This window comes from Candidatus Pelagibacter sp. PS_44 (genome assembly GCF_059417735.1).
Genome location: NZ_CM182063.1, coordinates 1,142,042 through 1,199,119, shown reverse-complemented (window position 1 = coordinate 1,199,119; position 57,078 = coordinate 1,142,042). Strand labels below are relative to the sequence as shown.

Sequence of the window (57,078 nt, the reverse complement as noted above, 5' to 3'; positions counted from 1 at the left end):
AATCTCAATTAAACCGTCATAGATTTCTGGAACCTCTTGAACAAAAAGTTTTTCCATAAATTTAGGATGAGCTCTTGATAAAAATATTTGCTGTCCCCTAGTTTCTCTTTTTACATCATAGCAGTAAGCCTTAATTCTATCACCTGCTTTAATGTTTTCTCTTGGGATCATTTCATTTTTTTGAATAATTGCTTCAGTTCTTCCCAAATCAACTATTACATTTCCAAATTCTAAACGTTTAACAATTCCACTCAAAATTGTATCTTTTTTATCTATAAAGTCATTGTATTGTCTTTCACGCTCCGCTTCTCTTACATTAAAGCTAATAACTTGTTTTGCTGTCTGAGCTGCAATTCTTCCAAAGTCAAAAGAGGGCAATGGTTGTAAAATTTCATCACCAACTTTTTTATCTTTGTTTTCTTCATTTAAAATGATTGCGTCTTGAAGATTAATTTCTGTATTTGTGTTTTCTGGTTTTTCAACAATAACTAATTTTCTAAATATACCAATGTCACCACTTTCTCTGTCAATTAAAACTTTGATTTCATTGTCTTGTCCGAATTTAGATTTGGCTGCTTTAGCAATTCCAGTTTCCATAGAATCTATAATCAACTCTTTATCGATAGATTTTTCTAAAGCCACAGCTTCAGCTATTCTTAATAATTCTAATTTATCTGATCTTCTATTTAACATATTTTAATAGTTCCAAAAAAAAATGGGCTAAAGCCCATTCTGTAATTTCAATAATGTAAGGGCAATATATAAAGAATTTTTTTTAATTCAATAGTAACTATTTAGAAAAAACACTCTTTTTATCTGTTTTTTCCCATGAAAATGAACCGTCTGTCTCTGGCACTCTGCCAAAATGACCATAAGCTGCTGTTTTTTCATAAATTGGTTTATTCAAATTTAACATCTCTCTTATTCCTCTCGGGCTCAAATCAAAATTCTTTGAAATCTCTTCTGTTACAAATTTATTTTTTTCTAAATCATTATCAAATAAATCGACATAAATAGATAACGGTTTTGAAACCCCAATTGCATAAGCTAATTGGATTAAACATTTCTCTGAAATTTTTGAAGCAATAATATTTTTAGCAATATATCTTGCAGCATAAGCCGCAGATCTATCTACTTTAGTTGGATCTTTTCCCGAAAAAGCTCCTCCCCCATGAGGCGCTGCCCCACCATAAGTATCCACAATAATTTTTCTACCTGTTAAACCACAGTCTCCATCTGGTCCTCCAATTACAAAATTTCCTGTGGGATTTACATAAAACTCTTCTTCATTAAAATCTTTTAAAAAATTTTCTGGAATTGATTTTAATAAATAAGGTCTTAATAATTCTCTAACTTTAGCTTGATCTATGTCCGCAGAATGTTGTGTAGAAATTACAACCGATTTTACTTTTGTTGGTCTTCCATCAACATATTCAAAAGTAACTTGGCTTTTTGAATCTGGTTCTATATTTTTTAGTTTTCCAGATTTTCTATCTTCAGCCATAAGTCTTAAGATTTTATGAGAATAATGAATTGGTGCTGGCATTAATTCTTCAGTTTCATTACAAGCATAACCAAACATTATTCCTTGATCTCCAGCTCCCTCATCTTTATTTCCTGAAGAGTCTACACCCATAGCAATATCAGCTGATTGAGAATGAAGATGGCTTTCAATTTTTGTAGCTTCTCTCCAAGTAAAACCATCTTGGTCGTATCCAATATCTTTAATACAATCTCTTACTTTTTGATAAAGATCTTCTTTTTTTATCTCTGGTCCTCGGACTTCTCCTGCAAGCACAACTTTGTTTGTAGTTGTTAATGTTTCGCAGGCCACTCTAGAAAATGGATCACCAGTAAGATAGCTGTCCACCACCATATCTGAAATACGATCTGAAACTTTATCCGGATGACCCTCTGACACAGATTCACTGGTAAATAAAAAGTTTTTTAAATTACTCATGTTCAAGTTTATTAAATGAAAAAATTAAAAAAATATATATTAAAATAATGATAAAAAATATTTTATTACCATATTTCATAAATAGAGTTGATTTGGTAATTTTACTTTCAGTAAAATCAACATATCCAGTAGACCCAAATTCTACTTTTTGCTCAATAATTCCTATAGGATTGACTATTGCAGTGATACCATTGTTTGCAGATCTAATTATATATTTTCCGCTCTCAATTGATCTAAAGATACTATGTGAGAAATGTTGTTTAGGACCTATGGATCCTCCAAACCACCCATCTTCTGAAATATTAATTATATAATTATAATTATTTTCTTTAGATATTTTGCCTGAATAAATTATTTCATAGCAAATGAGTGGTAGTAAACTCACTTTAATTTTATCTTTATCAATATTAAAAGGGGCTCTATTTTTACCACTTGAGAAAGATTGATAATTGTTTGTAACTGTTTTAAGGCCTATTAATCCTAAAATATTCTTAAACGGAATAAACTCACCAAATGGAACTAAATTAACTTTGTTATAGCTCTCCTGTAATTGCATTTTATGATCAAATACTGCCATTGAATTAAAAAATAAATTTTCACCATTAGCGTCCTCAATACTATTCAATCCCATAATAATTAAATCATCTGATGAAAAATTATTTATAAACAAGTCCTGATAGATATCCATTTCGCTTACATAGCTGTCTGGAATAATTCCCTCTGGCCATAAAAAAATTGTAGGTATTTTTTTTTCAGAAGCACTAAGGGTTATTAATTCATTAATTATTTTTATCTCATCTTGATTAGAATAAAATCTTCCTAAACTAATGTTGGGTGATACAGCTCTAATCACGTAGGAATTTTTTATATTTTTAAGTGAATTAAATTGATTAATTTTAAAATTACCAAAAATTAAAAAAGTAGATGAAATTAAGATAAAGAAAAAACAAAATATAATCTGTTTTCTATTTTTTCTTAATATAAAAACAGCCGGCAAAGAAAAGAGAGAGATGCAAAATAGATTAAAAGAATAAGTGCCAATTAAAGAAACTATTTGAATAAAATAAATATTTTCAGAAAAACTATACGAAACTAAATTCCAGGGAAATCCAGTAAATATCAAGCCCCTTATAAATTCTATAATGCCAAATAAAATTGAAAAAATAAGAAAAGAGCTAATTAAATTCTTTGAGTAAAAAATTGAAAATAAATAAGTAATTATTCCATAAAATATAGCTAAAAAAGTTGGTAATAAAATTATGGCTAGAGGAATTAGAAATTTAAAACTTTCATCAAAAGTTAATGAAATTGTTATCCAGTACAAACTTGATAAAAAATATCCAAATCCAAAAAACCATCCATATTTAAAGAAAGACTTATTCTCTAAATTTTTTTCTCTTTTATTGTAAAGAAAAATAAAAAATAAAGAAAAAGTAAAAAAGTTAATTAGAAAATAATTATAAGGTGGTAAACTATAAGAACTGATAGCTCCTAAAAAGACAATGTAGATTGCATTTAAAAAATTTTTTTTAAGCAAATTTTTCATTTTTGCTTTTAACTAATTTATAAATTTTTTCTTCTTCTTTGCTCATCTTTTTAAAATCTTTTAATTTTACATGATCATGACCCAAAAGATGAAGAAACCCATGAATGAATATTTTTATAACTTTATTTTTAAAATCCAGACTAGTTAAATTTTTTGGTTTATTCATAAATTCATAACTGATCACTATGTCTCCAAGATAAGTATTCTTTTTTAAATTGAGTTTTTTCTCAAAGGGAAAGGATAAAACATCTGTTGGTTTATCTTTATTTCTGAAACTTTTGTTGAGCTTTTTAATTCTTTTATTATCTGACAAAAGAATACTCAAACTTATCTTTTTTCCGATAAACCTATATTTTTTTGGAAAAAATTTAACTAATGTATTAAAAAAAATATCTTTTTTTTTTATCTTTTTATTCCAAAGATTGTTCTCAGAAACAACACCAACACTAATCATTTTCTTGGTCTGAGTAAGCCTTAACAATCTTAGATACAAGGGGATGCCTAACTACATCAGAATGATCAAAATCTACAACAGATATTTCCTTAATATGTCCCAATAATTTTTTTGACCTATTCAATCCAGACATGGTTTTGTGTGGTAAATCAATCTGAGAAGGGTCACCATTAATAACAATTTTAGAGTTTTCTCCAATACGAGTTAAAAACATTTTAATTTGAGTATCTGTTGCGTTTTGTGCTTCATCTAAAATTGCAAAAGAATTTTTTAAGGTTCTTCCTCTCATGAATGCGAGTGGTGCAATTTCAATATCTCCAATTTCAATCATTCTTTGAATTTTTTCAAAATCAAAGAGGTCATATAGTGAGTCATATAAAGGTCGTAAATAAGGATCTACTTTTTCTTTCATGTCACCTGGTAAAAATCCTAGGCGCTCTCCAGCCTCTACTGCAGGTCTTGATAAAATAATTCTCTCAATTTTTTTATCAAGCAACATTGTTAAACCCACCGCCACTGCCAGAAATGTTTTTCCTGTTCCAGCTGGTCCTGCTGAAATAGTAATGTCACTCTGTCTTAAAGCTCTAACATATTCTTTCTGTCTTTCTGATCTTGGAATGACTGATTTTTTAGGTGTCTTAATTATATCTGAAACATTCTGGTTTTTTACTTTTTCTTCAATCATAAATTTATCTATGGATGAAATTATATCTTTTTTTTCAATACTTCCATTGCTAATAAATTGATTTGCTAAAAATTGGATAGCGTTTTTGGTTATCTCATTTTGTTCTGGAGTAGACTTAATAATAATTGAATTCCCTCTTGAGTATAAACTTGTATTAGTAATTTTTTCTAATTCCTTTAAATTTGCATTGAATTCTCCCACTATACCCATCAATAAATCATTATCATGAAATATAACGCTTAAGGAATTGTTGTCTGAATATACAAATTTTAATGTTGAGTTAATTTTTTTAGAATTTGTATTATACAATTTTAAGCTACCTTTTTTTTAGAACTTTCTACTAATTTTCCAAAAAGATTATTTTGATTACTGCTTGTTATTTCAACTTGTACAATTTTTCCAATATTATCTATATCACCATCAAAAATTACTGATGTCATATATTCTGTTCTGCCAAATAGCTTAATTCCATCTTTCATTATATTTTCCACTAGAACATTTAAAATTTTATTTTCAAGAGATTTATTTTTTTTAATTTGATTTTCAAATAACCTCTTTTGAATAATTTCTAATCTTTTTTTGGATTTTACCGCATTAACTTGGGTAAGATCTGCAGCTACTGTTCCAGGTCTGGCACTAAAAATAAAAGAATATGAATTTATGAAGCCAATTTTTTCAATTAATTCCATAGTTTTATTAAAATCATCTTCATCTTCCCCTGGATATCCAATGATGAAATCACTTGAGAATTCCACATTAGGATTTATCTCTTTTAAACTTTCATAAACTTTTAAATACTCTTCAATAGTATGTTTTCTATTCATTGATTTTAAAATTTTATTAGATCCACTTTGTACAGGTAGGTGAACTAGTGGCATTAATTTAGAGCTTTTTTTATACACATTAATTAAATCCTCTGTCATATCTTTAGGATGAGAGGTTGTATATCTAACCCTTTCAATTTGATCAAAACCATTAAGCTCTAACAATAAGTCTGATAATTTATATTCTTTATTATTATCTTCAAATTTATAAGCATTAACATTTTGACCTAATAAAATAATTTCTTTTGCACCTGACTCAATTAATTCTTTTGCTTCATCGATGATTTGTTTGAATGGTCTAGAGTATTCAGGGCCACGCGTATATGGAACTACACAAAAATGACAGAATTTATCACAGCCTTCTTGAATGGTTAAAAATGAAGATACTTTACTATCTTTATTTTTAATTTTACTTAAATAATTAAATTTAGAAATTGTATCAAATTCGGTTTCTTCCTCTTTCTTTTTATTCTTCGAATGTTTTAATATAGCCTCATTAATTTTATGATATGATTGAGGTCCTATAACAATATCTATGTAGGGCTCTCTTTTTAACATTTCCTGATTTTCAGCCTGAGCAACACATCCTGCTACAATAACAATTGGTTTTGGCTTTGATCTAAAAATTTTTTTAACTCTACCTATTTCATGATAAACTTTTTCTTTAGCCTTATCTCTAATATGGCAAGTATTTAATAAATAACAATTTGCATCTTCATACTTGTCAGTTTTTTCAAATCCAATTTCTTTGACTGTATCAAAAATACGATTAGAATCGTATTCATTCATTTGACAGCCAAAAGTTTTGATAAAAATTTTTTTCAACATTCAACTAGGGTTTTTTTTTAACCCCATATAATTCTAATTTATGATCCACAAGTTTATATCCATATTTAGCTGCAATTTTTTCTTGTAGTTTTTCAATTTCTTCGTCCACAAATTCTATAATCTCTCCAGATTTAACATCAATTAAGTGATCATGATGTCCCTCATTTAATTCCTCATATCTTGCCTTTCCTCCCTTAAACTCATGTTTGGCTAATATTCCTGACTCTTCAAAAAGTTTTACAGTTCTATAAACTGTGGCAATACTAATTTTTGCATCGATTTTCATAACCCTATTATATAGCTCATCTACATTAGGGTGATCTTTTGCCTCTGACATCACTTTTGCAATTATCTTTCTTTGATCTGTTAACTTAACACCTTTTGCTAAGCATTTTTGCTCAATATTTTGTGACATTATTAATTTTAACTTAAATAAATAGGATTAATCAAATTCTTTTTAATTTGAAATTGTTCGCATAAACTGGGGACATCTTCATATCTAATTTCATCTTTAACCTTAAAATCCTCAAAACTAAAACAATAATAGTTAATTTTTTTAGTTAAATGCAAAGCTTTAATTGTTGCTAATGAATTTCTAATACCTGCAAAACTTCCTGGACCTCTATTTACGTATATTGTACTTACTTTATCTAGAGAGATTTTGTTATTATTCAAAAATTCATTAATTAAAATCATTAATTTTTCAAAATTAATTTTACTATTTTCATGACTGCAAGTATAAATATTTTTACTAACCATGAGTGTTAAAAAAATTTTATCTCTAGCAGCATCTACAATCAAATTATTCATTATAACAATGTTATTAATGTTTAGTTGTAAAGCAGATGAAAATAATATCAAATATTATTCTCCTGACATGGGTATACTTTCTCTTATGTATCACCGATTTGATGAAAATAAATATCCATCTACAAATATTCAAATGGATATATTTAAGGAGCATATTTCAATAATTAGACAATCAAACCTTAAATTCTATGATCCCAAAAATTTAGAAAATAACTTTTCAACAATAAAAAAAGAAAAAAAAATTCTTTTAACCATTGATGATGCTTTCACTTCTTTTTACAAAGTTGCTTGGCCTTATTTAAAGCAAGAAAAAATCCCATTCATATTATTTGTATCAACTCAATCGATTGGAAAATATGGTTATATGACTTGGGAACAAATAAAAGAATTAGAACAAGAGCCTTTTGTCTATATTGGAAATCATGCCCATTCTCATGATTACTTAGTAGATTTTAACAAAGAAGATTTTATGAAAGATATTAATTCTTCTACTTCCATATTTAATAAAAATTTAGGATATAATCCTATTTTCTTTTCTTATCCCTTCGGTGAATATAGTCTAGAAATTAAAGAATATATTTCTAAAAATTTTAAATATGCTTTTGGACAGCATTCAGGGGTGATTGATTACAATAAAGACCCCTTTGAACTTCCACGATTTCCTATTAATGAAAAATATGGTGATTTAGATCGATTTAAATTTTTAGTAAATCTTTATCCACTTCAATATAAAAATTTATATCCTGAAGATAAATACATAACAGATAATAATCCTCCTGAATTTTATGTGGAATTTTTTGATGAACAAAAAAATATAAATAATATTAATTGTTTTTCTGATGAAGGTAATGAATGGAAACAGTCCAATATAGATTTTAATGAAAATAAATTACGAATAAATTTTAGGGAAAAATTTTTGTTTAGAAGGGGAAGAATTAATTGCTCTCTTAATGATGATGGATTATGGCGATGGTTTGGAGTTCAATTTTCAGTTAAACAAAATTAAATTAAACTATTAAGTTCAATACTTGATGGCATTAACTTTGCATCATCAAAATCTGTTAATTTATTTTGTCTAATAATTTGTTGTAAAATTTTTACATACTCTTTTCCAGTCTCTGCATATTCATCAAGATGTTCTGAAAGAATAATACTATCTAGCTCCTCACCATTATCTCTTAGTTCTGCTCTAGCACTTCTAAAATCTCTATAGGATGAATGGGTATTTAAATTTCTTTTATAAGCTTTAACTGATGCCTGTAACACGTTAAATCTCATAACTTTGTGTGTGCTATCATTATCAGCATCAGAGGGTTTTATTCCATCACCAGACCACGTCCACTGACCAAATAATGCATTTCCTTCTTGTGCAAATCTAGATGTTCCCCACCCAGTTTCTTTTGCGGCTTGAGCGATTGCCATTGAAACTGGTACTTCGTCCATTCTTATTTTAAGTGTTGATAAATCTTTATTAACAACTCCATATTGTTTAAATTTTGAGTTCAGCCAATTTTGTTCTGCTTTAGTATTTTTACTTTTATTTAGAATGGTAAAAAGTTTATTACGGTCAGATTTAATATTATTATTTTCTTCAATGACTAATGGTAAAATAATTTGGATAAATAACTCTTTTCTTTTTTTAGCATTTTCTATTTTAGTAATCTCTGCCGGTAATAATGTTAAAGAAATCGGTTTTACTAATTTATTTTTTCTTACATCTTCTAAATTATAATTTGTTGATTTAAATAACTCTTCAATTGTAGATGCACTTAATCTCACACTATCTTTATCTCTTGGCTGTTGATCAAATGTGAAAATGTCTTCAAATAAAGATTTTTTATCTAAGCCATCATCTAGTTTTGGATCTTGGTTTTCTAGTAGTTTATTCAAATTATTTTTGGAACTGTTCTCATAGTTTTTAGAAAATAATATTTTTTTATTTGTAAGATCAATGGCAAGTGGCAAAACAAAGAAAAAAGAGATTATAATTAAACTAGATAAAAAAGTTTTTGATAGGGTATTTAAGGTAATAGATTTTTTTTTGTAGATATTCTTTTTTATTATAAGTCCCTTTTTTTTAAAAATCTTTTTATCTCTAACAATGAAAATTCTTTATTTCTCATAACTATATAGCTACCACCTCTTTTACCTCAGGGAGATAATGGCACAAAAGATTTTGTACTCCTTGCTTAAGTGTCATTGTTGAGCTTGGGCATCCAGAGCAACTCCCTTGTAGTTCTACTTTGACAACACCATCTTTAAATTCTTTAAATTTAATATCTCCACCATCTTTAGCAACAGCTGGTCTAATTTTAGACTCTAAAATACTTATAATTTGTTTTTCTATTTCACTATGTTTTTCTTTTTCCCCTCCGAATAATTCATTCGCAATGACAAACTCTTTGCCCGTAGAGTAGAAATCATTAATCAAAGAAATTGCTATATGTTTAATATCATCCCAACTTATTTCTTCTTTCTTATTAATTGACAGAAAATCTGCACCTAAAAAAATAGCTGTCACGCCGTTAACAGATAGCAAGTTTCGAACTAACTCGTTATCAGTCTCTTCTTTTTTAGTAACTTCAAAAGATCCATTATTGGATACCCTTTTACCAGGAAGAAACTTTAAAGAATTTGGATTTGGTGTAGCTTCGGTTTGGATAAACATTATTATATATATAGTGATAAATTATGAAATTTAAACTAATTAATATATTTGTTTAAAAACCAACTAATTCTTTTATTTCATTAATTTTTTTAGATGCAACTATATCTGCTTTTTTAGACCCCTCTAACAGAATTGTATCTAAATATTTTTCATCATTTAGTAATTCTTTTATTTTTTTTGAAATAGGTTCAATTTTTTCAACTAAAACATCTGATAATTCTATCTTAAATTCAGAAAAATTTTTTCCTGAAAATTCATCTATTGAATTTTGTAAACTTTGATTTTTCAAGCTAGAGTAAATACCTAATAAATTTTCTGCTTCAGGTCGCTCAACCAACTCATCAATATTTTTTGGTAATGGCAATGGGTCAGTTTTTGCTTTTTTAATCTTATTAACTATTTCATCTTTACTGTCAGTAAGATTAATTCTACTAAGATCTGAAGGATCTGATTTGCTCATTTTTTTTAATCCATCTTTTAAACTCATTATTCTAGAAAATTGTTTTTGTATCAATGGCTCTGGCACCCTTAAGAATTCAGGTGCATTAAAATCATTATTAAATTTTTGCGCAATATCTCTGCAAAGTTCTAGGTGCTGTTTTTGGTCGTCTCCTACTGGCACATGTGTTGCATCATAAAGCAAAATATCAGCAGCCATCAAAACAGGATATGAATAAAGACCAATACTAGCTTTTTCTTTATCTTTTCCAGCTTTTTCTTTAAATTGAGTCATTCTATTAAGCCAGCCAATCCTTGAAACACAACTTAAAATCCAAGCAGCTTCTGAATGTGCTGACACCATTGATTGGTTAAAGATAATATTGTTATCTGGATTGATACCGCTTGCAATAAATGTAGCAGCTGTCTCTCTTATATTATTTTTTAATTCCTTAGGATCTTGCTTAACTGTGATTGCATGAAGATCTACAACACAAAAAATGCAATGATTTCCCTTGTCATTTTGAAGCTCTACAAAATTTTTTATAGCGCCAAGATAGTTTCCCAAATGAAGATTGCCTGTAGGCTGAACACCTGAAAAAATTTTTTTACTCATGTTAATAGTTTAGATTAATATCACTTTTTTTAAAAGCTTTGATTAAGAGTGCTATAAAAATATAGAATGTAAATCCAACAATTACTGTTGAGATTAAATATATTGCTTTAAAATTTTCAGAATACATTAATTGTTCATTAAAAAAATTAATCAAAAAATTAAAAAAAATGCCCATTAGAATAGAGGCTATTATAATTTTGATAAATCTATCAATGAAAACTAGATTAAATTTAAACAAATTATCTTTTTTTAAAAAAACAAATAAACAAATTGCATTAAACCAAGATGATATTGTAGTTGCTATAGGTAAAATAATAAATCCTATTTCCTTAAAAAAAATAACACTTATAAATATATTTAATAAAACTGAGATTAGAGAAATATAAAAAGGTAATCTTGTATTGTGTCTTGCGAAAAAAAAAGCAGAAAAAACTTTTATCAATGAAAATGCGGGTAAGCCAATAGCAAAATAAAATAGAGCCTTTGCTGAATTTTTAACACTTAATTCATCAAAAGATCCATAACCAAATAATGACGATATAATTTCTTCTGAAGCAATTAACAATGCAATTGCAGCAGGGATACTTAAAAACAAACTTAATTCTAAAGCTTTATTTTGAATTAAATTTATTTTATCTTTATTTTGATTTTGAACATACTTAGATAATTGGGGCAAAATAACTGTACCAATTGCAATTCCAGCAATTGCTAAATTTATTTGATAAACCCTATCTGCATAATAAAGATAAGAAACTGCACTAGTTTGAAATGAGGCAATAATTGTTCCAACTAAAATATTTATTTGGGTAACACCAGATGAAAAAATACTTGGTAATAATTTTTTAAAGAAATTTTTTACTTTTTTATCAATCTTGATTGAAAAATTTACTATAGGTGAAAAATGTTTTTTTACATAAAAATATAAAAAAATAAGCTGTAAAATACCTGAGATTGTCACAGCATAAGATAAATAATACACCAATTGATCATCTAAAATTTTACCCAAAAATAAAACACTAATTAAAAGTATGTTTAAAATAATTGGTGCGGCTGATGCTACAGCAAATTTATTATGTGAGTTTAAAATAGCAGAAAAAAAAGATGCTAAGCTAATAAATAAAAGAAAAGGAAATGTAATTCTTGTTAGAGTTATGGTTATTTCCATTTTCTTAAGATCGCCCTCAAATCCAGGTGCTATTAGAAAGACGAATACTGGCATTAAAATTTCAATAAGAAGTACTAAAAAAAACAATCCTAAAATTAACAAGTTAAAAATACTATTAGCAAAAGCTTGTGATTTTTTTTTATTATTTAATAAAGAGGAATAGCTTGGGACAAACGCAGCATTAAATGTTCCTTCGGAAAATAATCTTCTAAAAGTATTTGGAATTCTAAATGCAACAAAAAATGCATCAGCTAACAATCCTGTTCCAAGAAAAATTGCTATTAAAATATCTCTTAAATAACCTAATAATCTACTAATTATCGTAAAAAAACTAAACGTACCTGTTGACTTGAGAAGATTCATAAATCATATTAGTCTTAAATTCGCTTCAATTGTATACCTAATTACCAAAAATGAAAAAAACTAAAATAGACCATTACACTGATAAAGAAGCTCTAGATTTTCATAGTCTAAATAAACCTGGAAAAATTGAGATTAATTCCTCAAAACCAATGACAACAAAGAGAGACCTAGCACTTGCTTACTCTCCAGGTGTAGCGGTTCCAGTAAAAGCAATTGCTGACAATCCTGAGGCAGCCTATGATTACACATCTAAAGGTAACTTGGTGGCTGTAATAAGTAATGGATCTGCAATTTTAGGAATGGGAAATCTGGGAGCATTAGCTTCAAAGCCTGTAATGGAAGGTAAGGCAGTTTTATTTAAAAGATTTGCAGACATCGACTCGATAGATTTAGAAATAGACTGTAAAGATTCTGATGAAATAATAAATAATATTAAAAATTTTGCATGTAGTTTTGGTGGGATTAACTTAGAAGACATAGCTGCACCTGACTGTTTTATTATTGAAGAAAAATTAAAAGAAATTTTAGATATTCCTGTGTTTCATGATGATCAACATGGAACTGCAATAATTACTACGGCAGCTTTAATTAATGCTCTAGATATAAGTGGCAAGTCAATTAAAGATATTAAGGTTGTGGTTAATGGTGCTGGTGCTTCTGCAATAGCTTGTACTAATTTATTTAAAAATAGTGGTGTCTTAAATGAGAACATAACCATGTTAGATCGAAAAGGTGTTCTTTATAAAGGAAGAACAGAGGGTATGGACCAGTGGAAATCGGCTCATGCAATTGAAACTAAAAACAGAACACTTGAAGATGCAATAAGCGGGGCAGATGTGTTTTTGGGGCTATCTGCTAAAGGGGCTTTAAAAAAAGAACTCGTAAAAAAAATGGCAAAGAATCCAATAATTTTTGCTTGTGCCAACCCTGATCCCGAAATAACTCCTGAAGAAATTATGGAAGTAAGAGATGATGCTATTATTGCAACTGGCAGATCAGATTATCCCAATCAAGTTAATAATTTAATTGGTTTTCCTTATATTTTTAGGGGAGCTTTGGATGTTAGGGCAACAACAATTAATGAGGAAATGAAGGTTGCTGCTGCAAACGCAATTGCTAAATTAGCAAGAGAAGATGTTCCAGATGAAGTAGTTGCTGCAATGGGTGGCGATCGTCCTAAATATGGAAAAGACTATATTATTCCATCTACCTTTGATCCAAGGTTAATTAGTGTTATCCCCGCAGCTGTTGCCAAAGCTGCTATGGACAGTGGAGTTGCCAAAAAACCAATAAAAGATTTTGAGCTTTATAAAGATCAACTTAAACAAAGACTTGATCCCTCAGTAACCATTATGCAAGGTATTAATTCTCATATTAAAAAAAATCCAAAGAGAATTGTTTTTGCAGATGGAGAAGATGAAAATACATTAAAAGCCGCTATAGCTTTTAAAAACTCTAAGCTAGGAATACCAATCTTAATTGGTAAAAAAACAAAAGTTAAAGAAAGAATAAAAGAAATTGGATACAATGAAAACTTTGATATCGAAATAATAAATTCTCAAGATAATGAAAAAAGAGAAAAATACGTAAAATTTTTATTTGCCAAACTTCAAAGAGAACAAGGTCTACTAGAGAGAGATTGTGACAGGATGGTTAGGAATGATAGAGTAATTTGGGCAGCTTGTATGGTTGCTTGTGGTGATGCTGATGGTGCTGTTACTGGTAACACACGGAGATTTGGATCATCTTTTGATAAAGTTACACAAGTAGTAGATGCTAGACCTGGTGAAATAATGTTTGGTTTAAACATGGTCGTTGCTAAAGGAAAGACAATTTTTGTTGGGGATACTAGTGTAAATGAATACCCAAGCTCAGAAGAACTTGCAGAAATTGCAATTTCGTCTGCTCGTGTAGTTAAAATGTTTGGCTTTGTTCCAAAAGTTGCTTTTGTTTCTCACTCTACTTTTGGCCAACCTCTCACGAGTAGAACCAAACATATTAAAAAAGCTGTTGAAATTTTAGAGAAGAAAAATGTCGACTTTGATTTTGACGGAGATATGCAACCAGATGTTGCTCTTAACTCAGAATACAAAGAACTTTATCCTTTTTCAAGTATCGTTGGAAATGCTAATATTTTAATAATGCCCGGACAACATAGTGCAGCAATCTCTTATAAATTAATGAAAAGTTTAGGTGACACAAGAGTAATTGGACCCTTATTAATCGGATTAGGTCAACCCATTGAAATAGCACCTTTGAGATCTTCTACATCTGAGATTATAAATCTAGCATCTGTGGCTGCTTACTCTGCTGACGTTATAGATTATAAAAAGAATTAATCTTTTTGAATTCTTAAATCTTCAACCAAAACAATACTTGCTATAACATCCTCAACATCAAGTATTTCTTTTGCTTCATTTATTACTTCTTTTTTTTCTTCATTTGTTAAAGCAATTCCATAAATAAATATTTTTTTCTTATAAGTATCTATTTGATAATTAGTTGAATTTATTTTTTTATTAAAAATTATCGCAGAGCGTAATTGAGAAGTTATCAATAAATCTTTAGCAGATTGTTTAAAATTAAAATCTTCTTTTATTTTGATATCATTTCTTACAGATCTCACACCTTTTGTTTCCCAAGCTAATTTAGTAATTTGAAGTTTTTCTTCAGGATCATTTACTTTTCCAGTTAGAAAAATTCTTCCATCTAAAACTTTTGTTTTTACAGATATCAAATAACTCTTATCTTTTAATAGCAATCTACCTGCCAGATTTTTTTGCATCACAGAATCATCTATTTGAGTACCTAAAGATCTTGGATCAAATGCAACACTTACACCTGTTCCAAAAACACCCTTTGAACTTAATCCTACACATCCAGTTAAAAACAAACAAATTAAGCTTATTAAAATAGTTCTATTTTTCATTTTTCAATTTTAGACAATAATTATAAATTTCTTTTTTTGGCACATTAGAGTTTTGGCTAATTAAATCTGTAATATCTTTTATACTTAGTTTCTTAATCATTTTTTGAATATTAATTTTATCTGATTCTTTTAAATTTACCGAAGAATTTTTTTCTTTTAATTTTTCAGAAATAACAATTGTTAATTCTCCTTTTGGGTCAGATTTAAAAGGTTCAAGTTTATCAATGTCGGTTCTAATATATTCCTCATAATACTTGGTCATTTCTCTACATATTAAGATCTTTCTATTTATAAAATATTCTTTGATGTATTTTACTGATTTGTTAAATTTCCTTGGTGAAATAAAAAAAACAATGCAGCCATCTTGCTTTTTAAGTTTTTCAAAATCTTCTTTGAGTTTATTATTTTTTTCTGGAAAAAAACCATAGAAAAAATATTGCTCATTAAAACCACTAATTGATACAGCAGATGAAACTGCTGATGCTCCTGGAATAGGATAAACTTTAATTTTATTAATTAGACATTCATTAACTAATATTGCCCCAGGATCTGATATAGAGGGTGTTCCTGCGTCAGAAATTAGAGAAACAACATAATCCGACTTCAAAATTTGAATAATTTTGGATAGGTTTTTTTTTTCATTAAATTTGTGATTTGAAATAAGTTTGGACTTGATTTCATAACGATCTAATAGGTTTTTTGAAGTTCGGGTGTCCTCGCACAAGATATAATCTGATTTTTTTAACACCTCTAATGCCCGCAAAGTAATATCACTTAAATTTCCAATTGGTGTGGAGACTATATAAAGGCCACTTTTAACTTTATTTTTTGTAATGTCAGTATGTAGAATCATTAAATTATAAACGTTATAATAATAACATTAAAATGAAAAAAATTATTAAAATTATATTGTTTTTGACCTTAACACTCTTAATGAGTTTAACGAGCATTAAAGCAAATGAAAAAATAAAGATAGGTTTGCTCATCCCTTTAACAGGTGAAAATTCAGAAATTGGTGAGTCTATAATTAACTCTGTAGGACTTGCTATTAACAAAATTAACAACTCTTCAATTGAAATTATTCCAAAAGATACAGGATCAAATCCTGATATGGCCTTAGATGCTGCAATAGAATTGTCAAACTTAGGTGTCAAAATTATTATAGGCCCTGTATTTAATGAAAGCTTAGCTTATCTTAATAAAGTAAATGAAATAACTTTTTTAGCTTTAACAAATAAGAATAATAATTTTTCAAAAAATATTATTAATGCAGGAATAAATGCAACATCCCAATTAAGAGCAATTGATAGATTTATAAAATTAGAAAAAATTAAAAAAACTATTTTTTTAACTCCCAATATAGGCTTCAAAAATGAAATTGAATTGGCTATTTCTAGATCTAAAATTAAAGTAAAAAAAAATTATATTTATAATACTGATCCAACTAAACTCACTGAACAAATAGAAAAAATCACTCGTTATCAAATTAGAAAACAAAATTTACAAGATGAAATAACAAGATTAGAAAAATCTGATGAAAGTAATAAAGAATTGTTAATTGAGAGATTAAAAAAGAGAGACACCCTTGGAAATGTAAATTTTGATTCAGTTGTAATTTCAGACTTTGATGAAAGCTTAAAAAGTGTAACTACTTCTTTATTGTATACCGATATCTCACCAAAAGAAAAATATTTTATCACTCTTAATCAATGGTTTGACGAGTCACTGCTAAAAGAAAAAAGTTCACAGCCACTTTATTTTCCATCTGTAAATAAAAGTAATTATGAAGAATTTTCATCTGAGTATTATGAAAAATATAATCTATACCCAAATCAATTGTCTTTTTTAAGTTATGATTTGGTTGGTCTTGTTTATTACCTGATACTACAAAATGATAATATTATTAATCAGGATATGTTTGCCAAAAAAACTTTATTCAAGGGAAAAGTTGGAATTTTTGAAATCCAAGACAATAAAATAAATCATATTTTAAATTTCTATAAAGTTGAGGATGAAAAATTTAAAAAAATTTTTTAATTTTTTTGAAAGCTTTAAATCTATGATCTATTTTATATTTTTCAGATGCTTTCATTTCTCCAAAAGTAATTTTTTTTCCTTTTGGAATAAAAATTGGATCATATCCAAATCCATTTTTACCTTTCATGGCAGGTGAAATTGAACCTTCAATTTTACCAATAGAACTTATCAATTTTTGATTTAGACTAAATATAGTTAATGCACAAACAAACCTTGCTCTAATTTTTTTTTGCTTCCATTTTTTATCTTTTTTATTTAATTCCCTAAAAACTCTATTCATTGCTTTTTTAAAATCACCTTTTTTTCCACCCCACCTAGCTGAATAAATTCCTGGTTGTCCCTTTAAAAGATCAACCTCTAAACCAGAGTCATCTGATAAACATATTAATTTAGATTTTTTTGAGAAATATCTTGCTTTTATTAATGAGTTTTCTGCAAATGTTTTACCATTCTCGGCTGGACTTTTAATTTTGAAATCTAAAGGTGAATATATTTTGAGATAATTGGGTAATAAATCCTTAATTTCCTTTAATTTTCCCCTATTATTTGTTCCAACAATAAGTTCAGTAATTTTTTTCTTTGGCATCTAGCAATTTTTAAATTTCATACCATATAAGCTCCTATGGAAAAAGAGCAAAACAATAACTCAGATAAACAAAATGAAGAAGCTGAGGATAAAATAAATGAGGAACAAAATAATGATGCTCTAACCGATAATAGTGAAGACTCTAAAGATGATAAAAAAGAGATAAAAGAGCTAACACCAGAAGAAAAAATTGTAGAACTAGAGGATAAGGTTGCAAGAACATTTGCTGAAATGGAAAATCAAAGAAGAAGGTTTGAAAAAGAAAAAGATGATGCATTTGACTATGGTGGATTTTCTTTTGCTAAAGAAGCTCTAAATCTTATTGATAACTTAGAAAGATCAAAACAAATTCTAGAAAGTGATGAAGCATTAAAAGGTACAGAGGCTCTTAAAAAAACTTTAGAACATTTTGAAATTATTAGTAAAGATATGATATCGATTTTTTCAAAAAATGGAATTACTCCTATAAGTTCTATTGGTAAAAAATTAGATCCAAATCAACATCAAGCAATGTTGGAAATTGATGATGATCAAAAAGAACCTGGCACCATAGTTCAAGAAATTCAAAAAGGATTTATGATGAAAGACAGACTTTTAAGACCAGCTCTAGTTGGGGTGTCAAAAAAAACAAAAACAGAAAAAGATGAAAAAAACGAGGAAAATAAAGAGAATTCAGACAATTAATAGTATTTGTCAGAGCTTGTAGATTAAAAATTAACAATTATATGAAAGGTAGGAATTAAATTATGAGCAAAATTATAGGAATAGATTTAGGAACAACAAATTCATGTGTTTCAATCATGGAAGGAAGCCAAGCAAAAGTTTTGGAAAATGCTGAAGGTGCTAGAACAACACCCTCGGTTGTTGCGTTTACTGAAGATGGTGAAAAACTAGTAGGCCAACCAGCTAAAAGACAAGCGGTAACAAATCCTGAAAATACTATATTTGCTGTAAAGAGATTAATTGGAAGAAATTTTGAAGACCCTACTGTAAAAAAAGATATTGCTGCCGCTCCTTTTAAAATTGTTAATTCTGAAAAGGGTGATGCTTGGATTGAAGCAAGAGGAGAAAAATATTCTCCATCTCAAATCTCTGCTTTCATACTTCAAAAAATGAAAGAAACTGCAGAAAAATATTTAGGACAAGAAGTAACCAAAGCAGTTATTACAGTTCCTGCTTACTTTAATGATGCCCAAAGACAAGCAACAAAAGATGCGGGTAAGATAGCGGGTCTTGAAGTTTTAAGAATTATTAATGAACCTACTGCTGCCTCTCTCGCTTATGGTTTAGACAAAAAACAAAATAAAAAAATTGCTGTTTATGATTTGGGTGGTGGAACATTTGATGTATCTATTCTTGAATTAGGAGATGGTGTATTTGAGGTTAAATCAACTAATGGTGATACGTTCTTAGGTGGTGAAGATTTTGATAATGCTATAGTTGACTACTTAATTGGTGAGTTTAAAAAAGATAGTGGTATTGATCTAAAGTCTGACAAATTGGCTCTTCAAAGACTTAAGGAAGCTGCCGAGAAAGCAAAAATTGAATTATCTTCAGCAGAACAAACTGATGTTAATCTACCCTTTATAACTGCAGACAAAACAGGTCCAAAACATATTAATTTAAAAATGACTAGAGCAAAGTTAGAGGCTTTAGTTGAAGATTTAATTTCAAGAACCTTGCCTCCATGCAAAACTGCACTTAAAGATGCCGGTCTTACAGCAAGTGAAATTGATGAGATTATAATGGTTGGTGGAATGACAAGAATGCCAAAAGTTGTAGCAGAAGTTAAAAACTTTTTTGGTAAAGAGCCAAATAAAAGTGTTAACCCTGATGAAGTTGTTGCAATGGGTGCAGCAATTCAAGCTGGAGTTCTTCAAGGTGACGTTAAGGATGTACTTCTTTTAGACGTAACTCCATTATCACTTGGAATTGAAACACTTGGTGGTGTATCAACAAAATTAATTGAAAAAAATACAACAATACCAACTAAAAAAAGCCAAGTATTTTCTACCGCAGAAGATAATCAGCCTGCTGTATCAATCAGAGTCCTTCAAGGAGAAAGAGAAATGGCAACTGATAATAAAATGTTAGGAAACTTTGAGTTGGTGGGTATAGCACCAGCACCAAGAGGTGTTCCACAAATTGAAGTAACATTTGATATTGATGCAAACGGAATAGTTAGTGTTTCTGCAAAAGATAAGGGTACTGGTAAAGAACAAAAAATCCAGATTCAAGCTTCAGGTGGCTTAAGTGATGAAGAAATAGAGAAAATGGTCAAGGATGCTGAAGCAAATAAAGAAGAAGATAAAAAAAAGAGAGTCTGTTGATGTTAGAAACCAAGCAGATACCCTTCTTCACTCTACAGAAAAAAATCTTAAAGAACATGGTACCAAAGTTTCTGATGCTGATAAAAAAGCTATTGAAGATGCGTCCTCTGCTTTAAAAGAATCAATTAAAGGAACTGACACCGATGATATTAAGAAAAAAACTGAAACTTTAGTACAAGCTTCTATGAAATTAGGTGAGGCAATTTATAAGTCTCAAGAAAAAAAAGAAAATTCATCTAAAGAAGGTAACAAAAATGATGAAGGAAAAAAAGACGATAATGTAGTTGATGCTGACTTTGAAGAAGTAAAAGAAGAAGGCAAAGAAGGCACCGAAGATAAAGAAAAAAGCGCCTAAGTCTTACAACAACAATCATCTTGGAGTAACTTATGGCTAAAAGAGATTTTTATGACGTCTTAGGAGTTAGCAAAAATGCAAGCCCAGAAGAATTAAAATCAGCCTATAGAAAACTTGCAGTCAAATATCATCCAGATAAAAACCCAGGTGACAAAGCTTCTGAGGATAAATTTAAAGAAGCAAGCGAAGCTTACGGTATTCTTTCTGATAAAGAAAAAAAACAAAACTATGATGATTTTGGCCATGCTGCCTTTGAAGGCGGTGGTGGTAGACAAAGTGGAGGCTTTGGTGGTTTTGGAGGAGCAGATTTTTCAGATATTTTTGAAGACTTTTTTGGTGATTTTGGAGGTGGTGGACGATCAAGAGGAAGAAGAAATACTAGCAATAAAGGCTCAGATTTAAGGTATGATTTATCAATAACGCTTGAAGAAGCTTATGAAGGAAAAAAACAGGATATTAAATTTTCAACTACCGAAAAATGCAACACTTGTAAGGGTAATGGATCAAAACCAGGGCACTCACCTGATAGATGCACAGTTTGTGGTGGAAATGGAAAAGTAAGATCAAATCAAGGTTTTTTTACTGTTCAACAAACTTGTCCTCAATGTGCAGGTTCTGGTGAAGAAATTACCAATCCATGTAATGATTGTAATGGTCAAGGTAATAAACAAGCGTCAAAAAAAATATCCGTTACAATTCCAAAAGGAGTGGATGATGGAACAAGAATAAGATTGGCGGGCAAAGGTGAAGCTGGTTCAAGAGGTGGAGCAAATGGTGATTTATATTTATTCATAAATGTTCACTCACATGATTTATTTAAAAGATCTGATGAAAATTTATTCTTTGAGTTTCCAATATCTATTGCTGATGCAGCTTTAGGAACAACAATTGAAATACCAACTATTGATGGAGGTAAAGCAAAAATTAAAATACCCGATGGAACCCAAAATGGTAAACAATTTCGTTTAAAAGGAAAAGGAATGCCTTATATGCGAGGAAGCGGCAATGGTGATCTTTATGTGCAAGTAAACACTGAAGTGCCTATCTCATTAAATAAAGAGCAAAAAGAGTTGCTTGAAAAATTTAGAGAAATAGAAAACGAAAAATCAAATCCAAGTATCAAAAAATTCTTTCAAAAAGCTAAAAATTTCTGGAAAAACTAAAAAAATATTTATATAAATTTAATATTGATAAAGAAATTTTTAGAAGCAAAAAGATATTGGTATTTTTTACCAAGAAGTATACGTTTTAAAATATTTAATTTAAAATTACTAAAAAAATATCATACATCTACTTGTATATTTTTTTTACCATTTTTTGCCTTCAAAGATAGAATACGAAATTCCATAATCAATGATAAAATTTTTGATGAAAAAATTTTTTACACATTAGAAAAGTTGATAAGTCCCAACTCAATTGTTTTAGACGTAGGATCAAATTTTGGGCAAATGAGTATTTTATGGTCAAAATGCAAACCAAATGTCAAAGTTTATAGTTTTGAGGCTTCTAATTTTATATTCAAAATTCTAGAAAAAAATATTCAAATAAATAAAGCTAATGTTGAGGCATTTAATTATCTTGTTGGAAACGAAAGTAATAATGAAATTTTTCTTGAAAAGCCTGTTTTAAAGCAATTTACCACATATGGTTCTAATCACTTAAAAAAGATAAATTCTCAAAAAGAAAAAAATTCTGAAAAAATTAAAGCAATTAAAATTGATGATATTCAATTTAGTCAACCTGTTTCAGCAATGAAAATTGATGTACAAGGTTATGATTTGGAGGTACTTAAAGGTGCACAACAAACAATAAAAAAATTTCAAATGCCAATAATATTTGAATATGAAAAAGATTTTGAAAAAAACTTAAATTATAATTTTAAAGATTTTTTAAATTTTATCGATAGTATAAATTATAAAATAAGCTCGAAAATTGATGAACAAAATTTTTTAATTGAAAAAATATGAAAAAAATTAATTTAGCAATATCTGGTTGTCTTGGTCGAATGGGTCAACAACTCATTAAATCTTCAAGATCGAATAAAAATTTTAAATTAGTAGCGCTAACTGAAAATAAAACCTTTAACAAAAAAATTGCAGGAATAAAACTTACTCTTAATACAAATGAAGCTTTTAAAAATACAGATGTTATAATTGATTTTACTGTGCCTTATTGTACTTTTGATATCCTTAAAATTGCATCCAAGTTAAAAAAAAGAGTAGTGATTGGTACAACTGGATTTAATCAAAAAGAAGAAAATATAATAAAAAATTACTCTAAAAAAATTCCCATACTAAAAGCGGGTAACATGAGCTTAGGGGTAAATTTACTAATGTATCTAACAGAGATTGCCTCAAAATCATTGCATGATGAATATTTAAGTAAAGTGTATGAGGTGCATCATAAGCATAAAAAAGATTATCCATCAGGAACAGCTCTAATGCTTGGTAAAGGCATTGCAGATGGTAAGAAAAAAAATCTTTATAATTTAATGGGTAAAAAGTTTTTAAATAAAAAAACTTTTCCTTATGGAAAAAAAATTAATTTTAATTCAATTAGAAAAGGTGAAATTATTGGAGAGCACGAAGTTACATTCTCAAGTGGGAAAGAAATCATAAAATTAAATCATGAAGCATTTGATAGAGCACTGTATTCAGATGGTGCCTTAACGGCTGCAAAGTGGCTAATCAATAAGAAACCTGGACTTTACTCAATGAGAGATTTATTAAACTTTAAATAATGGATGAAAAGGAAAAGGCTAAAAAAATACTTAAAATTTTAAATAAAATTTATCCAACAACTCCTATCCCATTAAATCACACTAACAACTTTACTCTACTAATGTCGGTTCTGTTATCAGCACAATGCACAGATTTAAATGTTAATAATGTTACAAAAAATATTTACCCAAAATACAATAAACCAGAACATTTTGTAAAATTAGGTAGAAAAAAGATTGAAAGACTAATTAAAAGCATTGGTCTCTTTCGTATTAAAGCAAAAAATGTTTATCTAATGTCAAAACAGCTTATAGAAAAGCATAGGGGTAAAGTGCCTAAAAGCTTTGAAGAACTTGAAAAACTGCCTGGTGTAGGCCATAAAACAGCAAGTGTAGTTATGTCTCAAGGATTTGGAGTTCCTGCTTTTGCTGTTGATACTCATATCCATAGACTAGCTCAACGATGGGGATTAACTAGTGGCAAGAATGTAATTCAAACAGAAAAAGATTTAAAAAGAATATTTCCAGAAAAAACTTGGAGTAAATTACATTTACAAATAATTTATTATGGAAGAGAGTTTTGTAAAGCTAGAGAGTGTTATGGTTTAACTTGTAAAATTTGTACGACTTGTTATCCTAATCGAAAAAATCCTGTTCAAATAAAAAAAGCTTAATATGAAAATACTAGGAATTGGAAATGCAATTGTTGATGTTATTTGTAAGATAGATGAACAATACTTAAAAAATAATGAATTAACAAAAGGTACCATGAAACTTGTTGATGAAGTAGAATTTAAAAGATTATTGTCTACTTTAAAAATTGAAGAAACAATTTCTGGTGGCTCTGTTGCAAACTCTATAGTTGGACTCTCTCAGCTAGGAAATGATGTTGGTTTTATTGGTAAAGTTAATAATGATCCTTTAGGTAAAAAATATAAAGAAGGCTTAATTAAAGAAAATGTTGAGTATTATTATAATATAGAAGACGAAAGTTTGCCTACAGGTACTTGTTTAATTTTAATAACGCCAGACTCAGAGCGAACAATGGTAACATTTTTAGGGATAGCTGGAAAAATATCTGAAAGAGATATTGATGAAAAAATCATAAAACAAAGTGAGTTTATATTTCTTGAAGGATATTTGTGGGACAAAGGAGAACCAAAATTAGCCTTTGATAAAGCAATGGCTTTTGCAAATAATAAAGCAATGTCTCTGTCAGATCAATTTTGTGTTGAAAGACACAAAAATCATTTTCGTGATCTAGTAGAAAACAAACTTGATATTATTTTTGCAAATGAGCAAGAGATCGTGTCGTTAATTAATGCTAAAAACTTTGATGATGTTATCGAATTTGGCAAAAAATTAAAAAAACTATTAGTTATAACACGTGGAGCAAGTGGAAGTGTTGCTGTCACAAGTGATGGAATAATTGAGTGCCAGAGTGAAAAAAATCTAAAAATTGTAGATTTAACTGGTGCGGGAGACTTATTTGCTGCAGGATTTTTACACGGTCATATAAATAAATTTTCAATTAAAGACTGTCTTCTTAAAGGTACAGAAATGTCATCAAAAATTATCCAAAAAATTGGGGCTAGACTTAATTAGTCAATAAAATAACCACTTTTATCACTTAAAATAAAATTTTCATCGTTAAATTTATTACTTATCTTTTTTCGTAGTCTGTAGATATGTGTTTCAACAGTGTGTGTTTCTATTTCTTCTGAGTATTTCCAAATATTTTTTTGTAAATCTAAAACATCATGTTTTTTTTTAGTATCATTTAAATACAAAATAATTTCTATTTCTTTTTCAGTTAATTTTATACTTGTAGAACCGTTAGAAAAAAATTTAGAATTTAAATTAAGTTCATATTGTTTGATACGGACCTTAGATTGATGATTAAATCTCAGTTTAATGAGTTGAATATTAATCAATTCGATTATTTTATTTATAGATATTGGTATATCTTCAAAAAATAAAATATGATCTTTATTTACACCTGTGCTCAAAAAAGAGTTTAGGTTTGATCTTTGACTAATTAATAAATCATTTGAACTTAAATTGGGTGATTTTAAAAAATCTTCCACTTTATTAAATTTTACAATATTAAAAGATAAATTATCTTTAATCTCTTCTAGGATTTCATATAGTAAGTCAAAATTAACAATAAAGATATTTTGCTTAATCATATTCAAAACCTATGATAATTCATATAAAGAACAAAAACACCTTAATAATTGATGATTTTATATTCAAATGCTGTATCGGGAAAAAAGGTTTTAATTTAAACAAAATAGAGGGTGACAATTCAACACCAAAAGGTCTTTTTAAATTAAAAAAACTCTATTTTAGAAAAGATAGAGTTGGTGAGCCTATTTGTAAACTCTCAAAAAAAAAAATTATTAAAAAACTTGCCTGGTGCGATAATCCTTCTCACAAAAAATATAATGAAGAAATTTATTCATCAAATAAAAACACAAAAGAATTACTTTTTAGGAATGATCATAAATATGATTATCTAATTACTATTAGCCATAATGAAAACAAAATACCAAATAAGGGTAGTGCAATTTTTCTTCACTTAACTAAAGATTATAAACCTACAGCAGGATGTATAGCGCTTAAACAAAAGGACTTTGAAATTTTATTAAAATTAATAAACAAAAAAACTATGATTAAAATAGGTTAATTGGTTATATTTCGCTGTCCAAAAATTTTAGATCCGATGCGTAAATATGAAGAATTAAATTTTACTGCTTTCAAATAATCATTCGACATACCCATACTCAATTCTCTCAACCCTAATCTTTCATGTATTTCTTTCATTTTTTGAAAATATAGCTCAACATCTTTATCTATTGGAGGCAAACACATTAAACCAACTATATTTAAATCTAAATTATCAAGACAATGTTTATAAAAATTTTCTAAGTTAGAAATTTCAATGCCATTTTTTTGAATTTCATCCCCTATATTGATCTGAATAAATAGTTTAATTTTTTTTTGTTGTTTTATTTGTTCATTTGCAATTTTTTCTGCAAGCTTCAAATTATCCACTGAGTGAATAAAATCAAATAAAGATACGGCTTGTTTAACTTTATTAGTTTGTAGCTTTCCAATCATGTGAAGATTTAAGTTATTAAACTGTAGTTTAATGTCTTGCCATTTATCGATTGCTTCTTGTACCTTGTTTTCTCCAAAATCTAAATGTCCATGATTTATCAGTGGTAATATATTTGTCATTGCGTGTGTTTTGCTAACAGCAATAATTTTTGGTAATTTAACAGATGCTTCAAAATTTATAATATTTGATTGTATTTCTTTCTCAATCTGAATTAAATTGTGAACACTTTTATGCATTTTATGCTTCCAAAATTATTTTTTTTTATAAATTCCTATGATGAAAATCATATCAGAAAATTACCAAAAAAAGTTGCAATAATTTTTAGAAATTATCAAACAAAATATGATGAGAGTTTAATTCTTAAGATTAAAAGAGATTGTCAAAAACAGGGTAGAAAATTTTTCTTATCTAATAATTTGAAATTAGCAAAAAGACTTGATTTAGATGGGGCATATTTTCCATCTTTTAATAATAATTTAAATTTTAATAGAAATAATTTTAAAAAAAAATTTATCATTATTGGTTCTGCACATTCTATAAAAGAAATCAAAATCAAAGAGCAACAGGGTGTAAAATTAATCTTTTTATCACCCATATTTAGAATTAATAAAAGCAAAAATTTTTTAGACCCTATAAAGTTTAATCTGCTTGCAGCAAAGACAAAAGTAAGAGTGATTGCTCTAGGTGGCATTAATCAATTAAACATTAACAAACTAAATTTGTTAAAAAACTATGGTTTTGCTGGAATTTCTTATTTTATTAATCATAATAATATATAAAAAATAACAATGAATAATATTGAAAATGAAATTAAAATTTTACTTAATTTATTTAATAGTGCTAAATATGATATCTTAATCAGTAAGGCAAAAAAGCTTATTAAAAAAATTCCTGAATATTTAATTTTATACAATATTTTAGGATCTGCTTATCAAAGTATTGGTGATCTAAAATTAGCTAAAGAGACTTTTCTCAAAGGTTATAAAATGGATCCAAACAATATAGCAATCATGAATAATTTAGCTAATGTTTACAAAAATATTGGTGAAATTGAACAATCTGAAGATTTATTTAAAAAAATAATTAAAAAAAAACCTGATTACGTTAATGCCTATGTAAACTATGGTAACCTTAAACGAGATAATAATGATTTTGAGTTTGCTATAGATCTGTATAACAAAGCCTTAGAAATAAATCCACAAATTCCAACTATTCTTTATTCTTTAGCTCTTGCTTATCAAGGTTTAGGAAAATTTGAACTTGCAATTGATTATGCAAAAAAAACTCTTGAGGTTGAACCAAGGTTCACACAGGCAGATATGTTAATTTCTCAGTCAAAAAAATATCAAGCTAAAGATTCACATTACGAGGAAATGAATTCTAAAAAAGATAATTTAATATTAAATGATGAGCAAAAAACAAATTTGTTTTTTGCCCTTGCAAAAGCGGAGGAAGATATGGGCTTAATTGAAAAATCATTTAATAATTTAGATTTAGCTAATACAATACGTAGAAAATCATTAAACTTTAATATCAATAATGAGACTAATTTTTTTGAGCAATTAAAAAATATTTTTTTAAAAGCTAAATTTGACACAAATATTGCTGACACAATAAATGAAAAAAAAATAATATTCATTCTTGGAATGCCAAGATCTGGCACTTCTTTAACTGAGCAAATAATAACCTCTCATTCAAATGTTTTTGGAGCAGGAGAGCTTCCTCAACTCTCTAGAATAGTTAAAACTAGGCTTATGATTGATGACAATTTATTGGAAGAAAATGTATCTAATTTATTTTCAAATGATGAATTTGTTAATGAATTAAGAGCTGATTATTATGATTTTTTAAAAAGATTTAATGCTTCTGAACCTTTTATAACTGATAAAGCTCCTTTAAATTTTAGATGGATTGGCTTTATTAAAATACTTTTTCCTAATTCTAAAATTATACATTGCTCAAGAGATCCAAAAGATAACTGTCTATCAATTTTTAAAAATTTCTTTGAGGGAGGATTAGATTTTGGTTATAATCAAAAAGAACTTGGTACATATTATAATCTTTATTTAGATCTTATGAGATTTTGGAAAGAAAAATTTCCTAACACAATCTATGATGCTCGATATGAGAAAATTATTGAAGATCCAGAAAATGAAATTAAAAAGATGATAAAATTTTGTGATCTAGATTGGGAAGAAAATTGCTTGAAATTTTATAACAACAAAACTCCAATTAAGACATTAAGTACTGCGCAAGCTAGAAAACCAATTTATAAAAGTTCAAAAAATTCTTTTGAAAAGTTTGCTGCTTATCTTACTGATTTAAATAAATTAATTTAGATTTTAGACAAAAAAAAAGCCCCAATAAATTGGGGCTTTTTTCTATAATTTTTAAACTGTATTAGAATGCAAATGAAACAGCAATTTCTGTCATTTTATCATTTGATCCAGCAGTTCCAGCCATGTTAGAACCTTCGTTTTGGTTTCCAGCAATTTTCATTGAACCCATAGTGTATGCAATAGCGATACCTTCTACTTCTTCAGTTACGTGTGCAGCTGAAACCTTAGCAAACTCAGTTTCTGCTTCACCGTAAGAAACTGATAGGTTTTCATTGATGTTAACAGCAACACCCCATCTATCAGAGTATTCACTAACACCAGCATTTCCACCAGCATCTTCAGTTGATTGTTGGTAACCAATTGTTACAGGTCCGATAGAGTAATTAACAAAACCAGTCATGTTAGTTGTATCACCATTAGTACCTGCAGCATTTGCTTCAGAACCTGCTTCTACTTCACCATAACCAAAACCTAGTGCTAAGCCATCAATGCCTAACATAGAGCCATCAGTTGTTAATGCGAAGTCATAACCAGAACCTTCACCATTACCAGATGAAGAACCATCAGAGTTACTTGTGCCTGAACCTTTTTTCATAGCAGCATTTAATGTTACACCACCAAAAGTATTAACGTAATTTAATACACCACTACTTCCAACAGCACCAACTCTACCACTTGTAGTAGTGTCTAGTCCATCCCAGATTTCTTCAGCAGCAGTCGGTGTTTTATCATCGATTGTAGCTAATCCAGATCCTGAACCTTGGTCTAATGATAAGTTTCCTAAATCACCCATATCAACTGATAATCTAGCTGATGACATACCAGCAAATTGATCTTTTGATACTTGCATGTAAGATACAGTGTATCCGTTAACTTCACCTGAAGCAGTAAATGCTAGGTTAGTTTTCATACCAAGGGGGTTACCAGTTACTTCTGTACTGTCTTCTGATGTATAAGTTAACATAGTAGCACCACTTACTGTCATTTCTGCAGCGTTAGCTGAGAATGCAACAAGAGAACCAGCTAATGCTGTTAATCCTATTTTTTTCATATCATTCATGTTTATCCTTTTGTTATTGTTTTCATTAATGAATGCATAATAAATATACTTAAATTTAAATATTTGCTGTTTTTTACTATTTTTTAACAATTTTTTAGCTATTTGTTGCATAAATATCACATTTTTTATGACTATTTTGCTTGTTTTTTCAAGCAATTTTCTTGAAAAGTGTTAATTAACTAAAAACCTTATATTTATCAATGAATAAAATTTTACAATTCAAAAACATAATCTCAATTTTAATTTTAATCACATTTTCTTTTACGCTTAATTCTTGTGGAATATACAGAAAAACTGATGCTAGAAAAATTCCAACAAATGCTAATGATAGAATAGTAAAAAATGTTAAAGAAGGTAAAGGTTTTAAAATTGGCAACGTTGGAAACCGTGGTTCAGGTGAATTTCAATTTGCCTCATCAAATCCATTGTGGCGAGCTTCTTTAGAAAAATTAAATTTTGCTCCTTTAAACAATGTTGATTATGCAGGCGGTATAATTGTAACTGATTGGTTCAGCAATGAAACTTCTAATGAACAAATTAAGATTACTATTAGATTTTTAACAAACGAAATAAGGTCTGACGCTATCAATGTAATCATTCATAAAAAAATTTGTAGCGCTCAAAATAATTGTAAAATTACTAAAATTGAAAATGATTTAAATGGAGAAATAAAATTCGAAATTTTAAAAAAAGCAGCACAAATTAAAAATAATGACGTTGCAACAATAAAAGAAGAAACTGGAGATTACAAAATCCCTGGAAAAAATTTTTAAGTAATTTAAATTGTTTTATTATTTAATTGATTAAACCATTTTATTTATGGATCCTGAAAGATATAATTTTAAAGTTGTAGAAGAGAAATGGCAAAATTATTGGCTTGAAAACAAAACATTCAAAGCAGAAATAGTTGAGGGTAAAAAAAAGTTTTATTGCTTGGAAATGTTTCCCTACCCATCTGGCAAAATTCATATGGGCCATGTCAGAAATTATACTATTGGTGATGTTTTGGCTCGGTATAAATCTCTTCAGGGTTATAATGTTCTGCATCCAATGGGTTGGGACTCATTTGGTATGCCTGCTGAAAATGCGGCTCGACAAAATAATTTAGACCCTAAAGATTGGACTGAAAAAAATATTTCTACCATGAAAATCCAGCTTAAAAAGTTGGGTCTTTCAATTGATTGGGACAGGGAAATATCTACTTGTTCTCCAGATTATTATAAACATCAACAACAGTTCTTTTTAGAACTTTACGATAAAGGACTAGTTTATAGAAAAGAAAATTATGTTAATTGGGATCCAATTGATCAAACCGTTCTTGCAAATGAACAGGTGATAGATGGAAAAGGATGGAGATCCGGAGCATCTGTTGAAAGAAAAAAACTCAGTCAATGGTTTTTCAATATATCAAAATTTTCAGACGATCTGCTTCAAGGTCTAGATCAACTTGATGAATGGCCTAACAAAGTCAAAGTTATGCAAAAGAATTGGATTGGTAAATCTTTTGGCTGTGAAATAGATTTTAAAATTGAAGGTAATCAAGCAGTTAAGAGTATTAGTTGTTTTACAACTAGGCCAGATACTTTATTTGGTTTTTCATTCCTGGCTGTATCTGTTGATCACCCTATTTCAAAATTATATGAAAATAATAAGGAATTTATTGATTTTAAAGATAAGTGTTCAAAAACAGGAACTACAGAAGAATCTATTGCTCAAGCTGAAAAGATTGGATTTAAAACAAATCTAATGGCTATAAACCCTCTTGATGACACTAAAAAAGTTCCTGTCTATTTTGCAAATTTTGTTTTAATGGATTATGGATTTGGTGCAGTATTTGGATGTCCTGCACATGACCAAAGAGATTTAGATTTTGCATTAAAATATAATTTAGATGTTATTTCTGTGGTTAAACCATCTGACGAAGATGATAATTTTAAAGTTTCAAAGGAAGCGTATACAGGGCCTGGAGTTATATTTAACTCTAAATTTTTAGATGGTTTTAAAGTTCCTGATCAATCAATTCTAGAAACTATTAAAATTTTGGAGGAAAGAAAAATAGGAAAGAAAAAAATTAATTTTAGATTAAAAGATTGGGGTGTTTCTAGACAACGATATTGGGGCTGTCCTATTCCAATTGCCTATAAAAAAAATAATGAGATAGTAAAGGTTCCTATAGAAAAACTACCTATAAAACTTCCTGAAAAAATAAATTTAAATACAAATGGCAATCCTTTAGATCACCAGCAGGATTGGAAAAAAATTATTATTGATGGAGAAGAATGTCTACTGGAAACTGATACACTTGACACTTTTGTAGATTCATCTTGGTATTTTTTAAGATTTTGTTCACCACAAAATAAAGATTTGGGTTTTGATATAAATGAAATTAATTATTGGATGCCTGTTGATCAATATATAGGTGGTGTTGAACACGCCATATTACATCTTTTATATTCTAGGTTTTTTACAAGAGCATTAGATTATAAAATTGATAAAATTGATATTAAAGAACCTTTCAAAGGTTTGTTTACTCAGGGAATGGTTTGTCACGAAACTTACAAAGATCAAAATAATAAATGGCTTAGCCCCGATGAAGTTTCTTCTAAAAATGGAAAAGAATTCTTTAAAAAGATAAATCCATCAGAAAAAATAAAAGTAGGTCCATCAGAATCAATGTCTAAATCAAAAAAAAATACTATCGATCCTGAACAAATGATTCAAAACTATGGTGCAGATGCAGTTAGATTGTTTATCTTATCTGACAGTCCACCAGAGAGAGATGTGCAATGGTCTGATCAAGGAATGGTTGCCTCATACAAATTTATACAAAAATTCTGGATATTGCATAAGAAAATAGTTTTTAAATCACAACAGTCAAATAAAGAAACTCAAATTTTTAATGAACCTATAGAAGAGTTCACAAATCAAACAATTAATAAAATTAACCTTAGTTTAAATAAGTTTAGCTATAATGTTATTATTGCAAACTTACATGAGATCTATGCCTTCTATAATAAAATAATTGAAGAGAAAATTTTTTTTAAAAATCTTATAGACAATTATGTTAAAATTTTAACTATAATGCTCCCTATTGCACCTCATCTTGCAAATGAATGTTTGAATGAAATAGCAACTAATAAAAATTATTTTTGGCCTAAAGTTGAGGAAAAATATCTTCAAAGCAAACAATCAAATATTGTTGTACAAATTAATGGAAAAAAAAGAGGTTTAATTCTAACAGAAAAAAATATTAAAGAGGCTGAATTGATTAATGAAATTAAAAAAACAAAAGAATTACAAAAATTTATAGTAGAAAAAACTATTATTAAAACTATCTTTATAAAAGATAAGTTAATAAACTTAATTTTGAAATAATGGCAAAAAAAATAACACTACTATTAGTAATTTTTTTAATTTGGGGTTGCGGCTATCAGCCTATTTATCTAAAAAAAAATAATTCAGAACAAAAAATAAAAACTATTACTTTAAACGGTGAACAAAAAGTTAATAAAATAATTATAACTTCTTTAGGGGTAAAAGCAGATAAAAACTTACTAACAGGTTACAGCTTAATTTTAAAAAGTTTAAAAAGAATAGACATTATTTCAAAGGATAAAAGTGGAAATCCCTCAGCCTATAAAACATCTATTATCGTTGAAGTTTTGCTAACTGAAAAAGAAAGAATTATTAAACAAAAAGAATTTGTTTCAAGTTTTACTTATAATGCTAGTGAAAATAAATTTGATCTTTCCCAATACCAAAAAAATATTGAATTAAATTTAATCAATGAAATATCAGAAAAAATCTTTATTTACTTAAGGGCATAATAAATGATTTTAAAATCATTTGAACTAAATAAAATCAAATTAGAAAATTGTAATTTCTATCTTTTTTATGGAGATAATGAGGGTTTTAAAGAGGAAATAATTAAAAATTTTTTTGAAAAACAATATCAAGGAAATGTTTATAGATATGACGAAAAAGAAGTATTAGATAATGTTGGTAGTTTTTATAATAGTATATTAACAAAATCTTTTTTTGATAATAAAAAACTCATTATAATTAATAGAGTTTCAGATAAAATTAGAACGATTGTTGAAGAACTTATTGAAAAAAAAACAGAAGATATTCAGTTTATTTTAAATTCAAAAAATCTTGAAAAAAAATCAATTTTGAGAAAATTTTTTGAAAAGGAAAAGTCAATTATATGTGTCCCATTTTATGAGGATAATAATCAAACCCTAAACTCAATTGTTAGCCAATTTTTTAGAAATAAAAAAATTCCTATTTCACAGCAATTAATTAATATTTTAACCGAAAGAAGTAGAGGAGATAGAAAAAATCTTAATAATGAATTACAAAAAATAGAAAATTATTCTTTAAATAAGAAAACTATTAATCTGCAAGAGATAATTAAACTCACCAATCTTGCAGATAATTATAATGCATCAGAATTAATTGATCATTCGCTTGCTAAAAACACTAGAAAAACAGTCGCTATTTTCAATGAAAATAATTATTCAGATGAGGATAATATAATAATTATAAGAACATTATTGGCAAAACTTAAAAGACTGCTTAAAATTCATGAATTAATTGATGAAAAAGGAAATATTGATGAAGCAATTTCTTCTTTAAAACCTCCAATTTTTTGGAAAGATAAACCTGTTGTTACTCAACAATTAAAGGCTTGGGGTAAAAGGGAATTAAAAGATTTAATATATACAAGCAATGATATTGAATTATTGATAAAAAAAAATTCAACTATTGGTAAAAATATTCTTTCTGATTTTATTATTAATAATTCAAAAAAAATTAATAATTAGTTTTTATGATCGCTATTAATTTATTTAATTGATCAAGATCTTTATATTCTAGAATAAGGGATCCAGTATTATTTTTTTTATTCTTAATTAAAACATTAAGACCAATTTTATCTCTAACTGAGTTTTCTAAAGATTGTAAATTAATATCACGTGGTCCTTTAAAGGATTGTTTCTTTATTTTAAAAATTTTTACAAAATTTTCTGCTTGTCTAACAGAGAGATTTTTCTCAACTATTTTATTTGCAACAAATTCTGAATTATCAAGACCTACTAAAATTTTTGCATGCCCTGGAGTTATTTTTTTTGTCTCAATTAATTTCAAAACTCCATTTGGAAGTGTAAGCAGTCGTAAAAAATTAGTTATATGACTTCTACTTTTTCCAATAAATTCAGCTACTTTTTCCTGATCGTAGGAAAATTCATTTATCAATCTTTGATAACCTCGAGCTTCTTCTAATGCATTAAGATCGTTCCTTTGGACATTTTCAATTATTGCAAATTCTAATGACTTTAAATCATCAACATCTGTAATTACTACAGGTACATCATGAAGACCTGCCTTTTGAGCTGCCAACCATCTTCTCTCACCTGCAATTATTTCATATTTGGAGCTATCATCAGATGATTTTCTGACAATTATTGGCTGTATAATTCCTCTTTTTTTTATTGAATTAGTTAAGTCTTGCAAATTTTCTTCATCAAAAATTTTTCTAGGTTGGAACTTATTGCTCACTAAATTGCTGATAGATAATTTATTAATATTTACCTCTGTCTTTGTCTCACCTATTAATGAAGATAATCCTCTACCTAGACCCTTCTTTATTTTATTTGTATCCATTATGCAGCGCTCCCAATTGTTTCTTCTTGATTAATAAATTCATCTGTAAAGCTAAAATACGACTTACTTCCGGGACAAGATTTATCATAAATTAAAACTGGCATTCCATGTGATGGCGCTTCTGACAGTCTTACATTTCGTGGAATGACTGTTAAATAAACTTTATCGTTAAAAAAATCTCTAGCTTCCTTTTCAACTTGTGAGGATAATTTATTTCTCTTATCATACATTGTTAAAAGAATTCCTCTAATTCTTAAATCAGGATTTAAATTTGTTTTTATCCTTTCTATTGTTTTCATTAGCTGTGTTAATCCTTCTAGCGCAAAAAACTCTGTCTGCAATGGAACAACTAAGGAGTGGGATGAAACTAAAGCCATAACAGTGAGCAAACTAAGGGACGGAGGACAATCAATTAAAATATAATCATACTGTCCTCTAAAATCATTTAAATAAGCGGTTAATTCGCCTTTCAAAATAAAGGCTCGTTTACTATCTCCTGCGGTCTCAACCTCTAAACCAGACAAATCAACATTTGAAGTTACTACATCTAAATTTTGATAGTTTGTTTTTTTAATTACATTAGAAATTGACTTAGAGCCATTGAGAACAGCATAAATTGTTTCGTTAGAATTTTCTAAGTTTGATAAACCAAGTCCTGTTGTAGCATTACCTTGTGGATCAAGATCAATAATTAAAACTTTTTTTTCTTTTTGAGCCAATCCTGCAGCAAGATTAATTACAGTTGTAGTTTTTCCTACCCCACCCTTTTGATTTATTACAGATATAATTTGCATCTATTTTTTTTTAATATTTTTTATGTTTAATAAAAATGAATCTTGGCTTGTGATACTTTTTTTTTTTCAAAATCAAAATCCCAAATTTTTAAAGTGTCCTCTAAAGTTTTTTCGCTATTTTTACCCATAAATAAAATTAAATTTTTATAATTATTAAAATTATTGTAAACTAATTCTAAAACTATTGGTAAGGGCTTAAATGCTCTTGCCATTATTGTACCTGACTTTATATTTTTTATCTCAAAAATGTTTTTTTGTATTACTTCTGTTTCTAATTTTAATTCTCTAGATATTTTTCTTAAAAAAACGCTCTTATGATGACTTTTTTCGTATAAGTTAACTTTTATGTTTTTTTTTAAGTTTTTGATCAAAATTGACACTATTATTCCTGGGAATCCACCTCCTGAGCCTATATCTGTTACAATGTTACTGTTAAAATCAATAAAATCAATAGTTTGAGCAGAATCTACTATATGTCGTTCTCTTATTATATTTTCTTGTGCACTTTCCTTACTTATTAGGTTAATTTCTTCATTCTTGTTTTTTAATAGAATAATAAATTTTTCAAAATCTACACAAGTTTCACGTGAAACATTTTGATATTTTAATAGTGGATATTTATCTAAAATTTCTTCCATTAAGCTATAAGCTTAATAGACTTTCTTTTGACGTGTGACAACAAAATATATACAGCTGCTGGGGTTATTCCGTCAATTCTCAAAGCTTGACCTAAGGTTTTTGGCCTAATCAATTTAAATTTAGATTTTACCTCATTTGATAGACCTGAGAGGATATCATAGTTAAATTCATCAGGAATGGATAAATTTTCATCTCTCTTAAAGGCTAAAATATCTGATTTTTGCTTTTTTAAATATCCCATATAATGGGCATTAATTTCAACTTGCTCATCTATTTTTTCATCAAAAAAGGGAATATCAGGCCATATTTCTCTTATTTTTTGCATATTAACTCCTTTTTGAGACAAAATTTCATTTGATTTTCGTAAAACTCCATCCTGAGCTATATTTATCCCAAAATTCTTAACTTTATTTGGTGAAATTGATAATATTGACATTTTTTTCACTATTATTTTTAATTTTTTTGACTTTTCCTCAAAAAGGTCTTTTCTTATTTCACTTGTTAAACCAATTAAAATGCCTTTCTCCGTTAATCTTTGATCGGCATTATCGGCTCTCAGGGTTAGTCTATATTCAGCTCTAGAGGTAAACATTCTATATGGTTCAGCTACGCCTTTTGTTACAAGGTCATCTATCATAACGCCTATGTATGCATCAGATCTATCAAGAATAAAAGGTTCCTCATTTTTAAAAGATAGGGCAGCATTTATTCCTGCCATAAGCCCCTGTGCTGCAGCCTCTTCATAACCTGTCGTTCCGTTAATTTGTCCTGCGAGATACAAATTAGGTATTTTTTTTGTTTCAAGCGTTAAAAAAAGCTCTCTTGGATCTATATAATCATATTCTATAGCGTATCCAGGTCTAATTATCTTAACATTTTCTAAACCACTGATATTATTACATATTTCTTGTTGTACCTCCTCTGGAAGTGAGGTCGAAATACCATTGGGGTATATTGTATGATCATTTAGGCCCTCAGGCTCTAAATATATCTGATGCCGACTTTTATCAGCAAACTTTACTATCTTGTCCTCTATTGATGGGCAATATCTTGGGCCTACCCCCTGTATGCTACCGGAATACATAGCGCTCCGTTTTAAATTTTTTTGAATAATGTTGTGAACATTCTCATTCGTATAGGTCATTCTGCATGAAACTTGTTTGTTAATATTTTTTTTAGTTAAAAAAGAAAAAAAATAAGGATCCTCGTCTGCAAACTGTTCTTCTAAATTTTTATAGTTAATTGTTCTTGAGTCTAGTCGGGGAGGGGTGCCTGTCTTTAATCTTCCAATTTTAAAATTATATTTCTCCAACTGCTCACTTAATCCTGTTGAAGGTTTCTCATTATATCTTCCAGCTGGCGTTCTCTCTTCACCAATATGTATTAATCCATTTAAAAAAGTGCCTGTTGTTAGTATTAATTTATTACATAAAATTTTTTTTCCAGATTTTGTTTCAAATCCAGTTATAGTGTTTTTAGAAAAAATAAACTTAATTACAGGATCTGAAAAAACTGTTAAATTACAATAGTTTAATAGCTTTTCTTGCATATATTTACGATATAAAAATCTGTCTGATTGAGTTCTAGGACCTTGAACGGCAGGACCTCTACTTCTATTTAGCAGTCTAAATTGTATGCCTGATTTATCAGCAATCTCTCCCATAACACCATCTAATGCGTCTATCTCTCTAACTAAATGTCCTTTACCAAGACCACCTATCGCTGGATTACAAGACATCTCGCCTATCGTTTCAATCTTATGAGTGAACAGAGCGGTATTAACTCCAAGACGTGCAGAGGCTGCCGCAGCCTCACAACCAGCGTGTCCTCCACCAATAACCACTACTTCAAATGAGAAATCATTTTTCATAAGTTAAATTTATAACTGATATAAATATTTACAAGCAGACAGTATTTTTTTTTAGAGATGTTTATCTAAGACAATTGTGCTGTCTTTATTATTTAAATTAACGAATTAGTTATGTTTATCAACAAAAATGCAGAAAATATGCTGAGAAAAGCCCGGAAAATAATGCTTATTTGCCGATACAAAAATCGTTGAAAATACTACCTAATATCTCTTCAACATCTACTTTTCCAACTATCATTCCTAAATGTCGTGTTGCTAAACGAAGATCTTCTGCAGCTTTATCAAAATCCTCTGCTTCATTTTTTTCTTCAAAGTTTTTCAAATAATTTAAACTTTGTTCAAGATGTTGTCTGTGTCTTTCGCGAGTAATTAAAATATCTTCATTTGTGATAAATTTATTTTTTAATTTATCTTTAATTTTGAGAATTAAATTTTCTATGTTGAGATTGTTTTTTACTGAAATTAAAACATGTTCAAAATTTTTTATTTCAGAGCTTAAATCTTTTTTTAAAAGATCAGATTTATTGACTACAAGTATTGCATTTTCATCCATCAATTGCTTCAAAACTCCTTTAAAATCAATACTTTTAGCGTCTATAATGATCAATTTTAGGTCTGCATTTTCCGCCTTATCAAGGGCTAACTTTATTCCTTTTTTTTCTATTTCATTTTTAGAGTCTCTAATTCCTGCAGTGTCAGAAACCACAACTGGATATCCGTCAATATTTAAGTGGGTTTCTATTACGTCTCTTGTGGTCCCCGCTATCTCGGATACTATTGCAACATCTCTTTTTGATAGATAGTTTAGTAAACTAGATTTCCCAGCATTAGTTGGTCCTATAATTGCAATCTTAAAGCCTTCCCTAATTCTTTCTCCAACTTTTTGATCGTTTAAAATTTTTTTAATACTTAAAATAACTTCATTAGAAATTTTTTTAATATTTTTTAAAACATCAGCTGGTAAATCTTCATCGGGAAAATCTATTTTTGCTTCGACATTTGATAAAATTTTTAAAAGTTTTTCTCGAAGATCATTAAATATTTTTGATGATTTGCCATTCATTATTTTTACCGCTTGCTGCCTTTGAATTTCAGTCTCTGCTGAAATTAAATCTGCTATACTTTCGGCTTTAAGCAAATTTATTTTTCCATTTTGAAATGCAAGTTTTGTAAACTCACCAGGTTCTGCTAAGCGACAATTTTCAATTTGAGAAATAGATGAGTGAAGAGCGTCAATTACAGCTTTACTACCATGTACATGGAATTCTGCCATATCCTCGCCTGTGTAGCTCTCAGGGCCGGGAAACCATAATATTATACCCTCATCTATAAGCTCAGAAGTGTTAATTTTATTAATCTTTTTTAATGTGGCCACTCTTGCTTTTGGCAAATTCTCATTGGTCAACAACCTTATTATTTTTTTTGTATTTTCACCAGAAACTCTGATTATGGCTATTCCTGAAATACCAGGACCAGTTGATAGAGCATAAATTGTCATGCAAATATTATAGCTCCAATTTTACACTCATGTAAAACTTTAAATTAATGAAATAAATTTTTTAAGCTGGTTTGTTCATTGAATTAAAGAAATCTGCATTGCTTTTGGTTTCTTTAAGTTTTGAGTTAATAAATTCAATTGCATCCATAGTGCCCATTGGAGCAATAATTCTTCTCAGAACATTCATTTTTGAAAGATCGTCTTTGTTAAAAAGTAATTCTTCTCTTCTTGTTCCAGACTTGGTTATATCGATTGCAGGATAAATTCTTTTATCAGCAATTTTTCTATCAAGAACTGTTTCACTATTTCCTGTTCCTTTAAATTCTTCAAAAATTACTTCGTCCATTCTTGAACCGGTATCAATTAAAGCAGTTGAGATAATTGTTAAAGATCCACCTTCTTCAATATTTCTAGCTGCTCCAAAAAATCTTTTTGGTCTTTGTAACGCGTTCGCATCGACGCCACCTGTTAAAACTTTTCCAGAACTTGGAATAACTGCGTTATAGGCTCTGCCCAGTCTAGTAATTGAGTCTAATAAAATAACCACATCTTTTTTATGTTCCGTTAGTCTTTTTGCTTTTTCGATAACCATTTCAGCAACAGCAACATGTCTTGAAGCGGGCTCATCAAATGTTGAGCTAATAACTTCACCTTTAACTGTTCTTTGCATGTCTGTCACTTCCTCTGGTCTTTCATCAATTAACAAAACCATTAAATAACTTTCTGGATAATTTTTTGCGATAGAATTTGCTATGCTTTGTAAGATCATAGTTTTACCAGCCTTAGGAGGTGAAATAATAATTGATCTTTGACCCTTGCCTATTGGACTTACAAGATCAATCAATCTGGGTGTTAAGTCTGGTTTTTTTTCTATTTTAGTTGTTTCAATTTCCATGACCATTTGTTGGTCTGGGTAGAGGGGTGTTAAGTTATCAAATGCTATTTTGTGACGAGCCTTTTCGGGTTCCTCAAAATTTATTTTACTAACCTGCAATAATGCAAAGTATCTTTCGCCTTCTTTTGGAGCTCTAACGGGGCCTTCAACAGTATCACCTGTTCTTAAACCAAACTTTCTTATTTGACTTGGACTAACATATATATCATCAGGACCAGCTAAATAATTTGATTCCATGGCTCTTAAAAAACCAAAACCATCTTGTAATAATTGCAAAACACCGGCACCAGTAATTTCCTCTTTTTCTGCAACTTTTTTTAATATGGCAAATAATATTTCTTGCTTTCTAAGTGTGCTCGCATTTTCAATTCCAAGCTCTTCTGCTTGTGTAATTAATTGTTCAGATGATTTTAATTTAAGTTCTTGAATATTCATGTTATGGGGGGCGTGTTTGAGGTTTGTATGATAGATTAAATATATATACTCTTTAAAATATTACAAGTCTAAATGGGTTTAAATATTACAATAAAAACAATCAAAATTAACAATATAGTTGGCACTTCATTAAGTATTCTAAAAAATTTTGATGATTTTGTATTTCTGTTCAGGCTAAAGTCTTTGAGCAATTTAAATAAATAGAAATGATAAATCGTTAACAAGATAACAAATAATAATTTCAACTTTACCCAAAGTGTAAAAAAAACATCAGTTCCTATAGTAAGAATTAAAATAAATCCAAAAATCCAACTTAAAATCATGGCCGGCATCATAATGTAAAAAAATAACTTTCTTTCCATGGTTTTAAAAATAGAAGAAGAGTTTTGATCGTTTAAGTTTTCAACATGATATACAAAAATTCTTGGTAGATATAAAAGTCCTGCCATCCAAGAAATTACGGCTATCAAATGTAGACTTTTGAATAATAAATAACTATTCATGATTTAAACAAGGACATTTTTTAAATTCTAAAGGACATTGGATTTTTGGAGGATAAAGACCATCCTTAAATTTATATTCATTTTTTTTAATTATTAAATCTGACATTGTTTTAATAAAATCTTCATTTGTTCCAAGGGCAGGGACTCTTGTGTAATTCTTGCAACCATTTGCATCCGCAAGCTCTTTATATTCTATGTCTAGTTCAACAAGTGTTTCTGAGTGTTCAGAGACAAACGCAATAGGCACCAGGACTATATGTTTTCCAATTTTAGAGTTTTCTATAATGATATCTTCTGTTGATGGTCCAATCCATTTAAGTGGACCAACTCTACTTTGGTAACTTAATATCCAATCTAAGTTTTCAATATTTAATTCTTCCACTATCTTTTTTACTGACTGTTCTACTTGCCATTGATAGGGGTCTCCTTTTTTAATATTTTTTTCTGGCAAACCGTGTGCTGAAAATATTAACTTAAAGTTTTTTAAATCTTTTATCTTTTTAAGTATTTCTTTTGTGTGAGCTTTTAGAAAGTTCTGATCGGTTGGATAACAACAAATGGTACTTGTTTTAACCTTATACTGATTTTTTTTACAAACATCTTTCCATTCTTTAATTGAAGACCCGGAAGTAGCTGCAGAATATTGGGGATAGAGGGGCATTAAAATAACTTCCTCTGGATTAAAAAATTGTACTTCTTTAATCACTTGCTCCGCTCTTGGGTGCCAACACCTCATAACTATAAAACATTTATAATCGTCAATCTTTTGATCTTGATTAATTTTTTTTTCAAGGGCGTCTGATTGTTCTTTTGTTAGTTTTAATATTGGTGATGCGCCACCAAGTTCTTCATAAATTTTTTTTGCAACGGGCGCTCTTCTATTAGAAATTAATTTTGCGAGAGGATATCTTAGAAAAGTTGGTAAATTTAATATTGCGGGATCATTAAACAAATTAAATAAAAAAGGCTCAACATTTTCTATTTTGTCTGGCCCCCCAAGATTAAATAAAATTATTGCTTTTTTCATTTAATAATCTTTTACCATCTTAACTAAATAATCAACCATTTCAGGGTTGGTCTCTGGCAAAACACCGTGACCTAAATTAAAAATATAAGGATGGTCTTTAAATATATTTAAGTATTTTAATGCTTGTTTTTTAAGGTTGCTTATATCTGTTAGTAAAACCTTAGGATCCAAGCCACCTTGTACAGGAATGTTTATAGATTTACATATTAAAGTTGGGTCTACATCATAATCGATATTAACTGCATCCGGATTAACTATATCACAATAATTTTTATAATTTTTTATTCCTCTAGGAAAACAAATTACAGGAACATTAAGTGATTTAACATGATTCACCAAACTTAATGTTGGATTATAAACATAATTGGGTAAATCGTTTTCATCTAACAATCCAGCCCAACTATCAAAAATTTGTATTATGTTTGCTCCATTTTTTATTTGTTGATCAATATGTATTTTTAGAAATTTATCTAGTATTAATATAATTTTTTTTATTAAAATTTTATCTTCAAAAATTTTTTTTAATAATTCTTTTTTTGGTGAACGTTTATTAATCATATAAACCAATAATGTCCAAGGTGCGCCAACAAAACCTATTAAATTTTTATTATTAATTAAATTTTGTTCACTTACTTTCTTGATAGATTTGTAAACTGGATCCAATTTTTTTAAAAAATCTGTTTCATTAATATTTGCCAAATCTTCTAAATTTAAATCTCCTAACTGGGGGCCAAAGTCTTTTTTAAATTCTACTTTTTGATTTAATCCATAAGGCAACATTAAAATATCTGAAAAAATTATTGCAGCATCCAATTCGAATCTTTTTAAAGGTTGTAAAGTAATTTCAGATGACAGTGTTTCATTTAAACATAATTTTACAAAATCTGGATTATTTTTTCTAATTACTCTAAACTCGGGTAAATATCTTCCTGCTTGCCTCATTAACCATATGGGTGTATTTGTGGTTTTTTTATTTAATATTGTTTCTTGAATAGGAGTCATAATAATAAGTAATTATTTAATTATAGTATTAGTTATATAGTATGTGAATAATGGTAATAAATTGTTTTACCAACTTTATACACTTTTTATTAACAATTAATAATATTCAAGATCTCTTTTTAAATAATAACACTAATATGTTTTTTAATCTTGTTCGATAAGTTGTATATAAATAGTTCACATGTTTATTAATGTTTATAAAAACGTTGTTTTACAATAAAAAATAATAAACTTCATTAATGGAAAAAATGATAAAAATAATACTTAATTATCAACATTTTATTCATGAGTAATACATATCAAATTTATCTTGTTTCTGACTCCACAGGTGAAACTCTGGATAGAGTATTTTTAGCAATTAAAGCACAATTTAAAAATATAGAATATGACGTTAAATCTTATTTTTTTACAAGAACAGAAAATCAGGTGATTAAAATTATTGAAGAAGCAAAAAAAAACCCAAATGCTATAATTTTATACACAATTGTTGATAGCTCACTTGCTAAATTTTTAGGCAATAAAAGTGATGAAAAAAAAATTCCTTGTTTTAGTGTTTTAGGAAATCTAATCCTAAATTTTTCTAAACTTTTAAACCAAAAAGCATCACACAAACCTAGCGGACAACACGAACTCAATGAAGAGTATTATGAAAGAATAGAGGCCATTCAATTTACTATGGCTCATGATGATGGCAACTTAGTTCAGGACATTGGCAAAGCTGATTTAGTGTTGTTGGGAGTTAGCAGGACCAGCAAAACTCCAACCTCTATCTATCTTGCAAACAGGGGACTTAAAACACTAAATATTCCATTAGTCAACGAAAACTCAATTCCAGAAACATTAAAAAGAAATCCAAAATTATCTTGTGTTGTTGGGCTAACAACTGAACCCGAAAGATTAGTTGCTATAAGAAAAAATAGAATGAACACATTAAAAGAGACAGAAAACACAAGCTATACAGATATAAAAAAAATTGAAAAAGAAATTATTGAAGCAAAAAAAACATTTGTAAAATATAAATGGCCAATAATTGATGTCACAAGAAAATCAGTTGAAGAGACAGCAGCCTCGATAATTAAAATTCATGAAATATTTAAAAATAATGATCAATAAAATAATACTTGCCTCAAAAAGTGGAGTAAGAAAAAAAATTTTGGAAGATAATGGAATTGCTTGCAGAGTCGAACCATCTAATATTGATGAAGATAGCTTTAAAAAAAGTCTGTTAAAACAAAATGCAACACCGACAATTATTTCGAAGAATTTAGCAGAACTAAAAGCAAATAAAATAAGTCAAAAATTTACCAACGAAATAATTTTGGGAGCAGACAGTGTTATCGATTTAGAAGGACAAATAATATCAAAACCGCATGATAGAACTGAGGCCATTAAAATACTTCAAAAACTAAATGGCAAAACCCATCAATTGGTTAGTTCTGTCTGTATTTCAAAAGGAGGTTCGATGATATGGAATCATACGGACAAAGCTTCATTAACCATGAAAAACATGAGTTTTTTAGAGTTAGAAGATTATTTGGCTAAAATTTCAGATGAAGCACTTTATGCCTATAATGTTTATCAAATTGAAGGAGAGGGGAGAAATTTATTTTCTAGAATTGATGGAGATGAGGACACCATTATGGGATTACCCATCAAACAAATAAAGGAATATTTAAATATATTTTAATGATTAAAAAATTTTTAGTTATTGGCAATCCAATACAGCATTCTTTATCGCCAGATTTACACAATTATTGGATTAAAAAAAACAAGATAAGAGCATCCTATGAAAAAAAACTAATAGAAGAAGACGGTTTAAAAAAATTAATTTCTGATATCATGGAAGAGAACATTCATGGAGCAAATATAACGGTTCCATTTAAAAATAAAATTATACCTTTGTTGGACTCTTTAACTTCTGAAGCTGATATATCGCAGTCTGTAAACACAATTTATAAAATGAAAAATAAAATTATAGGAGACAACACTGATATAGAAGGTTTTAAAATTGCTTTAGAAAAGACAAAACAAACCATAGAAAATAAAACGGCACTTATTTTAGGGGCAGGTGGAGTAGTTCCATCAATAATTATTGCTTTAAAAAAATTAAAAATAGATAAAATTTTTATCACTAACAGAACAGAGAAAAAGGCAACCGAAATTAAAAAGACCTTTTCTGATGTAGAAATAATAAGATGGGGAGAAATAATTGATTTTGATATTATTATAAATGCCACTAGTCTCGGCCTGGACAAAGAAGACATGATTAAATTAGAGTATGAAAAAATTAGCAAAGATAAGTTTTTCTATGATGTAATTTACAGCCCCAACGAAACAAATTTTTTAAAAGAGGCGAAGAAGTTTGGCGGAAAAGTTGAAAATGGAAAAACAATGTTTTTATATCAAGCTCAAAAGGCTTTTTTTATATGGCATGGCGTTCTACCAGAAATAGATACAGAGGCCATTAATTTACTTAATTTATGATTAGAATAGCTGTTTTAGGAGGTATAGGGTCTGGAAAAACGTACATAGCTAAACTTTTTAATTTTCCAGTTTTTAATGCAGATTTAGAGGTTGCTAAAATTTATAAAAACAACAGACAATGTTTTAAGAAATTAAAGAAAAAATTACCAGAATATTTTTTGTCATTCCCAGCAAAAAAAGATCAAATTATAAGAGCAATAACAAATAATGAGGAAAATTTAAAAGAAATAACAAAAATTATTCATCCAGAAATTAGAAAAAAAATGCATATATTTTTAAAAAATAATAAAAAAAATAAAGTAGTTGTTTTAGATATCCCCCTTTTTCTTGAAAATAAACTAAATAAAAAAGGTGATATTTTAATCTTCATTCAATCAAATAAATCAGAAACCATTAAAAGATTAAAAAAGAGAGATAATTTTAATATTGATTTACTCAAAAAATTTAAAAAAATTCAACTTCCTTTGAGTTTTAAAAAAAATAAATCAAATTATATAATTAAAAATAACTTTACAAAAAAACCTGTTAGACAAAGAATAGAAAGAATACTAAAAAAAATTATATAAAATGAAAGAAATTGTATTAGATACAGAAACAACAGGACTATCAGTTAAAGACGGACATAGAATTGTAGAAATTGGCTGTATCGAGCTAGATAATTTAGTGCCAACAAAAAATAAGTTTCACTGTTACCTTAATCCTGAAAGAAAAGTTTCTGAAAGAGCGCTAGAAGTTCATGGCTACACAGATGAATTTTTATCCACACAAAAAAAATTTTCAGAGATTGTAGAAGAGTTTTTAAGTTTTATTGAAAATAAGAGATTGGTAATTCATAATGCTGAATTTGACTTATCACATTTAAATAATGAATTAGCATTATTAGGTAGGGAAAAAATTGAGAACAAAAATGTTATTGATACGCTTGCTTTAGCTAGAGACAAGTTCCCTGGCTCACCTACAAGTCTTGACGCACTTTGTAAAAGATATCGTGTAGACAATTCAAAACGAACACAGCATACAGCCCTTATAGACTGCGATTTATTAGCGAAAGTTTATATTAACTTATTAGATCAAAAAGAGCCTACACTTAATTTTAAAAACGAAGATAATGAAAGAACAATAATTAGCGCAAACAATACAAACCAATATTATAAAAAAATTGTAAAGCCCACTGATGAAGAGCTAAAGCTGCATAAAGAATATATAAAAAATAGTTTAAAAAAAAATTTTTTTTAATTAGCTCTTTGTTTATATAGTTCCGTAAAGTCTATTTTTTTATCAATTGTTACCTCTGGAAATCCAGAGTTATGAAGCAAATTTAGAAATGTTTTCTCTAGATTTGGATAAATTTTATTTTGAACATCACACAATATAATCTTTTCTAAATCTTTTTTATCACTTACAGCTTCATCAATTTTTACAATAGAGGTATAAATTATTTCAAAATAGGATCTTTTTTCACTTAACTCTTTGTCATCAAATTTTAATTTAGTATTAACTTCGATCATTTTATTTTTTAATGGTTTTGAGTTAATATCAATATTTAGATGGTATTTTGAAATTTGTTCCTTAACAAAAATATAAGTTTGAACATCAGCTGTCTCACTCGAAATATCTTTTACAAACTCAGCTAATATTTTAAAATTTTCTGTCATTTTCATCCTCTATATCTTCAAATTCGCCATTAATAAAACCTTGTTTTTTATTTACGGGTTTTTGTTTATTTGATACTTTTTTAAATATTAATTTTCTTGTTGGTGGAAATATTATTAATAATCCTATGAAATCAGTAGCAAATCCAGGTAAAATTAAAAGTAGTGCAGCAAAAGCCAAGGCTGCTCCAGAAATAATTTCGTAAACTGGAAGTTCATTTTTTACCATTTGAGACATCCCAGATCGCAATGTATTAAAACCTTCATATCGGGCATAAACAATGCCAAAAAACGCAGTAACAAAAATCAATAAAATTGTATTAAAAGCACCTATTTGAGAGCCTAATTTGATAAATAAATAAATCTCAACAACCGGAATACCTATGAGTAATAATAAAAATGTGTTCATTTGTCCTTAGTCTAAATTGCTAGTTGTAATTAATCAACATAGTAAATATTATTAAAATATGAATTATAGTTTTGAATACATCGATATTATTCTTTTAGCAATGATAGCGGGCTTCATATTCTTACGTTTACGTGGAATACTTGGAAAGAAAACTGGTTTTGAGGGGAAATTTCCTTCACCAATTGAAAAAGAATTCCAGAAAACAAACATCACTCCAAAACCAGTAAGCACAAATTTTGATGAACAATCACAAAAAGAATTTTTAAAAGGTGCAAAAATAGCCTATGAAACAATTATTACTGACTTTAGTGATAGTGATAATAAATTGATAGCTAGCAAATCTCTTTTAAGTAAAAAAATTTATGACCAGTTTAAAGAAGCGCTTGAAGAAAGAGAGAGAAAGGGTCAGTTTGCAGAAATTACGTTTATAGGAATTAAGTCAGCATTAGTAAAGTCTCATAAAAAAATAGAAAGTAGTTTAGAGGTTACTGTGGATTTTGTTAGTGAAATAATTACTTGTGTGAAAGATAAAGAAAAAAAAATAATTTCTGGTGATAGTGAAAAAATTAAAACTGTTTATGATACATGGGTTTTTTCAAGAGATCTTAAGTCAAATAATCCAAATTGGTTGCTAATTGATACACTTACGTAATTGATTAAAAAAATTTCAGATAAAGATAAAAAAGACTGGGAAAATTTTTTAAAAAACAAAGAAAAAATACCCAATAAAGATTTCATTGTTAATAAAAAAATAAGACATGAAAAAATAAAAAAAATAGATCTTCATGGTTTTACACTTCAAGAAGCAAACAAGGGCATAGAGCAATTTATTCAAAAGTCTTTTACTGAAGATGTCACTAAAATTATAGTAATTACTGGAAAAGGTTTAAGGTCTAAAAATGTTCAAAACCCTTATCTCTCAAAAGATTTGAGCATATTAAAATATTCAGTTCCTGAATTTATTGAGTCAAATAAGAATCTAATGAAAATGATTATAGAAATTACTGACGCTAAAATTGAAGACGGTGGTAGTGGCGCATTTTATATTTATCTTAGAAATAAAAATAAACTTAAGTAATTGTTAAAGAATAAATTTAGAGAGATCAGTATCTTTAACTAGCTCATCTAGGTTTTGTTTAACATATTGAGAATTGATTATAATCTTTTCCCCAGACCTATCTGTTGCAGTAAAACTTATATCATCTAAAATTCTTTCAATAATTGTATGAAGTCTTCTTGCACCAATATTTTCTACTGTAGAATTTACTTCAGATGCTATATTGGCAATTGCATCAATTCCATCATCAGAAAACTCTAGCTCTACATTTTCAGTTTTAAGTAAAGCAACATATTGCTTAATTAAACTATAGTCAGGCTCTTTAAGTATTCTTTTAAAGTCATCACTATTTAAAGCTTCAAGCTCTACTCTTATAGGTAGCCTTCCTTGTAATTCTGGTAATAGATCTGAAGGTTTTGCCAATTGAAATGCTCCAGAGGCAATAAATAAAATGTGATCTGTTTTAATTGGACCATATTTTGTACTTACAGTAGTTCCTTCAATCAAAGGAAGAAGATCTCTTTGTACACCTTCTCTAGACACATCTCCTCCAACTCTATCCGCTCTTCCTGAAATTTTATCAATTTCATCTAAAAAAACTATTCCATTATTCTCTGTTGAATTTTTTGCAGATTTAATAATTTTGTCTTCCTCAATTAACTTATCAGCCTCATCATTTATTAAAATTTCATGAGACTCTTTAACAGTCATCTTTTTCTTTTTTGGTTTATTGCCAACTGATTTACCAATCATTTCGCCAATATTAATCATGCCAATATTAGCCCCAGGCATTCCAGGAATTTCAAATGAGGCTTGAGAACCACTATTATTCACTGCGATTTCAATTTCATTATCATCTAAATCTCCGTCTCTTAATCTTTTTCTAAAACTTTCTCTTGTAGCAAGGCTTGCTTTATCACCCACTAAAGCATCTAAAACTTTTTCCTCAGCAAGCTTTTGTGCTTTTGCATATACTTCTTTTCTTTTCTTTACTTTTTCCATAGCAATAGCAATTTCAAGAAGATCTCTTATAATTTGTTCAACATCTCTTCCAACATAGCCAACTTCAGTAAATCTTGTTGCTTCTACTTTCACAAAAGGGGCTTCTGCCAATTTAGAAAGTCTTCTAGAGATTTCAGTTTTACCAACACCTGTCGGTCCTATCATTAAAATGTTTTTAGGTAGAACTTCATTTTTCATTTCACCTTGTAGGGCTTGTCTTCGCCATCTATTCCTTAGAGCTATCGCAACAGCCTTTTTGGCTTTGTTTTGACCAACTACATATCTATCTAATTCTGATACTATTTCTCTCGGAGATAAAGAGCTAACTAACGATCCATCGTCGTTTCGAATCTTTTCTTTTGGAAAGGGAGTAACGTTTGTGTCTTTCATTAAATTTTTTCTATTTTAATATTATCATTGGTAAAAACACAAATTTCTGATGCAATCTTAATAGCTTTTCTTGCAACTTCTTCTGCGCTCAAATCTGTTTCTAATAAAACTTTAGCTGCTGCTAATGCATAGTTTCCACCCGAACCTATACCAATTGCATCACCTTCTGGCTCAAGAACATCACCAGTTCCAGAAATTATATAACTATTTTCTTTGTCACCAATTGCCATTAAAGCTTCTAATCTTCTTAAATATTTATCAGTTCGCCAATCTTTAGCTAATTCAACAGCAGCACGTGGTAGGTTTCCGGCGTGCTTTTCAAGTTTTGCTTCCAATCTTTCAAACAAAGTTAAAGCATCAGCAGTAGACCCTGCAAATCCTGCTATTACATTTCTTTTATCAATTTTTCGAACTTTTGCTGCTGTGCTTTTGATCACAGTATTTCCCATACTAACTTGACCGTCTCCAGCAACGACAACTTCGTTGTTTTTTCTAATAAGCACTATTGTAGTCATAGATTATAAATGGATATTAATTTTAATTCTTCAAGTGCTCGATTACTAATATTGATATAGTTAGCTAATCTCTATATACCTATTAAATATTATGAGTAGAAAAGGAAAAGTTTCAAGAAAAACAAAAGAGACTAGCATTAGTGTTGATTTAAATATTGATGGTAAAGGCAAATATAATATTGATACAGGCATAGGTTTTTTAGATCATATGCTTGAGCAACTATCCAAGCATTCACTAATTGATATTAATCTTAAGGCAAAAGGTGACACACACATTGATCTTCATCACACAACAGAGGATACTGGAATTGCTATTGGTGAGGCTTTAAAGAAGGCATTGAAAGACTATGCAGGGATAAAAAGATATGCCCATGCAATGATACCAATGGATGAAACCTTAACAAGAGTTGCAATTGATGTCTCAAACAGACCATATTTAATATGGAAAGTTAAGCTTAAAGTAGAAAGACTTGGTGAGATGGATACAGAACTTTTTAAAGAGTGGTTTCAAGCATTTTCTCAATCAGCAGGCATAACACTCCATATGGAAAACATCTATGGAGACAATAGTCATCATATAATTGAGTCTTGCTTTAAGGCTCTAGCAAGATCGCTGAGAACTGCTTTAGAAATAGATCCTAGAAATAAAAAAAGCATACCATCAACTAAAGGCTCATTATAAGCTTAATGAATGTCACAATTGTTGATTATAATTCAGGAAACATAAGCTCTGTAATAAATTCTTTTAAGGAAGCTGCAAAAGATAAAGTTAAAATCGAAGTAACCTCCAATCTAAATAAAATAAAATCAAGTGATAAACTTGTATTGCCAGGACAGGGATCTTTTAAGAGCTGTGTTGATGCATTAAGCGGTATAAATGGTTTGATAGAAACACTCAATGAGTTTGCAATAATAAATAAAAAACCTCTTCTTGGGATTTGCGTTGGTTTACAAATGTTTGCAGATCTTGGTTATGAAGAAACCGAAACAAAAGGCCTGGGATGGATTTCAGGCAAAGTTTCAAAGATTGATAATCAAAATAATAAATTCAAACTTCCACACATTGGTTGGAATGAAATAAAAATTATTAAAGAAAGCAAGATTTTTAAGGATATAAAAAATAAATCACACATGTACTTTGTGCATAGTTATGAATTTATTCCAGAAGATAAAAGTACAATTTCATCAACAACAGAATACTCATCAAATATTGTTTGCTCTGTTGAAAAAGAAAATATTTTTGGAACTCAGTTTCACCCTGAAAAAAGTGATAGAATTGGATTAAAGCTCATAGAAAATTTTTTGAATTTATAGAAATGAAAATATTTCCAGCAATTGATATTAAAGATAAAAAGTGTGTAAGATTAGTTAGGGGAGATTTTAATAACAAAACTGAATATCAAATATCACCAGTTGACCAAGCTGAAAAATATAAAGAGCATGGTTTTAAAAATTTACACATAGTTGATTTAGATGGTGCTCTAACTGGAAAGACAGTTAATTTAGATATTATTCAACAAATAGTACATAATTTTGATTTAAAAATTGAAGTAGGAGGGGGGATTAGAACCATTGATAGTATTCAAAAATATACAGATATAGGAGTTGAAAAAGTTATTTTAGGAAGTGCAGCCATAAAAGATAAAAATTTTTTAAAAGAAGCATGTCAAAAATTTCCAAATAAAATTGCCTTAGGTTTAGATGCTAAAGATGGGTATTTGTCTGTTTCAGGATGGAAGGAAAACTCTAATCAATTAACGTTAGATTTTTTAAAAGAGGTTAATGACTTTGGTGTTAGTAGATTAATTTATACAGATATAAATAGAGATGGCATGAAGCAAAGTCCTAATTTTGAAGAAACGATAAACGTTGCGGAAATATCAAATTGTCCCGTGATTATATCTGGTGGAGTTTCATCCATAGACGATATTATAAAAGCAAAGAATTTAAAAAATGTTGAAGGTATAATAGTTGGTAAAGCTATATATGACGGTGATATTAGCTTAGATGAATTAATAAAAGAAATTGATGCTTAAAAATAGAATTATTCCTTGTCTTGATGTTAAGAATGGTCGTGTTGTTAAAGGAATTAATTTTGTTGATCTAAAAGATGCAGGTGACCCAGTTGAGCAGGCTAAAATTTATAGTGAGGGTGGTGCTGATGAGATTTGTTTTTTAGACATTACTGCTTCCAATGAAAATAGAGACACAATTTATGACGTTGTTGAAAGAACATCTAAAAAATGCTTTGTGCCCTTAACAGTTGGTGGAGGGGTTAGAAGCATTGATGATATTAGTAAATTATTAAATTGTGGAGCAGATAAAGTTTCGATCAATACCGCAGCAGTTCAAAATCCTGAAATGATAATTGAAAGTTCAAAAAATTTTGGATCACAGTGCATTGTGGTTGCTATTGATGCAAAAAAAAATGGTGATAATTGGGAAGTTTTTACTCATGGTGGAAGAAATAATACGAACTTAGATGCAATAGATTTTGCAAAAAAAATGGAAGATAGTGGAGCAGGAGAGCTATTGATCACTTCGATGGATAGAGATGGTACCCAAATTGGTTATGACAATGATTTAATATTTAAGATATCCTCAATAGTCAACATACCTGTTATTGCCTCAGGTGGTGTAGGAAATTTAGATCACTTAGTAGATGGTATAAAATTAGGAAATGCCAGTGCAGTACTAGCTGCATCTATTTTTCATTATGGAACCCATTCAATAAAGGAAGCTAAACAATATTTGAATTCAAAAGGAATTCCCGTTAGAATTTAAAGATGTCAGAAAATCTATTAAACTTAGTAAATACAATTAGAGAAAGAAAAAATAAAGACAAAGACAAATCTTATACATCATCATTGTTGTCTGGTGGTCTATCAAAATGTATAGACAAAATGGAGGAAGAATTTGATGAACTTAAAGAAGCTTTAAATGATAAGTCAAACGAAGTTCATGAAGCAGCAGATACAATTTATCATCTATTAGTCACACTAGAAGCAGCTAACATTAAATTTGAGGATGTTCTACAAGAGCTAGAAAATAGGAAAAACCAATCAGGAATTGAGGAAAAAAATAATAGAAAATGATTTACGACAAGAATAATATTTTTGCGAAAATTTTACGAAAAGAAATTCCTTGTAAAAAAATTTTTGAGAATGAACATGTTTTATCCTTCTATGATATTAACGCTCAAAAAAAAATTCATGCTCTGGTAATACCAAAAGGTGAATATATTGACCTAGATGATTTTAATCAAAAAGCTTCAGATGAAGAAATTGTTGCCTTGAGTAAAGCAATTACAGAGGTATCAAAAATATTAGATATATCAACAGATACAGGCAAAGGTTATAGAGCACTTACTAACTTGGGGGAACATGGAGGACAAGAAGTTCCTCATTTACACTTTCACTTATTTGGTGGTGAAAAAATAGGAAAAATGGTTGAGTGACAGAAAAAATTTTTAGAAATTATTTAGAAATTAAATCTCTAGAAGATTTTAAAGAAGTAGAAGCACCCTCGCAGTATAGTTTTGTAGAATTACTTAATCCTAAAGATTTTCAATTAAATAAATTCTTCTATAAAAATGTAGGGAAAAACCATCGTTGGATTGATAGATTGATTTGGACAGATTTAAATTGGATTGAATATGTATCTAATAAAAAACTTTTTACTTATGTTTTAAAAGAAAAAAATGAGATTGCAGGTTATTACGAATTGTTATTTTATGAAAATAATAAAGAGGCAGAAATTGCTTATTTTGGAATTTTAGAAGAATATTTTGGAAAAAAATTAGGTGGATATTTACTTAGTGAGGCAATCAAAAATTCATTTAATCAGGGAGCAAAAAGAGTTTGGGTACACACTTGTTCACTTGACCATGAGAATGCCTTAAAAAATTATTTAGCAAGAGGAATGAAAGTTTTTAAAACAGAAACTCTAATTAGATAGAATTTTAGTTATTTTTTGGTAACTTGAATTTGTTATAATCTAATTTTTGATTTATCTTAATTGAAGAAATAAATGTAATACTCAAATTTTGATATATATCTTCTGTTTGCCATCCAATTAAGTTTAAATTTTTTTTGTCAAAAAAAATATTTATTTCATTATTATTTTCAAAAATTTTAAAGTTAAGATATTTATTGTCTATATTCCTTGGTTCTAACTCTTGTATTTTAGAAATTAGATACTTTTTATCTAGCAAATACTGCAATGGCGTTTTAGCAAGTGGGTAAATATAATAATTACCACTATTGTTAATCTTAATTACTAAAGATTTTCCATTAGAGACAAGGACTTTCTTATTTGATCCACTATACTCACACCAAATTTTTCCTGGATATTCCAAGACACACATTCCATTTTCACTTTTATCATCAACAGTTTGAATAAAATTAAAACTTAAATTATTAGTGCTTTTCATTTTTGCAATTATATCTTCCTTCATAGATGGTAATGCAGGATTATAAAAGTTTAGCAAAATAAATATTATTAATATCCTAGGCATTATAGGACATCTCTTTTACCAACATGGTTTGCTTTGCTAACAATTCCATCAGCCTCCATCATATCAATAATTCTAGCCGCCCTATTGTATCCTATTTGCAATTTTCTTTGTAAAAATGAAGTTGAGGCTTTACCTTCTGACTTAATTATATCTAAGGCTGCTTGATATAATTCATCTTTATCTCCATTATTAGATCCAGTATCACCACTATCTTTTTCATCCACAAAATTTAAGATTTCATCTATATAGTCTGGTTCTGCCTGGACTCTTAAATAGTTATTTACCTTTTCAATTTCATTGTCAGAAACAAAGGGTGCATGAATTCTCACTATTCGATTAGCAGATGACATATAAAGCATATCTCCTTTCCCAAGTAATTGTTCAGCTCCTTGTTCTCCTAAAATTGTTCTACTATCAATTTTTGAAGTGACTTGAAAAGAAATTCTTGTAGGAAAGTTTGCTTTAATAGTGCCTGTAATTACATCAACACTAGGTCTTTGAGTGGCCATTATAATGTGAATACCAGCGGCTCGGGCCATTTGTGAGAGCTTTTGAATATAATTTTCTATTTCTTTTCCTGCTACCAACATCAAATCAGACATTTCATCCACTACCACAACAATGTAAGGCATAGACAAAGTATGTTTTGCATTATATCCATCAATATTACGGACACCTTCTTTTGTCATAAGTCTATACCTATTCTCCATTTCTTTAACAACCCAACCTAAAACTGAAGCAGCTTTTTTTGCCTCTGTAATAACTGGACATAACAAATGGGGAATTCCCTCATACGTAGACAGCTCTAACATTTTAGGATCGATTAATATAAATTTACATTTATCAGGTGCGTGCCTGTAAAGAAGAGAAAGAATAATAGTGTTGATACA

Annotated in this window: 62 protein-coding genes and 2 pseudogenes (2 of these 64 only partly in view); 31 read left to right on the top strand and 33 right to left on the bottom strand. The window is 28.6% G+C overall.

All coding sequences use genetic code 11. The features are described from left to right. The 8 genes from nusA to AC5SLO_RS06530 form a co-directional block, all read right to left on the bottom strand. Positions 1-693, bottom strand: the beginning of a protein-coding gene (nusA, locus tag AC5SLO_RS06565; RefSeq protein ID WP_494573160.1) for a transcription termination factor NusA. It extends 861 nt beyond the left edge of the window; 693 of the gene's 1,554 nt are visible here — the first part of the coding sequence; its start codon is at positions 691-693; its stop codon lies off the left edge, out of view. Positions 694-790: 97 nt separating this feature from the next. Beyond that, positions 791-1,960, bottom strand: coding sequence for a methionine adenosyltransferase (gene metK, locus AC5SLO_RS06560; RefSeq protein WP_494573159.1), 1,170 nt, complete (start codon positions 1,958-1,960; stop codon positions 791-793). Further along, the gene (lnt, locus tag AC5SLO_RS06555) at positions 1,953-3,506 is read right to left on the bottom strand and encodes an apolipoprotein N-acyltransferase (RefSeq protein ID WP_494573158.1); all 1,554 of its coding nucleotides are present in this window, start codon (positions 3,504-3,506) and stop codon (positions 1,953-1,955) included. The genes metK and lnt overlap by 8 nt, the downstream gene beginning before the upstream one ends. Then, positions 3,490-3,960: an rRNA maturation RNase YbeY gene (ybeY, locus tag AC5SLO_RS06550; protein ID WP_494573157.1), complete on the bottom strand. Its 471-nt coding sequence runs from the start codon at positions 3,958-3,960 to the stop codon at positions 3,490-3,492. The genes lnt and ybeY overlap by 17 nt, the downstream gene beginning before the upstream one ends. Continuing rightward, positions 3,953-4,954: a PhoH family protein gene (locus tag AC5SLO_RS06545; RefSeq protein ID WP_494573156.1), complete on the bottom strand. Its 1,002-nt coding sequence runs from the start codon at positions 4,952-4,954 to the stop codon at positions 3,953-3,955. Before AC5SLO_RS06545 ends, ybeY begins: the two co-directional genes overlap by 8 nt. A gap of 2 nt (positions 4,955-4,956) precedes the next feature. Continuing rightward, positions 4,957-6,297, bottom strand: a complete 1,341-nt coding sequence (gene miaB, locus AC5SLO_RS06540; RefSeq protein ID WP_494573155.1) for a tRNA (N6-isopentenyl adenosine(37)-C2)-methylthiotransferase MiaB — start codon at positions 6,295-6,297, stop codon at positions 4,957-4,959. A gap of 4 nt (positions 6,298-6,301) precedes the next feature. Beyond that, positions 6,302-6,712 carry a Fur family transcriptional regulator gene (locus AC5SLO_RS06535; protein ID WP_494573154.1) on the bottom strand — a complete coding sequence of 137 codons (411 nt, stop codon included), beginning with the start codon at positions 6,710-6,712 and terminating at the stop codon, positions 6,302-6,304. Positions 6,713-6,720: 8 nt separating this feature from the next. Then, positions 6,721-7,107 (bottom strand): peptidase M22, encoded by a 387-nt coding sequence (locus tag AC5SLO_RS06530; RefSeq protein WP_271516754.1) that lies wholly within the window; start codon positions 7,105-7,107, stop codon positions 6,721-6,723. Positions 7,108-7,123: 16 nt separating this feature from the next. Here AC5SLO_RS06530 and AC5SLO_RS06525 point away from each other — a divergent pair, with 16 nt between their 5' ends. Next, the gene (locus AC5SLO_RS06525) at positions 7,124-8,113 is read left to right on the top strand and encodes a polysaccharide deacetylase family protein (protein ID WP_494573153.1); all 990 of its coding nucleotides are present in this window, start codon (positions 7,124-7,126) and stop codon (positions 8,111-8,113) included. Here AC5SLO_RS06525 and AC5SLO_RS06520 read toward each other — a convergent pair. From AC5SLO_RS06520 to murJ, 4 genes are all read right to left on the bottom strand, one after another. Beyond that, positions 8,110-8,997 (bottom strand): glucosaminidase domain-containing protein, encoded by an 888-nt coding sequence (locus tag AC5SLO_RS06520; RefSeq protein WP_494573152.1) that lies wholly within the window; start codon positions 8,995-8,997, stop codon positions 8,110-8,112. The genes AC5SLO_RS06525 and AC5SLO_RS06520 overlap by 4 nt on opposite strands. A gap of 235 nt (positions 8,998-9,232) precedes the next feature. Further along, the gene (locus AC5SLO_RS06515) at positions 9,233-9,775 is read right to left on the bottom strand and encodes a NifU family protein (RefSeq protein WP_494573151.1); all 543 of its coding nucleotides are present in this window, start codon (positions 9,773-9,775) and stop codon (positions 9,233-9,235) included. A gap of 52 nt (positions 9,776-9,827) precedes the next feature. After that, positions 9,828-10,829 (bottom strand): tryptophan--tRNA ligase, encoded by a 1,002-nt coding sequence (trpS, locus tag AC5SLO_RS06510; protein WP_494573150.1) that lies wholly within the window; start codon positions 10,827-10,829, stop codon positions 9,828-9,830. 1 nt (position 10,830) lies between these two features. Continuing rightward, positions 10,831-12,357 carry a murein biosynthesis integral membrane protein MurJ gene (murJ, locus tag AC5SLO_RS06505; protein ID WP_494573149.1) on the bottom strand — a complete coding sequence of 509 codons (1,527 nt, stop codon included), beginning with the start codon at positions 12,355-12,357 and terminating at the stop codon, positions 10,831-10,833. Positions 12,358-12,407: 50 nt separating this feature from the next. Between murJ and AC5SLO_RS06500 the strand changes: the two genes are divergently transcribed. Next, on the top strand, positions 12,408-14,696 hold the full coding sequence (locus AC5SLO_RS06500) for an NADP-dependent malic enzyme (protein WP_494573148.1): 2,289 nt from the start codon (positions 12,408-12,410) through the stop codon (positions 14,694-14,696). Here the strand turns inward: AC5SLO_RS06500 and AC5SLO_RS06495 are convergent. Beyond that, positions 14,693-15,286 carry a BON domain-containing protein gene (locus AC5SLO_RS06495; protein ID WP_494573147.1) on the bottom strand — a complete coding sequence of 198 codons (594 nt, stop codon included), beginning with the start codon at positions 15,284-15,286 and terminating at the stop codon, positions 14,693-14,695. The two genes, AC5SLO_RS06500 and AC5SLO_RS06495, sit on opposite strands and share 4 nt — an antisense overlap. Beyond that, positions 15,276-16,139 carry a 16S rRNA (cytidine(1402)-2'-O)-methyltransferase gene (rsmI, locus tag AC5SLO_RS06490; protein ID WP_494573146.1) on the bottom strand — a complete coding sequence of 288 codons (864 nt, stop codon included), beginning with the start codon at positions 16,137-16,139 and terminating at the stop codon, positions 15,276-15,278. Before rsmI ends, AC5SLO_RS06495 begins: the two co-directional genes overlap by 11 nt. Positions 16,140-16,171: 32 nt before the next feature. Between rsmI and AC5SLO_RS06485 the strand changes: the two genes are divergently transcribed. Beyond that, positions 16,172-17,323, top strand: coding sequence for an ABC transporter substrate-binding protein (locus tag AC5SLO_RS06485; protein WP_494573145.1), 1,152 nt, complete (start codon positions 16,172-16,174; stop codon positions 17,321-17,323). Here AC5SLO_RS06485 and rdgB read toward each other — a convergent pair. After that, entirely contained in the window at positions 17,307-17,909 is a 603-nt protein-coding gene (gene rdgB / locus AC5SLO_RS06480; protein WP_494573144.1) for an RdgB/HAM1 family non-canonical purine NTP pyrophosphatase, read from the bottom strand. The genes AC5SLO_RS06485 and rdgB overlap by 17 nt on opposite strands. A 36-nt stretch (positions 17,910-17,945) precedes the next feature. Between rdgB and AC5SLO_RS06475 the strand changes: the two genes are divergently transcribed. The 7 genes and pseudogenes from AC5SLO_RS06475 (at position 17,946) to AC5SLO_RS06445 (ending at position 24,918) form a co-directional block, all read left to right on the top strand. After that, positions 17,946-18,593: a nucleotide exchange factor GrpE gene (locus AC5SLO_RS06475; protein WP_494573143.1), complete on the top strand. Its 648-nt coding sequence runs from the start codon at positions 17,946-17,948 to the stop codon at positions 18,591-18,593. 62 nt (positions 18,594-18,655) lie between these two features. After that, positions 18,656-20,594: pseudogene (gene dnaK, locus AC5SLO_RS06470) on the top strand (molecular chaperone DnaK). Positions 20,595-20,626: 32 nt separating this feature from the next. Then, positions 20,627-21,757, top strand: coding sequence for a molecular chaperone DnaJ (dnaJ, locus tag AC5SLO_RS06465; RefSeq protein ID WP_494573142.1), 1,131 nt, complete (start codon positions 20,627-20,629; stop codon positions 21,755-21,757). Positions 21,758-21,781: 24 nt separating this feature from the next. After that, the gene (locus tag AC5SLO_RS06460) at positions 21,782-22,561 is read left to right on the top strand and encodes an FkbM family methyltransferase (RefSeq protein WP_494573141.1); all 780 of its coding nucleotides are present in this window, start codon (positions 21,782-21,784) and stop codon (positions 22,559-22,561) included. Then, positions 22,558-23,334: a 4-hydroxy-tetrahydrodipicolinate reductase gene (gene dapB / locus AC5SLO_RS06455; protein ID WP_494573140.1), complete on the top strand. Its 777-nt coding sequence runs from the start codon at positions 22,558-22,560 to the stop codon at positions 23,332-23,334. Before AC5SLO_RS06460 ends, dapB begins: the two co-directional genes overlap by 4 nt. Next, a complete protein-coding gene (gene nth, locus AC5SLO_RS06450; RefSeq protein WP_494573139.1) occupies positions 23,334-23,987 on the top strand; it encodes an endonuclease III in 654 nt (217 codons plus the stop codon). Before dapB ends, nth begins: the two co-directional genes overlap by 1 nt. A gap of 1 nt (position 23,988) precedes the next feature. After that, a complete protein-coding gene (locus tag AC5SLO_RS06445) occupies positions 23,989-24,918 on the top strand; it encodes an adenosine kinase (protein WP_494573138.1) in 930 nt (309 codons plus the stop codon). Here AC5SLO_RS06445 and AC5SLO_RS06440 read toward each other — a convergent pair. After that, a complete protein-coding gene (locus tag AC5SLO_RS06440) occupies positions 24,915-25,502 on the bottom strand; it encodes a winged helix-turn-helix domain-containing protein (RefSeq protein ID WP_494573137.1) in 588 nt (195 codons plus the stop codon). The two genes, AC5SLO_RS06445 and AC5SLO_RS06440, sit on opposite strands and share 4 nt — an antisense overlap. An 11-nt stretch (positions 25,503-25,513) precedes the next feature. On the opposite strand from AC5SLO_RS06440, the gene AC5SLO_RS06435 reads away from it, so the two are divergent. Beyond that, a complete protein-coding gene (locus AC5SLO_RS06435) occupies positions 25,514-26,002 on the top strand; it encodes a L,D-transpeptidase family protein (RefSeq protein WP_494573136.1) in 489 nt (162 codons plus the stop codon). On the opposite strand, the gene AC5SLO_RS06430 is transcribed toward AC5SLO_RS06435, so the two are convergent. Continuing rightward, positions 25,999-26,673: a YggS family pyridoxal phosphate-dependent enzyme gene (locus AC5SLO_RS06430; RefSeq protein WP_494573135.1), complete on the bottom strand. Its 675-nt coding sequence runs from the start codon at positions 26,671-26,673 to the stop codon at positions 25,999-26,001. The genes AC5SLO_RS06435 and AC5SLO_RS06430 overlap by 4 nt on opposite strands. Positions 26,674-26,676: 3 nt before the next feature. On the opposite strand from AC5SLO_RS06430, the gene AC5SLO_RS06425 reads away from it, so the two are divergent. Further along, positions 26,677-27,216 (top strand): thiamine phosphate synthase, encoded by a 540-nt coding sequence (locus tag AC5SLO_RS06425; protein WP_494573134.1) that lies wholly within the window; start codon positions 26,677-26,679, stop codon positions 27,214-27,216. Between the two features lie 9 nt (positions 27,217-27,225). Continuing rightward, on the top strand, positions 27,226-28,776 hold the full coding sequence (locus AC5SLO_RS06420; protein ID WP_494573133.1) for a tetratricopeptide repeat-containing sulfotransferase family protein: 1,551 nt from the start codon (positions 27,226-27,228) through the stop codon (positions 28,774-28,776). Positions 28,777-28,837: 61 nt separating this feature from the next. Here AC5SLO_RS06420 and AC5SLO_RS06415 read toward each other — a convergent pair whose 3' ends face one another. Beyond that, on the bottom strand, positions 28,838-29,827 hold the full coding sequence (locus AC5SLO_RS06415; protein ID WP_494573132.1) for a hypothetical protein: 990 nt from the start codon (positions 29,825-29,827) through the stop codon (positions 28,838-28,840). Between the two features lie 209 nt (positions 29,828-30,036). Between AC5SLO_RS06415 and AC5SLO_RS06410 the strand changes: the two genes are divergently transcribed. From AC5SLO_RS06410 to holA, 4 genes are read left to right on the top strand one after another with little or no spacing between them, the layout of a single operon-like run. Then, a complete protein-coding gene (locus AC5SLO_RS06410) occupies positions 30,037-30,609 on the top strand; it encodes a DUF3576 domain-containing protein (protein WP_494573131.1) in 573 nt (190 codons plus the stop codon). A 46-nt stretch (positions 30,610-30,655) separates the two neighbouring features. Further along, the gene (gene leuS, locus AC5SLO_RS06405; RefSeq protein ID WP_494573130.1) at positions 30,656-33,211 is read left to right on the top strand and encodes a leucine--tRNA ligase; all 2,556 of its coding nucleotides are present in this window, start codon (positions 30,656-30,658) and stop codon (positions 33,209-33,211) included. Further along, positions 33,211-33,663, top strand: coding sequence for a hypothetical protein (locus tag AC5SLO_RS06400; protein WP_494573129.1), 453 nt, complete (start codon positions 33,211-33,213; stop codon positions 33,661-33,663). The genes leuS and AC5SLO_RS06400 overlap by 1 nt, the downstream gene beginning before the upstream one ends. Before the next feature lie 3 nt (positions 33,664-33,666). Next, a complete protein-coding gene (gene holA, locus AC5SLO_RS06395) occupies positions 33,667-34,662 on the top strand; it encodes a DNA polymerase III subunit delta (protein WP_494573128.1) in 996 nt (331 codons plus the stop codon). Here holA and AC5SLO_RS06390 read toward each other — a convergent pair. The 9 genes and pseudogenes from AC5SLO_RS06390 to hemE all read right to left on the bottom strand — a co-directional run bounded on the left by AC5SLO_RS06390 (position 34,652) and on the right by hemE (position 44,163). Continuing rightward, positions 34,652-35,500 carry a ParB/RepB/Spo0J family partition protein gene (locus AC5SLO_RS06390; RefSeq protein WP_494573127.1) on the bottom strand — a complete coding sequence of 283 codons (849 nt, stop codon included), beginning with the start codon at positions 35,498-35,500 and terminating at the stop codon, positions 34,652-34,654. The two genes, holA and AC5SLO_RS06390, sit on opposite strands and share 11 nt — an antisense overlap. Next, positions 35,500-36,294: a ParA family protein gene (locus tag AC5SLO_RS06385; RefSeq protein ID WP_494573126.1), complete on the bottom strand. Its 795-nt coding sequence runs from the start codon at positions 36,292-36,294 to the stop codon at positions 35,500-35,502. Before AC5SLO_RS06385 ends, AC5SLO_RS06390 begins: the two co-directional genes overlap by 1 nt. Beyond that, a pseudogene (locus AC5SLO_RS06380) lies at positions 36,295-36,932 on the bottom strand (16S rRNA (guanine(527)-N(7))-methyltransferase RsmG). Then, entirely contained in the window at positions 36,932-38,803 is a 1,872-nt protein-coding gene (gene mnmG / locus AC5SLO_RS06375; RefSeq protein WP_494573125.1) for a tRNA uridine-5-carboxymethylaminomethyl(34) synthesis enzyme MnmG, read from the bottom strand. Before mnmG ends, AC5SLO_RS06380 begins: the two are co-directional and overlap by 1 nt. A 166-nt stretch (positions 38,804-38,969) precedes the next feature. Next, positions 38,970-40,301 (bottom strand): tRNA uridine-5-carboxymethylaminomethyl(34) synthesis GTPase MnmE, encoded by a 1,332-nt coding sequence (gene mnmE, locus AC5SLO_RS06370; RefSeq protein ID WP_494573124.1) that lies wholly within the window; start codon positions 40,299-40,301, stop codon positions 38,970-38,972. Between the two features lie 61 nt (positions 40,302-40,362). Continuing rightward, positions 40,363-41,631, bottom strand: a complete 1,269-nt coding sequence (rho, locus tag AC5SLO_RS06365; RefSeq protein WP_494573123.1) for a transcription termination factor Rho — start codon at positions 41,629-41,631, stop codon at positions 40,363-40,365. Positions 41,632-41,699: 68 nt separating this feature from the next. Further along, positions 41,700-42,134 carry a protoporphyrinogen oxidase HemJ gene (gene hemJ, locus AC5SLO_RS06360; protein WP_494573122.1) on the bottom strand — a complete coding sequence of 145 codons (435 nt, stop codon included), beginning with the start codon at positions 42,132-42,134 and terminating at the stop codon, positions 41,700-41,702. Continuing rightward, complete coding sequence (hemH, locus tag AC5SLO_RS06355; protein ID WP_494573121.1) at positions 42,127-43,161, bottom strand: ferrochelatase; 1,035 nt, start codon at positions 43,159-43,161, stop codon at positions 42,127-42,129. The genes hemJ and hemH overlap by 8 nt, the downstream gene beginning before the upstream one ends. Beyond that, positions 43,162-44,163, bottom strand: coding sequence for a uroporphyrinogen decarboxylase (gene hemE, locus AC5SLO_RS06350; protein ID WP_494573120.1), 1,002 nt, complete (start codon positions 44,161-44,163; stop codon positions 43,162-43,164). It lies immediately after the preceding gene. A gap of 285 nt (positions 44,164-44,448) precedes the next feature. Here hemE and AC5SLO_RS06345 point away from each other — a divergent pair, with 285 nt between their 5' ends. Genes AC5SLO_RS06345 through dnaQ form a run of 5 tightly spaced genes read left to right on the top strand, consistent with a single transcriptional unit; the run spans position 44,449 to position 47,883 of the window. Next, a complete protein-coding gene (locus AC5SLO_RS06345) occupies positions 44,449-45,276 on the top strand; it encodes a pyruvate, water dikinase regulatory protein (RefSeq protein WP_494573119.1) in 828 nt (275 codons plus the stop codon). Next, complete coding sequence (locus AC5SLO_RS06340) at positions 45,266-45,850, top strand: Maf family protein (protein ID WP_494573118.1); 585 nt, start codon at positions 45,266-45,268, stop codon at positions 45,848-45,850. Before AC5SLO_RS06345 ends, AC5SLO_RS06340 begins: the two co-directional genes overlap by 11 nt. Next, positions 45,850-46,647, top strand: coding sequence for a shikimate dehydrogenase (aroE, locus tag AC5SLO_RS06335; RefSeq protein ID WP_494573117.1), 798 nt, complete (start codon positions 45,850-45,852; stop codon positions 46,645-46,647). The genes AC5SLO_RS06340 and aroE overlap by 1 nt, the downstream gene beginning before the upstream one ends. Continuing rightward, positions 46,644-47,213, top strand: coding sequence for a dephospho-CoA kinase (gene coaE / locus AC5SLO_RS06330; protein ID WP_494573116.1), 570 nt, complete (start codon positions 46,644-46,646; stop codon positions 47,211-47,213). The genes aroE and coaE overlap by 4 nt, the downstream gene beginning before the upstream one ends. A 1-nt stretch (position 47,214) precedes the next feature. Then, positions 47,215-47,883 (top strand): DNA polymerase III subunit epsilon, encoded by a 669-nt coding sequence (gene dnaQ / locus AC5SLO_RS06325; protein ID WP_494573115.1) that lies wholly within the window; start codon positions 47,215-47,217, stop codon positions 47,881-47,883. On the opposite strand, the gene AC5SLO_RS06320 is transcribed toward dnaQ, so the two are convergent. Both AC5SLO_RS06320 and AC5SLO_RS06315 read right to left on the bottom strand, forming a co-directional pair. Further along, the gene (locus tag AC5SLO_RS06320; protein ID WP_494573114.1) at positions 47,880-48,302 is read right to left on the bottom strand and encodes a protein-export chaperone SecB; all 423 of its coding nucleotides are present in this window, start codon (positions 48,300-48,302) and stop codon (positions 47,880-47,882) included. The genes dnaQ and AC5SLO_RS06320 overlap by 4 nt on opposite strands. Continuing rightward, a complete protein-coding gene (locus tag AC5SLO_RS06315; RefSeq protein ID WP_494573113.1) occupies positions 48,286-48,708 on the bottom strand; it encodes an FxsA family protein in 423 nt (140 codons plus the stop codon). Before AC5SLO_RS06315 ends, AC5SLO_RS06320 begins: the two co-directional genes overlap by 17 nt. Before the next feature lie 58 nt (positions 48,709-48,766). On the opposite strand from AC5SLO_RS06315, the gene AC5SLO_RS06310 reads away from it, so the two are divergent. Both AC5SLO_RS06310 and AC5SLO_RS06305 read left to right on the top strand, forming a co-directional pair. After that, entirely contained in the window at positions 48,767-49,360 is a 594-nt protein-coding gene (locus AC5SLO_RS06310) for a Tim44/TimA family putative adaptor protein (RefSeq protein ID WP_494573112.1), read from the top strand. Next, positions 49,361-49,786: a Smr/MutS family protein gene (locus tag AC5SLO_RS06305; RefSeq protein ID WP_494573111.1), complete on the top strand. Its 426-nt coding sequence runs from the start codon at positions 49,361-49,363 to the stop codon at positions 49,784-49,786. A 3-nt stretch (positions 49,787-49,789) separates the two neighbouring features. Here the strand turns inward: AC5SLO_RS06305 and hslU are convergent, their stop codons facing one another. Both hslU and hslV read right to left on the bottom strand, forming a co-directional pair. Continuing rightward, positions 49,790-51,157: an ATP-dependent protease ATPase subunit HslU gene (gene hslU, locus AC5SLO_RS06300; RefSeq protein ID WP_494573110.1), complete on the bottom strand. Its 1,368-nt coding sequence runs from the start codon at positions 51,155-51,157 to the stop codon at positions 49,790-49,792. Next, positions 51,157-51,672 carry an ATP-dependent protease subunit HslV gene (hslV, locus tag AC5SLO_RS06295; RefSeq protein WP_494573109.1) on the bottom strand — a complete coding sequence of 172 codons (516 nt, stop codon included), beginning with the start codon at positions 51,670-51,672 and terminating at the stop codon, positions 51,157-51,159. Before hslV ends, hslU begins: the two co-directional genes overlap by 1 nt. Positions 51,673-51,763: 91 nt before the next feature. On the opposite strand from hslV, the gene hisB reads away from it, so the two are divergent. Genes hisB through AC5SLO_RS06260 form a run of 7 tightly spaced genes read left to right on the top strand, consistent with a single transcriptional unit; the run spans position 51,764 to position 55,629 of the window. Then, on the top strand, positions 51,764-52,354 hold the full coding sequence (gene hisB / locus AC5SLO_RS06290; protein WP_271516978.1) for an imidazoleglycerol-phosphate dehydratase HisB: 591 nt from the start codon (positions 51,764-51,766) through the stop codon (positions 52,352-52,354). A 5-nt stretch (positions 52,355-52,359) separates the two neighbouring features. Continuing rightward, on the top strand, positions 52,360-52,986 hold the full coding sequence (hisH, locus tag AC5SLO_RS06285; protein WP_494573108.1) for an imidazole glycerol phosphate synthase subunit HisH: 627 nt from the start codon (positions 52,360-52,362) through the stop codon (positions 52,984-52,986). A gap of 2 nt (positions 52,987-52,988) precedes the next feature. Then, positions 52,989-53,708 (top strand): 1-(5-phosphoribosyl)-5-[(5-phosphoribosylamino)methylideneamino]imidazole-4-carboxamide isomerase, encoded by a 720-nt coding sequence (gene hisA / locus AC5SLO_RS06280; RefSeq protein WP_494573107.1) that lies wholly within the window; start codon positions 52,989-52,991, stop codon positions 53,706-53,708. Then, positions 53,701-54,456 (top strand): imidazole glycerol phosphate synthase subunit HisF, encoded by a 756-nt coding sequence (gene hisF, locus AC5SLO_RS06275; protein WP_494573106.1) that lies wholly within the window; start codon positions 53,701-53,703, stop codon positions 54,454-54,456. Before hisA ends, hisF begins: the two co-directional genes overlap by 8 nt. Before the next feature lie 2 nt (positions 54,457-54,458). Next, the gene (hisE, locus tag AC5SLO_RS06270; RefSeq protein WP_494573105.1) at positions 54,459-54,767 is read left to right on the top strand and encodes a phosphoribosyl-ATP diphosphatase; all 309 of its coding nucleotides are present in this window, start codon (positions 54,459-54,461) and stop codon (positions 54,765-54,767) included. Beyond that, positions 54,764-55,129: an HIT domain-containing protein gene (locus tag AC5SLO_RS06265; RefSeq protein WP_494573104.1), complete on the top strand. Its 366-nt coding sequence runs from the start codon at positions 54,764-54,766 to the stop codon at positions 55,127-55,129. The genes hisE and AC5SLO_RS06265 overlap by 4 nt, the downstream gene beginning before the upstream one ends. Beyond that, positions 55,126-55,629 carry a GNAT family N-acetyltransferase gene (locus tag AC5SLO_RS06260; RefSeq protein WP_271516994.1) on the top strand — a complete coding sequence of 168 codons (504 nt, stop codon included), beginning with the start codon at positions 55,126-55,128 and terminating at the stop codon, positions 55,627-55,629. Before AC5SLO_RS06265 ends, AC5SLO_RS06260 begins: the two co-directional genes overlap by 4 nt. Before the next feature lie 4 nt (positions 55,630-55,633). Here the strand turns inward: AC5SLO_RS06260 and AC5SLO_RS06255 are convergent, their stop codons facing one another. Continuing rightward, entirely contained in the window at positions 55,634-56,188 is a 555-nt protein-coding gene (locus AC5SLO_RS06255; RefSeq protein ID WP_494573103.1) for a LolA family protein, read from the bottom strand. Continuing rightward, a protein-coding gene (locus AC5SLO_RS06250) for a DNA translocase FtsK (protein ID WP_494573102.1) crosses the window boundary here: on the bottom strand, positions 56,188-57,078 show its 3' portion. It continues 1,200 nt past the right edge of the window; only the last 891 of its 2,091 coding nucleotides appear in the window; the start codon falls outside the window, past its right edge; it ends in the stop codon at positions 56,188-56,190. Before AC5SLO_RS06250 ends, AC5SLO_RS06255 begins: the two co-directional genes overlap by 1 nt.

Coding starts and splice junctions, on each gene's coding strand:
- mnmG (WP_494573125.1), bottom strand. CDS start 38,803: ATGAAAAATGATTTCTCATTTGAAGTAGTGGTTATTGGTGGAGGACAC.
- AC5SLO_RS06410 (WP_494573131.1), top strand. CDS start 30,037: ATGAATAAAATTTTACAATTCAAAAACATAATCTCAATTTTAATTTTA.
- trpS (WP_494573150.1), bottom strand. CDS start 10,829: ATGAGTAAAAAAATTTTTTCAGGTGTTCAGCCTACAGGCAATCTTCAT.
- lnt (WP_494573158.1), bottom strand. CDS start 3,506: ATGAAAAATTTGCTTAAAAAAAATTTTTTAAATGCAATCTACATTGTC.
- AC5SLO_RS06385 (WP_494573126.1), bottom strand. CDS start 36,294: ATGCAAATTATATCTGTAATAAATCAAAAGGGTGGGGTAGGAAAAACT.
- AC5SLO_RS06515 (WP_494573151.1), bottom strand. CDS start 9,775: ATGTTTATCCAAACCGAAGCTACACCAAATCCAAATTCTTTAAAGTTT.
- hslV (WP_494573109.1), bottom strand. CDS start 51,672: ATGACTACAATAGTGCTTATTAGAAAAAACAACGAAGTTGTCGTTGCT.
- dnaQ (WP_494573115.1), top strand. CDS start 47,215: ATGAAAGAAATTGTATTAGATACAGAAACAACAGGACTATCAGTTAAA.
- AC5SLO_RS06530 (WP_271516754.1), bottom strand. CDS start 7,107: ATGAATAATTTGATTGTAGATGCTGCTAGAGATAAAATTTTTTTAACA.
- hisA (WP_494573107.1), top strand. CDS start 52,989: ATGAAAATATTTCCAGCAATTGATATTAAAGATAAAAAGTGTGTAAGA.
- miaB (WP_494573155.1), bottom strand. CDS start 6,297: ATGTTGAAAAAAATTTTTATCAAAACTTTTGGCTGTCAAATGAATGAA.
- hslU (WP_494573110.1), bottom strand. CDS start 51,157: ATGAAAGACACAAACGTTACTCCCTTTCCAAAAGAAAAGATTCGAAAC.
- AC5SLO_RS06475 (WP_494573143.1), top strand. CDS start 17,946: ATGGAAAAAGAGCAAAACAATAACTCAGATAAACAAAATGAAGAAGCT.
- AC5SLO_RS06390 (WP_494573127.1), bottom strand. CDS start 35,500: ATGGATACAAATAAAATAAAGAAGGGTCTAGGTAGAGGATTATCTTCA.
- hemE (WP_494573120.1), bottom strand. CDS start 44,163: ATGACTCCTATTCAAGAAACAATATTAAATAAAAAAACCACAAATACA.
- ybeY (WP_494573157.1), bottom strand. CDS start 3,960: ATGATTAGTGTTGGTGTTGTTTCTGAGAACAATCTTTGGAATAAAAAG.
- AC5SLO_RS06535 (WP_494573154.1), bottom strand. CDS start 6,712: ATGTCACAAAATATTGAGCAAAAATGCTTAGCAAAAGGTGTTAAGTTA.
- rdgB (WP_494573144.1), bottom strand. CDS start 17,909: ATGCCAAAGAAAAAAATTACTGAACTTATTGTTGGAACAAATAATAGG.
- hisH (WP_494573108.1), top strand. CDS start 52,360: ATGAATGTCACAATTGTTGATTATAATTCAGGAAACATAAGCTCTGTA.
- AC5SLO_RS06495 (WP_494573147.1), bottom strand. CDS start 15,286: ATGAAAAATAGAACTATTTTAATAAGCTTAATTTGTTTGTTTTTAACT.
- AC5SLO_RS06525 (WP_494573153.1), top strand. CDS start 7,124: ATGTTTAGTTGTAAAGCAGATGAAAATAATATCAAATATTATTCTCCT.
- AC5SLO_RS06345 (WP_494573119.1), top strand. CDS start 44,449: ATGAGTAATACATATCAAATTTATCTTGTTTCTGACTCCACAGGTGAA.
- AC5SLO_RS06340 (WP_494573118.1), top strand. CDS start 45,266: ATGATCAATAAAATAATACTTGCCTCAAAAAGTGGAGTAAGAAAAAAA.
- AC5SLO_RS06445 (WP_494573138.1), top strand. CDS start 23,989: ATGAAAATACTAGGAATTGGAAATGCAATTGTTGATGTTATTTGTAAG.
- AC5SLO_RS06485 (WP_494573145.1), top strand. CDS start 16,172: ATGAAAAAAATTATTAAAATTATATTGTTTTTGACCTTAACACTCTTA.
- AC5SLO_RS06435 (WP_494573136.1), top strand. CDS start 25,514: ATGATAATTCATATAAAGAACAAAAACACCTTAATAATTGATGATTTT.
- dapB (WP_494573140.1), top strand. CDS start 22,558: ATGAAAAAAATTAATTTAGCAATATCTGGTTGTCTTGGTCGAATGGGT.
- leuS (WP_494573130.1), top strand. CDS start 30,656: ATGGATCCTGAAAGATATAATTTTAAAGTTGTAGAAGAGAAATGGCAA.
- metK (WP_494573159.1), bottom strand. CDS start 1,960: ATGAGTAATTTAAAAAACTTTTTATTTACCAGTGAATCTGTGTCAGAG.
- hemH (WP_494573121.1), bottom strand. CDS start 43,161: ATGAAAAAAGCAATAATTTTATTTAATCTTGGGGGGCCAGACAAAATA.
- AC5SLO_RS06310 (WP_494573112.1), top strand. CDS start 48,767: ATGAATTATAGTTTTGAATACATCGATATTATTCTTTTAGCAATGATA.
- rho (WP_494573123.1), bottom strand. CDS start 41,631: ATGAATATTCAAGAACTTAAATTAAAATCATCTGAACAATTAATTACA.
- AC5SLO_RS06420 (WP_494573133.1), top strand. CDS start 27,226: ATGAATAATATTGAAAATGAAATTAAAATTTTACTTAATTTATTTAAT.
- AC5SLO_RS06415 (WP_494573132.1), bottom strand. CDS start 29,827: ATGAAAAAAATAGGATTAACAGCATTAGCTGGTTCTCTTGTTGCATTC.
- hisF (WP_494573106.1), top strand. CDS start 53,701: ATGCTTAAAAATAGAATTATTCCTTGTCTTGATGTTAAGAATGGTCGT.
- AC5SLO_RS06430 (WP_494573135.1), bottom strand. CDS start 26,673: ATGCATAAAAGTGTTCACAATTTAATTCAGATTGAGAAAGAAATACAA.
- AC5SLO_RS06265 (WP_494573104.1), top strand. CDS start 54,764: ATGATTTACGACAAGAATAATATTTTTGCGAAAATTTTACGAAAAGAA.
- AC5SLO_RS06400 (WP_494573129.1), top strand. CDS start 33,211: ATGGCAAAAAAAATAACACTACTATTAGTAATTTTTTTAATTTGGGGT.
- hisE (WP_494573105.1), top strand. CDS start 54,459: ATGTCAGAAAATCTATTAAACTTAGTAAATACAATTAGAGAAAGAAAA.
- AC5SLO_RS06255 (WP_494573103.1), bottom strand. CDS start 56,188: ATGCCTAGGATATTAATAATATTTATTTTGCTAAACTTTTATAATCCT.
- dnaJ (WP_494573142.1), top strand. CDS start 20,627: ATGGCTAAAAGAGATTTTTATGACGTCTTAGGAGTTAGCAAAAATGCA.
- AC5SLO_RS06440 (WP_494573137.1), bottom strand. CDS start 25,502: ATGATTAAGCAAAATATCTTTATTGTTAATTTTGACTTACTATATGAA.
- rsmI (WP_494573146.1), bottom strand. CDS start 16,139: ATGATTCTACATACTGACATTACAAAAAATAAAGTTAAAAGTGGCCTT.
- AC5SLO_RS06320 (WP_494573114.1), bottom strand. CDS start 48,302: ATGACAGAAAATTTTAAAATATTAGCTGAGTTTGTAAAAGATATTTCG.
- AC5SLO_RS06315 (WP_494573113.1), bottom strand. CDS start 48,708: ATGAACACATTTTTATTATTACTCATAGGTATTCCGGTTGTTGAGATT.
- nth (WP_494573139.1), top strand. CDS start 23,334: ATGGATGAAAAGGAAAAGGCTAAAAAAATACTTAAAATTTTAAATAAA.
- hemJ (WP_494573122.1), bottom strand. CDS start 42,134: ATGAATAGTTATTTATTATTCAAAAGTCTACATTTGATAGCCGTAATT.
- holA (WP_494573128.1), top strand. CDS start 33,667: ATGATTTTAAAATCATTTGAACTAAATAAAATCAAATTAGAAAATTGT.
- aroE (WP_494573117.1), top strand. CDS start 45,850: ATGATTAAAAAATTTTTAGTTATTGGCAATCCAATACAGCATTCTTTA.
- mnmE (WP_494573124.1), bottom strand. CDS start 40,301: ATGACAATTTATGCTCTATCAACTGGTCCTGGTATTTCAGGAATAGCC.
- murJ (WP_494573149.1), bottom strand. CDS start 12,357: ATGAATCTTCTCAAGTCAACAGGTACGTTTAGTTTTTTTACGATAATT.
- AC5SLO_RS06425 (WP_494573134.1), top strand. CDS start 26,677: ATGCTTCCAAAATTATTTTTTTTTATAAATTCCTATGATGAAAATCAT.
- coaE (WP_494573116.1), top strand. CDS start 46,644: ATGATTAGAATAGCTGTTTTAGGAGGTATAGGGTCTGGAAAAACGTAC.
- AC5SLO_RS06500 (WP_494573148.1), top strand. CDS start 12,408: ATGAAAAAAACTAAAATAGACCATTACACTGATAAAGAAGCTCTAGAT.
- hisB (WP_271516978.1), top strand. CDS start 51,764: ATGAGTAGAAAAGGAAAAGTTTCAAGAAAAACAAAAGAGACTAGCATT.